37 protein-coding genes are annotated in these 41,103 nt (G+C 50.2%); 15 read left to right on the top strand and 22 right to left on the bottom strand.

The genetic code is table 11. The annotated features are described in order from the left end of the window. Nucleotides 1–185: 185 nt before the first annotated feature. From CBE68_RS17420 to CBE68_RS17440, 5 genes are all read right to left on the bottom strand, one after another. Nucleotides 186–578, bottom strand: coding sequence for a hypothetical protein (locus CBE68_RS17420; protein ID WP_087507481.1), 393 nt, complete (start codon nt 576–578; stop codon nt 186–188). Between the two features lie 15 nt (nt 579–593). Further along, nucleotides 594–788: a hypothetical protein gene (locus tag CBE68_RS17425; protein WP_087507507.1), complete on the bottom strand. Its 195-nt coding sequence runs from the start codon at nt 786–788 to the stop codon at nt 594–596. A 102-nt stretch (nt 789–890) separates the two neighbouring features. After that, on the bottom strand, nt 891–1,343 hold the full coding sequence (locus CBE68_RS17430; RefSeq protein ID WP_143824615.1) for a hypothetical protein: 453 nt from the start codon (nt 1,341–1,343) through the stop codon (nt 891–893). Further along, nucleotides 1,340–4,504, bottom strand: coding sequence for an efflux RND transporter permease subunit (locus CBE68_RS17435; RefSeq protein ID WP_087507483.1), 3,165 nt, complete (start codon nt 4,502–4,504; stop codon nt 1,340–1,342). Before CBE68_RS17435 ends, CBE68_RS17430 begins: the two co-directional genes overlap by 4 nt. A 9-nt stretch (nt 4,505–4,513) precedes the next feature. After that, nucleotides 4,514–5,686: an efflux RND transporter periplasmic adaptor subunit gene (locus tag CBE68_RS17440; RefSeq protein WP_087507484.1), complete on the bottom strand. Its 1,173-nt coding sequence runs from the start codon at nt 5,684–5,686 to the stop codon at nt 4,514–4,516. Nucleotides 5,687–5,852: 166 nt separating this feature from the next. Between CBE68_RS17440 and CBE68_RS17445 the strand changes: the two genes are divergently transcribed. Then, nucleotides 5,853–6,830, top strand: a complete 978-nt coding sequence (locus tag CBE68_RS17445) for a LysR family transcriptional regulator (protein ID WP_087507485.1) — start codon at nt 5,853–5,855, stop codon at nt 6,828–6,830. A 10-nt stretch (nt 6,831–6,840) separates the two neighbouring features. On the opposite strand, the gene CBE68_RS17450 is transcribed toward CBE68_RS17445, so the two are convergent. After that, a complete protein-coding gene (locus CBE68_RS17450) occupies nt 6,841–7,227 on the bottom strand; it encodes an MmcQ/YjbR family DNA-binding protein (RefSeq protein WP_087507486.1) in 387 nt (128 codons plus the stop codon). Between the two features lie 169 nt (nt 7,228–7,396). Between CBE68_RS17450 and CBE68_RS17455 the strand changes: the two genes are divergently transcribed. Both CBE68_RS17455 and CBE68_RS17460 read left to right on the top strand, forming a co-directional pair. Then, nucleotides 7,397–8,542 carry a glycoside hydrolase family 5 protein gene (locus tag CBE68_RS17455; RefSeq protein ID WP_158100660.1) on the top strand — a complete coding sequence of 382 codons (1,146 nt, stop codon included), beginning with the start codon at nt 7,397–7,399 and terminating at the stop codon, nt 8,540–8,542. Between the two features lie 220 nt (nt 8,543–8,762). Further along, the gene (locus tag CBE68_RS17460) at nt 8,763–14,024 is read left to right on the top strand and encodes a response regulator (RefSeq protein ID WP_087507488.1); all 5,262 of its coding nucleotides are present in this window, start codon (nt 8,763–8,765) and stop codon (nt 14,022–14,024) included. A gap of 29 nt (nt 14,025–14,053) precedes the next feature. Here the strand turns inward: CBE68_RS17460 and CBE68_RS17465 are convergent, their stop codons facing one another. From CBE68_RS17465 to glyQ, 3 genes are all read right to left on the bottom strand, one after another. Further along, nucleotides 14,054–14,539, bottom strand: a complete 486-nt coding sequence (locus CBE68_RS17465) for a hypothetical protein (RefSeq protein ID WP_087507489.1) — start codon at nt 14,537–14,539, stop codon at nt 14,054–14,056. Nucleotides 14,540–14,677: 138 nt separating this feature from the next. Next, nucleotides 14,678–16,750: a glycine--tRNA ligase subunit beta gene (gene glyS, locus CBE68_RS17470; RefSeq protein WP_087507508.1), complete on the bottom strand. Its 2,073-nt coding sequence runs from the start codon at nt 16,748–16,750 to the stop codon at nt 14,678–14,680. Between the two features lie 2 nt (nt 16,751–16,752). Beyond that, the gene (gene glyQ / locus CBE68_RS17475) at nt 16,753–17,673 is read right to left on the bottom strand and encodes a glycine--tRNA ligase subunit alpha (RefSeq protein WP_087507490.1); all 921 of its coding nucleotides are present in this window, start codon (nt 17,671–17,673) and stop codon (nt 16,753–16,755) included. A gap of 125 nt (nt 17,674–17,798) precedes the next feature. On the opposite strand from glyQ, the gene CBE68_RS17480 reads away from it, so the two are divergent. Further along, nucleotides 17,799–18,386 carry a DNA-3-methyladenine glycosylase I gene (locus CBE68_RS17480; protein WP_087507491.1) on the top strand — a complete coding sequence of 196 codons (588 nt, stop codon included), beginning with the start codon at nt 17,799–17,801 and terminating at the stop codon, nt 18,384–18,386. A gap of 40 nt (nt 18,387–18,426) precedes the next feature. Here the strand turns inward: CBE68_RS17480 and tusA are convergent, their stop codons facing one another. From tusA to fadB, 3 genes are all read right to left on the bottom strand, one after another. After that, the gene (tusA, locus tag CBE68_RS17485) at nt 18,427–18,681 is read right to left on the bottom strand and encodes a sulfurtransferase TusA (RefSeq protein ID WP_087507492.1); all 255 of its coding nucleotides are present in this window, start codon (nt 18,679–18,681) and stop codon (nt 18,427–18,429) included. Nucleotides 18,682–18,819: 138 nt separating this feature from the next. Continuing rightward, complete coding sequence (gene fadA / locus CBE68_RS17490) at nt 18,820–19,986, bottom strand: acetyl-CoA C-acyltransferase FadA (protein ID WP_087507509.1); 1,167 nt, start codon at nt 19,984–19,986, stop codon at nt 18,820–18,822. Between the two features lie 13 nt (nt 19,987–19,999). After that, nucleotides 20,000–22,165, bottom strand: coding sequence for a fatty acid oxidation complex subunit alpha FadB (gene fadB, locus CBE68_RS17495; protein ID WP_087507493.1), 2,166 nt, complete (start codon nt 22,163–22,165; stop codon nt 20,000–20,002). Between the two features lie 231 nt (nt 22,166–22,396). On the opposite strand from fadB, the gene pepQ reads away from it, so the two are divergent. The 4 genes from pepQ to hemG all read left to right on the top strand — a co-directional run bounded on the left by pepQ (nt 22,397) and on the right by hemG (nt 26,462). Continuing rightward, complete coding sequence (pepQ, locus tag CBE68_RS17500) at nt 22,397–23,719, top strand: Xaa-Pro dipeptidase (protein WP_087507494.1); 1,323 nt, start codon at nt 22,397–22,399, stop codon at nt 23,717–23,719. Between the two features lie 22 nt (nt 23,720–23,741). Then, complete coding sequence (locus tag CBE68_RS17505; protein ID WP_158100661.1) at nt 23,742–24,359, top strand: YigZ family protein; 618 nt, start codon at nt 23,742–23,744, stop codon at nt 24,357–24,359. Nucleotides 24,360–24,452: 93 nt separating this feature from the next. Beyond that, the gene (locus tag CBE68_RS17510) at nt 24,453–25,904 is read left to right on the top strand and encodes a TrkH family potassium uptake protein (RefSeq protein WP_087507496.1); all 1,452 of its coding nucleotides are present in this window, start codon (nt 24,453–24,455) and stop codon (nt 25,902–25,904) included. Between the two features lie 24 nt (nt 25,905–25,928). After that, nucleotides 25,929–26,462, top strand: a complete 534-nt coding sequence (gene hemG / locus CBE68_RS17515; RefSeq protein ID WP_229744804.1) for a menaquinone-dependent protoporphyrinogen IX dehydrogenase — start codon at nt 25,929–25,931, stop codon at nt 26,460–26,462. A gap of 35 nt (nt 26,463–26,497) precedes the next feature. Here hemG and CBE68_RS17520 read toward each other — a convergent pair whose 3' ends face one another. The 5 genes from CBE68_RS17520 to def are packed head-to-tail and all read right to left on the bottom strand — an operon-like array spanning nt 26,498 to nt 32,145. Continuing rightward, nucleotides 26,498–27,949: a TrkH family potassium uptake protein gene (locus CBE68_RS17520; protein ID WP_087507497.1), complete on the bottom strand. Its 1,452-nt coding sequence runs from the start codon at nt 27,947–27,949 to the stop codon at nt 26,498–26,500. Between the two features lie 12 nt (nt 27,950–27,961). Further along, nucleotides 27,962–29,344, bottom strand: a complete 1,383-nt coding sequence (trkA, locus tag CBE68_RS18870) for a Trk system potassium transporter TrkA (protein ID WP_188708301.1) — start codon at nt 29,342–29,344, stop codon at nt 27,962–27,964. Nucleotides 29,345–29,347: 3 nt separating this feature from the next. Continuing rightward, the gene (gene rsmB, locus CBE68_RS18875; RefSeq protein WP_188708299.1) at nt 29,348–30,643 is read right to left on the bottom strand and encodes a 16S rRNA (cytosine(967)-C(5))-methyltransferase RsmB; all 1,296 of its coding nucleotides are present in this window, start codon (nt 30,641–30,643) and stop codon (nt 29,348–29,350) included. An 8-nt stretch (nt 30,644–30,651) separates the two neighbouring features. Beyond that, a complete protein-coding gene (gene fmt / locus CBE68_RS17530) occupies nt 30,652–31,617 on the bottom strand; it encodes a methionyl-tRNA formyltransferase (RefSeq protein WP_087507498.1) in 966 nt (321 codons plus the stop codon). Between the two features lie 15 nt (nt 31,618–31,632). Continuing rightward, the gene (gene def, locus CBE68_RS17535; RefSeq protein ID WP_087507511.1) at nt 31,633–32,145 is read right to left on the bottom strand and encodes a peptide deformylase; all 513 of its coding nucleotides are present in this window, start codon (nt 32,143–32,145) and stop codon (nt 31,633–31,635) included. Between the two features lie 132 nt (nt 32,146–32,277). On the opposite strand from def, the gene CBE68_RS17540 reads away from it, so the two are divergent. Genes CBE68_RS17540 through CBE68_RS17555 form a run of 4 tightly spaced genes read left to right on the top strand, consistent with a single transcriptional unit; the run spans nt 32,278 to nt 35,541 of the window. Beyond that, the gene (locus CBE68_RS17540; protein ID WP_158100662.1) at nt 32,278–33,372 is read left to right on the top strand and encodes a LysM peptidoglycan-binding domain-containing protein; all 1,095 of its coding nucleotides are present in this window, start codon (nt 32,278–32,280) and stop codon (nt 33,370–33,372) included. Between the two features lie 27 nt (nt 33,373–33,399). Further along, a complete protein-coding gene (gene dprA, locus CBE68_RS17545; RefSeq protein WP_087507500.1) occupies nt 33,400–34,482 on the top strand; it encodes a DNA-processing protein DprA in 1,083 nt (360 codons plus the stop codon). A gap of 1 nt (nt 34,483) precedes the next feature. Then, nucleotides 34,484–34,957 carry a DUF494 family protein gene (locus CBE68_RS17550; protein ID WP_087507501.1) on the top strand — a complete coding sequence of 158 codons (474 nt, stop codon included), beginning with the start codon at nt 34,484–34,486 and terminating at the stop codon, nt 34,955–34,957. 20 nt (nt 34,958–34,977) lie between these two features. Next, nucleotides 34,978–35,541, top strand: a complete 564-nt coding sequence (locus tag CBE68_RS17555; protein WP_087507502.1) for a DNA topoisomerase family protein — start codon at nt 34,978–34,980, stop codon at nt 35,539–35,541. Nucleotides 35,542–35,564: 23 nt separating this feature from the next. On the opposite strand, the gene CBE68_RS17560 is transcribed toward CBE68_RS17555, so the two are convergent. Further along, the gene (locus CBE68_RS17560; RefSeq protein WP_087507503.1) at nt 35,565–36,704 is read right to left on the bottom strand and encodes a 5-(carboxyamino)imidazole ribonucleotide synthase; all 1,140 of its coding nucleotides are present in this window, start codon (nt 36,702–36,704) and stop codon (nt 35,565–35,567) included. Between the two features lie 4 nt (nt 36,705–36,708). Continuing rightward, nucleotides 36,709–37,194, bottom strand: coding sequence for a 5-(carboxyamino)imidazole ribonucleotide mutase (purE, locus tag CBE68_RS17565; RefSeq protein ID WP_087507512.1), 486 nt, complete (start codon nt 37,192–37,194; stop codon nt 36,709–36,711). Nucleotides 37,195–37,383: 189 nt separating this feature from the next. Between purE and CBE68_RS17570 the strand changes: the two genes are divergently transcribed. Both CBE68_RS17570 and hemF read left to right on the top strand, forming a co-directional pair. After that, entirely contained in the window at nt 37,384–37,932 is a 549-nt protein-coding gene (locus CBE68_RS17570) for a Sua5/YciO/YrdC/YwlC family protein (protein WP_087507513.1), read from the top strand. Nucleotides 37,933–37,953: 21 nt separating this feature from the next. Further along, nucleotides 37,954–38,874, top strand: coding sequence for an oxygen-dependent coproporphyrinogen oxidase (gene hemF / locus CBE68_RS17575; RefSeq protein WP_087507504.1), 921 nt, complete (start codon nt 37,954–37,956; stop codon nt 38,872–38,874). On the opposite strand, the gene CBE68_RS17580 is transcribed toward hemF, so the two are convergent. Then, nucleotides 38,871–39,266 (bottom strand): group II truncated hemoglobin, encoded by a 396-nt coding sequence (locus tag CBE68_RS17580; protein WP_087507514.1) that lies wholly within the window; start codon nt 39,264–39,266, stop codon nt 38,871–38,873. The two genes, hemF and CBE68_RS17580, sit on opposite strands and share 4 nt — an antisense overlap. A gap of 160 nt (nt 39,267–39,426) precedes the next feature. On the opposite strand from CBE68_RS17580, the gene aroE reads away from it, so the two are divergent. Further along, the gene (aroE, locus tag CBE68_RS17585) at nt 39,427–40,251 is read left to right on the top strand and encodes a shikimate dehydrogenase (RefSeq protein WP_087507505.1); all 825 of its coding nucleotides are present in this window, start codon (nt 39,427–39,429) and stop codon (nt 40,249–40,251) included. Between the two features lie 74 nt (nt 40,252–40,325). Here the strand turns inward: aroE and CBE68_RS17590 are convergent, their stop codons facing one another. Both CBE68_RS17590 and CBE68_RS18970 read right to left on the bottom strand, forming a co-directional pair. Next, nucleotides 40,326–40,883: a gamma carbonic anhydrase family protein gene (locus CBE68_RS17590; RefSeq protein ID WP_087507506.1), complete on the bottom strand. Its 558-nt coding sequence runs from the start codon at nt 40,881–40,883 to the stop codon at nt 40,326–40,328. A gap of 32 nt (nt 40,884–40,915) precedes the next feature. Further along, nucleotides 40,916–41,103: hypothetical protein (locus CBE68_RS18970; RefSeq protein ID WP_233143596.1), on the bottom strand; the 188-nt coding region annotated here is incomplete at its 5' end.

Consider the following 41,103-nt stretch of genomic DNA (forward strand, 5'->3'; position numbering starts at 1 on the left):
TGATACTCCCCAAAAAGTAGTGTGGAGATCAGATCGAAGTTAACGGAAAAAGTTCAAAAAAATCCCCGCCAATTGCTTAGCGGGGATTTGTGTATAAGAGACAGGCCGATTGGCTGCCTTTTTCTTTGCCGCTGGTGTGCGCAAGTGACTTTTACAACAGCTAGGTTCGTTGATTGTTTCCTGCGTTATTTGTTTCGAAGCGTGTAGCGAAGCAACCCGAGCACATGGATTTTCATCGAGGCGGTGGCAAACATCGAGTTTGTGAGGAATGTTCTGATGCCGGCAGGAGGTGTTGGGGCGATCGACGCGACAATATGACCATCGAGGCAGATCTCAACCGAAAGACTCAAGCGCGTGGCGATTTGCTGTGCCGCTTCGATGGCGTCACGCCGAATACCCCGCTTCGGAACATAAGCCAAGGCCGAGGTCATGCTCCCTTGCGGTACCAAGTTCAGCATGATGACATCATTTGCTGCTGTTAACGTCCCGGTTACGGCACGGTTATCCTCGCCGGTGCTGTTGCCATTGAGGCTCAGGTGACCATCGAAGCTGAGCGGCGTAGCCGGTGACACAGCCATATTGGTTACCTCTAGCTACTCAGATATATCTCGAGCGCGAATCTTCAGCACACCGTTGATGGTCCAGTGCGCAGTTTCCGATCCTGCGCCAGCCGAGCTGGGTACACCGATCTGCATTTGCTCAAACTCATAGGTCAGCTCGGCGTTTCTTTCGTTTAGTTTTTCATAGAGCGCAATGGCCAGATCTGGCCAAGTTGTTGTATTTGCCATGTCGATTCTCCGTTGTGTATTCGAGGCAGTGGATGCTGCAACAACTAACGCTTGATGCGTGACAATGCATTGGTCACGCAAACTATGATGTTGCTTCATCAATTACGTCGACAGGGCGTGTTTGGATCGAGAGCCGGCTGTTGGCGCAACGGCGGTAACCGCCGTTATTTGCCAGTTCGTTGCATTTTTCTGCAATGAAAACTGGTAGCAGCCAACGACCGCACTCGCTCGGTTGCCTGAGATGCTCACTTCTTGCACCTCAATCGCTGGTGATGCCAGGTTGAGTCCCGGTAAAAAGTCGTCGAATTCGGTGACGAGTTCGGAGCGGCTAACTAACTCAACCTCATCGCCAAACCAATGGCTATAGTCGAGCTCCAAGCTGGGGGCCAACACTTGAGTGACATCCGCAGCTACTCCCAATCGCGCAATTTGCCCCATTTGCTCAAATACTGCGCGAATGGCGGCCTCTTCATTTTGGCTGTCAGCAGCGCTCACTGGCAGCGCCAGCAATAGCGAGGCGGCCAACATCATTGTCGCTAATAAACGGCCTATCATGGTGTTGCCTCCTCGTTGGCTTGCTTGTCGTTATCGTGCTGCTTATTGGCCACCAGCATGTAAAATACTGGGGTAAACAACAGTCCGAACACAGTCACACCTATCATCCCGGAAAACACTGCCACACCCATGGCCTGACGCATTTCTGCACCAGCACCCGAGGCCAACACCAAGGGAATGACACCGGCAGTAAAGGCAATGGAAGTCATCAAAATCGGTCGCAATCGCAAACGACAAGCTTGCAAAATAGCAGCCAGCGCGGTGCGGCCGGAATCATGTAATTCTTTGGCAAATTCGACCATCAGAATGGCGTTTTTACAGGCCAAAGCAACCAACACAATGAGCGCGATCTGGGTAAAGATATTGTTGTCACCGCCGACTAACCAAACGCCCGCTAACGCTGAGAAAATAGTCATTGGCACAATCAGAATAATCGCTAATGGCAAACGCAAGCTTTCATACTGTGCTGCCAACACCATGAATACCAATAACACCACCAGTGGGAAGATATACACCATGGTGTTACCCGCCAATATTTGCTGGTAGGTCACTTCGGTCCATTCGAACTTCATGTCATCGGGCAGTGTCGCTGCAAGCACTTGTTCGATTGCAGCTTGTGCTTGATCAGAACTGTAACCAACGGCAGGGCTGCCATTTAGCTCTGCACTCGGATAGCCGTTGTAATGCATCACCCGGTCGGGTCCTGTGGTTGGTGTGACTGCCAACACTGAACCCAGTGGTACCATTTGTCCGGCGGCATTGCGCACCTTTAGATTAAGTATTTGCTGTGGGTCGAGACGGTATTTGGCATCGGCTTGGGCATTGACCTGATAGGTGCGACCAAACATGTTGAAGTCATTGACATACAAAGAGCCGAGGTAGATTTGCAAGGCATCAAACACCTCAGACAGCGGAATACCTTGGATTAATGCTTGCTCGCGGTCGACTTGAATATCCATTTGCGGCACTTGAATACGAAAGGTCGAGTACAAACCCATTAACTCAGGACGTTTGGAGGCTTCGCCTATCACCGCATTGAGGCTGGCAAACAGCGCTTCAAAACCGGCATTGCCACGGTCTTCGATTTGCAGCTTAAAGCCACCGGTTGAACCTAAACCTTGAATCGGTGGCGGCGGAAAGATTGCGACAAAGGCTTCGTCAATCACTGCGAAACGTTGATTGAGCGCGGCAACGATTGCTCCGGCGGATAAGCTTGGCTCAGTACGCTGTTCAAATGCTTCGAGGGTGACGAAAACAATACCGCTGTTGGGGCTGTTGGTGAAACCGTTGACCGATAACCCTGGGAATGACACGGTTTGGGCAACGCCCGGTGTCGCCAGTGCAATCTGCTCCATCTCGCGGATCACGGCATCGGTGCGATCCAGACTTGAGGCATCAGGCAGCTGGGCAATCGCCACTAGGTATTGCTTGTCTTGCTGTGGAATAAAGCCGCCGGGTACGGCGTTGAATAACGACACTGTGCTGGTGACAAGGCCGAGGTAAACTACGCCAACGATGACGCTAAAGCGGATCAGCTTCTTCACCGTGCCTTCATAAGCATTGGCACCTTTATCAAACAGGCGGTTAAACGGATGAAACAACCAGCGCCCGAAGAGCTTGTTAAGAATCCGAGTTAAGGCGTCTGGTTTGGCATCATGGCCTTTCAGCAACAACGCCGACAATGCTGGCGATAGGGTCAGCGAGTTAAATGCAGAAATGACCGTCGAGATAGTGATGGTCAGGGCAAATTGCTTGTAAAACTGACCCGACAAACCGGTAATAAAAGCGGTGGGGATAAATACCGCACAGAGAACCAAGGCAATGGCGATAATCGGTCCTGTTACCTCGGTCATGGCGACTTTGGTTGCTTCCAGCGGGCTCAAGCCGTTATGAATGTTGCGCTCAACGTTTTCCACCACCACGATGGCATCATCGACCACAATCCCGATGGCTAGCACCAAACCGAACAAGGACAAGGTGTTGATGGAGACGCCCAACCATTGCATCACCGCAAAGGTACCAATCAAGGAAACCGGCACCGCAATCAGTGGAATGATTGAGGCGCGCCAAGTCTGTAAAAACAGCACCACCACAATGACCACCAGAGCAATCGCTTCGAGCAAGGTATGGATCACAGCATCAATTGAGCCGCGGACAAACACCGTTGGGTCATAAGCAATTTCATAGGCCATGCCTGCAGGAAAGGCTTTCGCCAGTTCGGCCATGGTTTCTCGCACCTGATCGGACAACTCAATGGCGTTTGAACCTGGGCGTTGGAAAATCGGCATGGCGACCGCAGGCTTGCCATTTAGCAATGCTCTTAAGGCGTAAGTATTCTGGCCTAATTCCACCCGTGCGACGTCTTTCAGTCGGGTTAAAGCGCCATTCTCTCCGACCCGAATCACGACGTTTTCAAACTCTTCAATGCTCTCGAGTCGACCTTTGACATTGAGCAAAATCTGGAATTGATTCTCCAGTGGCGTCGGTTGAGCACCTAGCGAACCAGCAGCGACTTGCTGGTTTTGCACACGTAAGGCGCTGACCACATCATTGGCGGTCAGTTGGCGGGCGGCAAGGGCATCAGGATCGAGCCAAATACGCATGGAGTATTCACCACCACCAAACAACTGGACATCACCAACACCACCGAGGCGAGCAATTTGGTCTTTGATATAGAGGTTGGTGTAGTTCGACAGGTAGCTGATCTCACGAGACTCATCAGGCGAGTACATGTGAACCACCATGGTCAAATCTGGTGACGCTTTCTCTGCCACCACGCCCAAGCGCTGCACTAGCTCTGGTAGGCGTGGCAGGGCACTGCTAACGCGATTTTGAACTTGGACCTGAGCTTTGTCCAAATCAGTGCCCAGGGCGAATGTGACCGTTAGGGTCATGCGACCATCGCTGGTGGCCTGAGAAAACATGTAAAGCATGTTTTCGGTGCCATTGATTTCCTGCTCCAGCGGCGTGGCAACCGTTTCGGCAATGACCTTTGGATTGGCACCCGGATAGTTAGCAGTGATAACAACCGTGGGGGGTACCACTTCGGGGTATTCACTGACCGGCAACTGGAATAACGAAATACTACCGCCAATGAGGATCACCAGCGACAGCATGGACGGGAAGATTGGCCGTTGAATGAAAAAGTGAGAAAAGTTCATAGCAACCTCTTATCGCTTGGCGATCAGTGGTGTTGGCTCAGCACTATCACTGGTGATGGTGAGCTCCAGCGATGACAAATCCAGCTGCACTGGGCGTGGTTCTATTGGCATGCCAGGGCCGACTTTGGCAGGGCCATTGACGGCAATGACATCGGTTGGTTTCAATCCTTGGGTGATCACCCGATATTCGCCATAACGCTCGCCAGTGGTGACCAAGCGATACTCCAAGGTGTTCTCTGCACTGACGGTAAGCACAAAGCGATTTTTCAAGTCAGTACCGATGGCCCGATCTGGAATCAAAATTTGCTGATGGGCAGCGCTGGCGGCAACGCGGATCCGGGCAAACGAACCGGCGCGCAGTTTGCCTTGCTGTGGCGCGAAGGTGGCTCGGACACGCAAGGTTCCTGTATGGGTATCAATGGCATTGTCGATAAAGTCGATTCTGCCAACATGGGAAAATCGATCACTGCCTGTTAATTGCAGTACCGCGGGTAACTCCGAAGTTGTAGTGACATCACTAAAGCTTTTGTTCCAAGTACGCTCATCGACATCGAAGTAGGCGTACATTTCGTGGTTCGAAACGATACTGGTGAGGATGCTTTGATTGGCATTGACGTTGTTGCCTTTGGTGATTTCTGCGCGCGACACCACGCCGGAAATTGGCGCAGTAATTTGAGTGAATTCAAGATCCAGTTCAGCGGCACGTAGCTGTGCTTGAAACGCTTGCAGCTCGGCTTGACGTTGACGTGCGGCAGAGCTGCGCGATTCGGCTTGTTCAGCTGAAATGGCGTTGTTCTGGCGCAGTCGCTGAGCACGACGGTTCTCATTATTGGCTTGCTCTAACGCGGCGACAGCGCTCTTTACCTGAGCTTTGAGGCGAGCAACCTCTGCTTCGAATGGGCGCGCATCGAGCTTGAACAACAAGTCACCTTCTTTTACGACTTGTCCTTCAACAAATTCAATCGATTTAATAACACCAGAAACTCGCGGCATTAGATCAACTTCTTGCGGTGCTTCAAGTCGAGTGGTGTAGGTATACCAAGCTTGCACCGCTTGCTCGGCTACAGTGGCAACGTCGATTGGTGTTGCTGGTGGTGTAATCGGTGTAGTGGCTTCGTCACTGCAGCCAACTAAGGTGATGATGGTTGCAGCGAGAACAAATGCAGATAGTTGGCGTTTCATTGTTATTGACCCCTCGAATTTGGAGATGTGATCTTAGTTAGGGGTTGGGTGGCAAAAAAGCATACATATGTAAATACAATGATGCCAAAATGGCACCAATTGGTTTCCAAGTTTATAATCACTGCCAAATGATTGATAAAAATCAGCCTGTTGAGAGGAATTGTTGATGGATATGACCAGCCGACTGTTGTTGTTTCTTGAGGTGACAGAACGCGGATCATTCGCTCGCGCGGCTGAATTTCGTGGCATCGACCGTTCAGTCGTGTCGAAACAGCTTGGCAAGCTGGAATCCGAGCTGGGCGTGCGCTTGCTTAATCGCTCGACTCGTTCGTTTTCGCTCACCGCCGCTGGCGTGGAAATGGTGCGCAAAGCAGAAGAGCTAAGAGCATTGCTTGGTGATACTGTTCGAGTGGCGGAAAATTTCCATTCAGAGCCCAAAGGATTGTTGAAAATAACCAGCACGGCGTCATTGGCGCAGCAGGTTATCCAACCTGTGATCAATGAATTTCAGCAGCAGTACCCGCAGGTTGAAGTGGAGTTGACCCTAGACGATCGCTTGCTCGATATTGTCAGTGAGGGGTTTGATTTGGCATTTCGCGTTGGTGAACCACGCGATTCATCATTGATTGCGCGTTATTTGGCGCGAAATCGATTGATTATGCTGGCATCCCCCGAATTCATCGAACGTTATGGTAATCCCACAACCATAGAGCAACTGGCTGAATTGCCTGGCGCGGGCTATTCCGGTGATGGCTTTCGGGCCGATGTGATCAAGTACGCCGATGACTTCAACTTGCCAAATCAAGTTCAAATGCGTTGTAACTATTACTCCAACGATATTGAAATGCTTCGCCTTAAAGCGTTGTCTGGCACGGCTTATTACATGGCGCCGGCGTTCCAAATTCGCTCTGATGTGTTGCAAGGGCGTCTGGTTCCTATCATGACGGACTTAAAGCTGCTTGATTTTGCCGGCGTTTACGCGGTGTATCCGCACCGCGACCTGCCGGTTAGAACGCGGTTGTTCTTTGAAGCAATCAAAACCTACATCGGCGAAGAGGCGCCGATTTGGGAGCACAATATCCCCGGTTTTGACGATATGTATGGCAATAAGTCACGCGCCGAGTGGCAGCATTTGAAGTGGTAGTTTGGCGGCTTTAAGTTTCAGCGTTGCGGTTTTCCAGAACGATACCTAGCTCGTTGCGCTTGCGTTGACTTAATCCCAGCGCAACGAGTCGATACGATTCACTGAGGTAGTACTTCAAATCCTCATCTAAATGGCCTGTGGTATCGGTTTGTTGAATCCATTTCATGCCGCGCGTGGCGAAGTAGGGCGCAGGAATGTAGCCCTCGCATTGGCTCAGAAATTCATAGTTCAGTGGCGAAGATTTGAAGGTAAATGCGGGCTGATCATTTTTTTTGCTCCAACCGCCAATGGCAAACACTTTGCCACCCACTTTCCATACGTGCGAGTTACCCCATTGCACGACATGAGTGGTGGCCTTGAGCCCACCACAAAACTGGTTGAATTGCTCATAATCCATGGTTGCTATCCATATTCCATATCAATGACGAAGTTTAGCTTACGACTAGTTTAACAATCATTTCTGCCAACTCAGTCCACCATTGAGGTTCAAGTACTTGACAGCTTGACAGTCACCGGTAAAAGTGAAAACGTTTTCATCTTATTTATGAATTGGGCGGATTATGAATATGCTGAGTAACAAATGGCTGGCGGCATTGGTGAGCGTTGTCTTATGTGCTGCGCTTCCTCTGGCGGCTGAAACAAATAAGAAGGACAAGGAGCGGGAGCCGGGCGACCATGCTCATTCGGTTGAAGGTTCAGGTTGGTGGAATATTCCCTATCCAGAAAGTTTTGATGTGAAATTGCTGCCGAAGCCACAAGACCATATTCGTATTGATGGCAACCAATTTGTCGACCAGCAAGGCCAGCCATTTTTCTTTCGCGGTTTGAATATTGCTGATCCCGATAAACTGGTTCGTGACGGCCAATGGAGCCAAGCGTTATTTAAAGAAATCGCCGATTGGGGAGCCAATACCATTCGCATTCCGGTGCACCCCATTGCGTGGCGCCAAAAGGGTAAGCAATGGTACTTTGATCGACTTGATGAAGCGGTTATATGGGCCAATAGCTATGACATCTACCTGATTCTTGATTGGCATTCGATTGGCAACGTTGAAGATGGTTTTTTCCAGCATCCGATGTATCAAACCTCCTTGGTCGAAACGCGTAACTTCTGGGCCGACATGGCACTGCGCTACCGTGATGTGCCAACCATGGCTGTGTATGAGTTATTTAACGAGCCAACAGTCAACTATATGGGCGTTGCCAACGGACTTGGCGATATCGAGTGGGACGACTGGCTAGCGTTTCTGGAAAGTAACATCGACCTGATTCGTGCTTATGATGACAAAGTGATCCCTTTGGTTGCAGGGTTTAACTGGGCCTATGATTTAAGGCCCTTTGCCAAAGCACCGGTACGCCGGCCCAATGTTGCATATGCCGCCCATCCTTACCCGATGAAGGCGCAGCCCAAACAGCGCACTAAAGCAAACATGTTCAAAGCATGGGAGCAGGTGTGGGGCTTTATGGCTGACGACTATCCGATCATTGCCACTGAGATCGGCTGGGTGCAAGCCGATGGCTACGGTGCTCACGTGCCGGTGATTGATGATGGTTCATACGGCCCTATGTTTACCGAATATGCCAATAACAAAGGCTTGTCATGGTGTGTGTGGGTGTTTGACCCGGACTGGGGGCCAACCATGATTCACGATTGGCAGTTTACCCCGACAGAGCAAGGCGCATTTTTTAAGCAGGTCATGCAACAGCAGTAGCCTAGTTTTGGCTGTCGACTTGATATGGCTGCATTTTGGCGGCCATCTTTGGCTTAAAATGCAGTTATATGCTTGTGATCCAGTGCTTTGATTATCAAAGATAAAATGGACATCTATTGGTTATAGATTATGCTCAATGTAATCGATTTTGAGTCCACTCATTGGCCCCTGTTTGAGTTTGCCGGGGCGACGTCTTTTTGTCTTGGTAAAGCAACTGGTTATGAAGCACTCTGTGTTATTGAAAGTTTTTGCCGCCGCTATCGGCATTTGTTCGTTGCTGGCCACAAGCGTTATCGACGCCGTTGCTGATGATAACGTCATCGCCGCCCCTGAAACGGTGATGGACCTTGAAGACGTTGAGTTAGATGTTCAGCAAATAGATAAAATGTCAATTGAACTCAAATATTTAGATGAGGTTTTGACCTCTTCGGTATTGAGTTACACCTTCTCCGGTGAGGACAAATGGCTTGCTCGCTATCAGCAGTATGAGCCCGCCCTCGAAGCCTTGCTAAACAAATTACTCGCCAATCCACTCGATGAGCATGCTCAACTCATTCAATCGATTGAAACAGCCAATCGTCAGCTGGTAGCGATGGAAAACGATACGATTGAAAAAGTCCAACGGGGGCAACGTCAGCAGGCAATGGGAGTGTTGAATAGTGATGAATATCGCCACTTCAAAGCGCTGTATATGGAGAACTTGCTGGCCTACATCAGTCTGATTCAAGAGCGCGTTGCGGAGCAAGCCAAAAGCGAGCAGTTGATTGAGGAGTCCGAAGCGATAGCGCTTACCAGCGCGGAGCAGGAGTGGATTGCCAATAACGTCGTCAATGTTGCCATTGATTACTGGCCACCGATTATTTACGTCGAAAATGGCGAGGTAAAAGGTCTTGCTGGAACTTTGTTAAACCAAATCATCAAGCATACTGGCTTGCAAGTGAACTTGGTACAAGGGGAGTGGAATGAGCTGATTGATGGTTTTAAAAGCGGCGATATCGACCTCATTACGGACATCTACTACAGTGAGGAACGCACCGAGTATGGCACTTTTTCTAGCCCATATTTTGTCAATCGAGAGCTGTTTTTTGTCCGAGATGATCGTGGCGACTTGGTGACCAAGGGCGATTTGGTCAATGCCAAAGTAGCAGTGCCGAAAGGGTACATCACCAAAGATAAATTACTCGCCGCCATGCCCGGTTTGACTATAGTCGAAACCCTTCATATTGAAGAGTCGATTAACTTTGTTCTTGATGGCACTGTTGATGCTCTGGTTGAGTCCGAGATCATCATTGAAGATCGATTAGCAGAGCGCAATGTCACCTCCCTGAGGAAGATTAACGAAGATGTTATTAAGCCTTCGTTACTGCACTTCTTCTCCACCAAGCGTCACCCTGAGCTACATCAAATCATTCAAAAGGGTCTCGATAGCATTTCTGCCGAGGAGTTGGTTGCAACCAACAATCAGTGGATCAAATCGAATCGAGCGTCGAAATTAACCGGGAGTGACGACAGCTTTATTGAGGCTCTGAACCAGAACCTTATTTGGTTGTTTGCGGCGGTCATCATAACCTTGCTGGTAATCGGTGTTGTCATCAATCAACTGACATTGAGGATGGATGAGAAAGAGCTGGCCAGCCGTTTTGCGTCTGCCAAGTTCAAATACATCGTGCTTGGTGGTTTGGCAGGATTTTCACTGTTATTGCTTGTCCTTGCTGTTGGTTTCGTCCATAGCGTCAAGAACAAAACGGTGGTAACGACCGAATACAACCTCAATACCTTGTTGAACTCCACTCACTCGTTGTTGAGCTCATGGGTTGAATATGAGGTAACTTCGTTGAAATCGATTGGTCGAAGCGCCGAGCTTATTGCCATGGTCGAACAACTGAAAGCGCTACCCCGTGATAAAGAGTCACTTACTGGCTCGCCAGTACAGCAGCAGATTAGAAGGTTTTTCGCCGATCGCGAGAGTAAAGGTGGCTCGCTCGGGTTTTTCGTTATCTCGCCTGATGACTGGATCAGTCTCGCGTCGCGACGCGATACCAACATAGGTACAGTAAATTTCATTCGTGAGAGAAAGCCTGAGTTGCTCGATCGAGTGATGAATGGCCAAGGGGTGTTTATTCCACCGATTCGCTCTGATGTTCTGCTTGAGGGGGAAAACAACAGCAAAGGCAACCCGCCTACTATGTTTTTTGCGGTGCCGATTAGTAAAAACGGTAAGGTCATCGCGATTCTGACTAAACGCATCAGGCCAAGTGCAGGCTTTTCAAATGTGTTGTCAGCAGGATTTATCGGCAAGAGTGGTGAAACCTATGCCATCGACAAAGATGGCTTGTTGATATCCAATATTCGCTTTGCTCAGGATGCCCGAAACATTGGCCTAATCGAGCCATCAGAAGAACCGTTGCTCAACGTTCGAATCACTGATCCGGGCGTTAATTTGCTAAACAATGAGACCTCAACGGTGCCAAAAGAGCAGTGGCCGTTGACACTAATGGCTGAAAAGGCCACCCGGTTTATTGCTGGCACCGACTTAGATGGTTATCGCGACTATCGCGGCGTTCCCGTAGTTGGCAGTTGGGTGTGGGACAGCGAACTATCGCTTGGCATCGCTGCCGAAATGGACGTTGATGAAGCCTATGGTCAATATGTCACTTTCCAATTCACTATCTACGGTATGTTGTCGATCTCGTTACTGCTGATATTTGGTAGTAGCTTATTTACCCTCGGACTGGGTAAGAGAGCCAATCTGGCACTCACCCGCTCTCAAGTTGAATTGGAAAGTTTAATTGAGTCACGCACGACCGAGTTGCGCCATACCATGCGTCGTACGCGAGCTATTATCGATAACGCTTCGGATGCCATTATTGTCACCAATAATGAAGGTGTTATTGAAGAGTTTAGTCCCGCCGCCGAAACCATCTTCGGCTACAGTGCTGATGAAATTATCGGCCAACCATTGGCTAAGTTGATGGCTGAGCCGTTTCACCTTTACCCTGGTTTGAGCCATCAGGTCGGCGAGGGCAAAGTTAGCGGTGTCACTAAAGAAACCAGCGCAATTCGAAAAAGCGGCGAACAATTTTCGATTGAGGTTGCCGTCGGTGAATCTCAAATTGATGGTGAGCTCGCATTTACTGGGATGATCCGCGATATCACCCGCCGCAAAGATGCCGAAGCTGCGTTAAAAGCGGCTAAACACAGTGCGGAAGAAGCAACCAAAGCAAAAAGCGACTTTCTGGCTAATATGAGTCACGAAATTCGTACGCCAATGAATGCCATTATTGGCATGAGCTATCTGGTGTTACAAACTCAGCTAAGTCGCAAACAAGAAGACTACGTCAGCAAGATCCATAACTCGGCTAATTCGCTGCTGGGTATCATTAACGACATCTTAGACTTCTCTAAAATTGAGGCCGGCAAACTCGATCTGGAATCCATTCCCTTTAACCTCAATGAAACCGTCAGCCAAATTGTCGAAGTTGTTTCTATTCGGAGCAAGCAAAAAGGGCTCGAGTTGCTGATTGATTTCGCCGCCGATATTCCGACCCAACTGGTGGGTGATCCGCTAAGGCTGAGCCAGATTCTAATCAACCTAGCCAATAATGCGATTAAGTTCACTGAGCAGGGGGAGGTGATTATTGCGGCTGAGTTAGTCGCTCCAGCAGATGGATCTGGCGAATCGAAGACTGTGTCTTTGCGCTTTAGCGTCAAGGATAGCGGCATTGGCATGACGCTTGAGCAGCAGGCTAAGCTGTTTCAAAGCTTCACCCAAGCAGATGCCTCAACCACACGTAACTACGGCGGCACAGGTTTGGGCCTGACAATCTGTAAATCGTTAGTTGAAATGATGGGCGGTGAGATAAGCGTTGACAGTGAGGCGGGCGTGGGTAGTACTTTTGCCTTCACTGCCCAGTTCGGTTTGGGCGAGGCGGCGCAAGAGGTCTCATCATTTGCTCACATCGACATTAACCACCTGCGCTTATTGGTTGTCGATGATAGCCCGGCGGCATTGGAAATCCTCGAGAACTTGAGTAGTAACTTGGGTATCGACACCCGAGTGGCTGCCAATGGCCGAGATGCATTGCGCCTATTGGAAGCTGCTGATGGCGAGCAGCTGCCGTTTGATTTGGCCATCATTGATTGGAAAATGCCCTTGATGGACGGTGTCGAACTTGCACAAATTATCCAATCAGCGGCTCAGCTTGAGCACTTGCCAAAAATCATTATGGCGACAGCCTATGATCGCGATGAGATGCAACAACGCTCTCAGCACCTTGACGTTGCCGCCTATCTCATGAAGCCTGTGACAGCATCGTCTTTACATGACTGCATCATGCAGGCGATGGGTGGCGCAGCACCTCAGGCCCAGCGTAGGGGGATTACCCTAGATAAGGACTTGGCTCGCGGTATTGTCGGCGCCCACGTATTACTGGTCGAGGACAATGAGCTCAATCAGCAAATTGCGGTGGAATTGCTCGAGATGTCGGGGCTGCGCGTTAGTGTTGCCGAGAATGGCCAGATCGGTGTCGATATGGTGTTGGCAAATGACTATCAGGCGGTATTGATGGATGTGCAAATGCCTGTGCTCGATGGCTATGGTGCAACTAAGCTCATTCGTCAGAACCAACAGTACAAGTCATTGCCGATCATCGCCATGACAGCTAATGCGATGACCACAGATATCGACAAATGTCTCGCTGCTGGCATGGATGACCACCTTGCCAAACCGATTGATCCCCACGAAGTCATCCGTACGCTAGCGAAGTGGATTCAGCCAGACTTTACCCCAGACCTCGATGCCGTCCAGAACGTTAAGGATGTAGCGTCGGAGCCCCATGAAAGCGAACCGGTTTTACCTCATTTGCCGGGCTTTAATACTGGCCCTGCGTTGGCTCGTTGCGGCGGTAAGGTGGCGAGCTACTTACGTCTTTTGCAGCGCTTCACTGAATCTCAATCTAATGCGGTGAGTGATGTCCAGCGTGAAGTCGACGATGGCGATTTCAATAGCGCTGAACGAATTGCACATACGCTGAAAGGCCTCGCTGGTAATATCGGTGCCGATGATTTAATGACTAGTGCGCAAAGTTTGGAGCATTATCTTAATCAAACCATCGCTAATGGTAACGATTATGACGCTGACCAACTCGATGAGCTAATGAAGGCGACAGATGTGGCATTACAAATTGCTTGTGCTGCGATTGCCACAGCATTGGATAGTGTTCAACAAGGTGATGGTCGCTCAAGCAACCAAGCTGTTGCAATTACCAAAGACGAATTGCTCAACAAGCTCAAGCAACTTAAAGCTGCCATTGATGACTTTGATGCTGAGTCGGTTGATATGTTGGATGAGCTAATGACAATGGCCATGGATGATTCGATTCTGAGTTCACTTAAAAAGGTAGAGGCGTCATTGGCTCAGTATGACTTCGATGAAGCGGGAGAGGCTCTTGGGGCCCTTCTCAGCTCTGGTGACATAGCCTAGCTGGCATAATGTTTCACGTGAAACACAGTTCAATTGGCGAGGCGTTTGATGTAAACCGAAGGAACCTCATTGCTTTGATCAAAGTAGAAGCCGTAGGTGCCCGTTTGTTTTGGGTTGAAACGAAAGTAGGCGCCATTTGAGTTGCAGTTCGCCTTTACTGAAGGACCGTCACTTTCAATGATTTCGTCAGCTTTAGTGAGGTATCCGCAATTGAAGTCTGGCGACCAGCCGGCGTCGGCAAACTTAAAGTCATAGTATTCGCCATCTGCAACCAATCGAGCTTGTGCTTGGTAAACGTTAGCACCGACCTTCTTCACTTTGTACTGTTCTTCGGCATCCCACCAAGTAAACACCGCTCTGAGGTAAAGCAAGTTTTCCATTGCCGGCTTTGGTGGCGGTTCATCAATCACTTCAACTTTTGGCGCCGTGCTCTGGCAGCCAACAAGGGCCAAAACACCGATAGTGAAAAGCAAGCGGGTGTTTATTATCGCAGCAGGTTTGGTGCGGGCATGCATAGCAATTCTTCTGCCTCAGGGTAAACCGTGGCTATAAGGCTAGTCAAAGAGCGCGATGTTGTCATATGAAAAAGCCCATGCTGTGAGAGGCATGGGCTTCGATGTGGCGTGTAGCGCTAAGCGCTACCCGATATTCGATTACTGCAGCAGAGAGATATCTGCAGTGTGACCAAATACCAGATGCAGATGCTGCAGTAACGATTGGCGATTAGCCCGAACGGCGCTGTCATCAACATTGACCATAACGTCGTCAAAGAAGGCGTTGATCGCAGTGTGGAGGCTTGCGAGCTCCACTAGAGCTTGCTGATAGTCGCCAGCGACAAACAAAGGTTGTACCTTGCTCTGTGCTGACTGAATTTCATTGGCCAAAGCAATCTCTGCAGCCTCAGTTAACAGTGACGTATTAATTGAGCCCGCAATTTCACCTTCTACCTTAGCCAAAATGTTGCCCACGCGTTTGTTAGCGGCTGCCAACTCGCTTGCTTGCGGCAACGTTTTAAAATGACTGACGGCTTTAATGCGGGCATCAAAATCAGCAGGACGAGTAGGGCGTTTAGCCAATACTGCTTGGATGACATCCGCTGTGATCCCTTGCTCTTGATACCAAGTGCGGAAACGACCGAGCGCAAAATCTACCACGTCATCAACGACATCGTCGTTGGCCAACTGACCAGCCGAGAAATTGCCTTGGGCAAATGACGCAAGTTCAGCTAAGTCTAGAGGCAGTGATTTTTCTACCATGATCCGCAGGGCGCCAATCGCTGCTCGACGCAATGCAAACGGGTCCTTATCGCCTTTAGGGGCTTGGCCGATGCCAAAGATACCGACCAAGGTATCGACTTTCTCAGCGATAGCTAGAGCACAACCGATGTCGCTTGCCGGCAATTGATCGCCGGAGAAGCGAGGCATGTATTGCTCATTCAATGCAACTGCGACGGCTTCTGGCTCATTATCGTTGCGTGCGTAATGCATGCCCATGATGCCCTGAACATCAGGGAATTCCATGACCATTTCTGTCATCAAGTCAGTTTTGGCTAATAGCGCAGCGCGTTCGGCTTCAAGTTTGTTGGCGCCCAAGGCTTCAGCAATGTGGCCTGCTAATAGTGCGACACGCTCTGACTTGTCTTTCAGAGTGCCGAGCTTTTGTTGGAACACGACGGTCGCCAAACTGGCAATCCGTGACTCGAGTGATTTCTTCTTGTCGGTTTCTAAGAAGAAGCGCGCGTCGGCTAGGCGAGGGCGGACGACCTTTTCGTTACCGGAGACAACTTGCGCAGGGTCTTTGCTTTCGATGTTAGAAACAAAGATAAAGCGTGGCATCAGCTCGCCATCTTTAGACAACATTGGGAAGTACTTTTGGTTGTCCTTCATGGTGTAAATCAGTGCTTCTTTCGGTACTTCCAGGAAGTCGTTCTCAAAACTACCAACTAGTGTCACTGGCCATTCAACCAACGCAGTCACTTCATCTAGCAATTCTTCGTCGATATCGGCTACGCCGTTCTCTGCTGTGGCAGCAGCTTCAACCTGTTGCTTGATTGCAGCTTTACGTACTGCGAAGTCGGCGATGACTTTGCCCTCTGTTTCGAGAGTCGCCAAGTACTCATCAGCGTGAGCGATACTGATGAGCCCTTCACTATGGAAACGATGACCTTGAACCACACGGTCAGATTTAACACCGAGCACGGTGGCGTCGATGACATCGGCGCCGTAAAGAATAGTTAGCGTATGCACCGGACGAATGAATTCGGTGTCGTAAGCGCCCCAGCGCATCGGCTTGGGAATTGGAATCTGCTTGACGGCCTGGGCAATTAGCTCTGGCAGTAACTGCTCGACTGCGGCACCTTTGATTTCGGCGCGATGCAGAAGCCACTCACCCTTGTCTGTCTTTAAACGCTCAGCTTGGTCGATGGTGATGCCATTACCGCGAGCCCAGCCGAGAGCCGCTTTGGTGGGTTCACCACTGTCGTCAAAAGCGACTGATACCGACGGTCCGCGCTTTTCTTCAACGCGGTCGGCTTGCGATGCTTCCAATGCTTCAACGATGAAGCCAATACGGCGAGGGCTTGCAAACCAGTTAATGGTAGCGAAACCCAGGCCTGCTTTTTTGAGTGCTGTTTCAAAACCACTACAAAATGATGAAGCTAGTTTAGGTAGTGCTTTTGGTGGCAGTTCTTCAGTGCCCAATTCAACGAGGAGGTTTTCGGTGTTCATCATTATGCTCCTTGTTGGCTTTGATTGTTGCACATGGGGAAACCTAGCTCTTCACGAGCTGTGTAGTAAGCTTCTGCAACGGCTTTCGCTAGCGCACGAACACGCAAAATGTAGCGTTGCCGCTCAGTCACTGAAATTGCATGGCGGGCGTCGAGCATATTAAACGCATGACTTGCTTTCATGACTTGCTCATAGGCTGGAAGTGGTAAGCCAGCTTCGATGAGCTTGTTGCTTTCTGCTTCGCATTGATCGAACTGCTTGAACAGCACCTCAGTGTTGGCATGTTCAAAGTTGTAGGCTGATTGCTCAACCTCATTTTGATGGAACACATCGCCGTAGGTCACTTTACCCAATGGGCCATCGGTCCAGATCAAATCATAAATTGAGTCGACACCTTGCAAGTACATGGCGATACGCTCAAGCCCATAGGTGATTTCACCAGTCACAGGTTTGCATTCCAAGCCACCGACTTGTTGGAAGTAGGTGAATTGCGTCACTTCCATGCCGTTTAACCATACTTCCCAGCCAAGGCCCCATGCGCCCAGTGTCGGCGACTCCCAGTTATCTTCAACGAAGCGGATGTCGTGAACATTGGTGTCGATGCCCAGGGCGCGTAACGAGTTCAGGTACAGCTCCTGAATGTTATCTGGCGAAGGCTTGAGGACTACCTGAAACTGGTAGTAATGCTGCAGGCGGTTAGGGTTTTCACCATAACGACCATCGGCAGGACGGCGGCAAGGTTGCACATAAGCGCTGCTCATCGGTTCGGGACCAATTGAGCGCAAAAATGTTTGAGGGTGGAATGTACCTGCGCCCACTTCCATGTCCAATGGTTGAACAATGGTGCAGCCTTGTTTGGCCCAATAGTCCTGCAGCGCGAGGATCAGACCCTGAAAGGTCGAAACGTCGTATACCTGAGTCATGCCTGGATGTTTCCCAGAGATTTGTTGAGAGATTAAAAAAAGACCGTAAGTATACCGTTTGCGCGCTTGCGAATGTAGGCTAAGTTAACGGTGATTGAAGCTTTTATGCACAAATAGGCTGAAAAATGCAGAATCCAAACGATTGTTCTTGGCCAGGTTCCGATCCTGAGTATCGCAATTATCACGATAAGGTCTGGGGCCGCCCTGAGTTCGATAGTCAGCAGTTGTTCGAAAAGTTGTGTCTTGATGGGCAGCAAGCCGGTTTATCTTGGCTTACCATTTTGCGTAAACAAGCTAATTATCAGCGCGCATTCGCGGCGTTTAATCCTGCTATTATTGCTACTTGGGAAGATGCAGAAGTCGAGCAGTTGGTAACCGACGCAGGGATTATTCGTTCTAGAGCAAAGATATCAGCCATTATAGGCAATGCCCGTGCGTACTTGGCGATTGAAACAAGCGAAGGTGAGTTCGCCAAGTGGCTTTGGCAATTCGTTGACTACCGACAAATCGACATGGCATTGGAATCTGAATCAGTCATGCAAACGGAGTCGATTGAGTCTCGTGCGATGGCAAAGGCGCTGAAGCAAGCAGGTTTTAAATTTGTCGGTCCAACTATTTGCTACGCGTTCATGCAGGCCGTGGGAATGGTCAATGATCATCTGGTTTCGTGCAGTTGTTACGAAGACTGCAAGCCCAGTATTTACCCTTGGTAAGGTTATTTTTTAACTTGTTTCACGTGAAACACTTGGCGAGTTAATCGAGGCCTTTTTGGATCCAATAGCGATAGGGTGCGAGGTCTATTTCTTTGTGTAGAAGTTGGTGCTCCATGAACTCACAAAAGCTGGGTATGTCTCGCGTGGTAGATGGATCATCTGCGGTTACCAATAGCACTTCACCCTCGGTCATTTCTCTGACGGTTTTACGGACCATCATCACGGGCTCTGGGCAACGCAACCCTTGTGCATCTAATTGGCGATTTACTTCTGGTAGTTCCACTGCTGATGACATTAGTCAGGTAAGTCTCACTCGATTTTCGAGACCCGATCATAGCAACTTCTTGGCAGATTAAAACCGTAAGGTGTAGCGGTGTTGATTATGTCGCTGCGCCATCGCTAGCCGTTTTCACTTGATGGCGCAGCGTGATGTTTAGTTGGTGCGTTCGAGTACCGTTGCAATGCCTTGGCCTAAGCCAATACACATGGTTGCCAAACCGAACTGGACGTCCTTCTGTTCCATCAAGTTAATTAAGGTCGTTGATATGCGAGTGCCTGAGCAGCCAAGCGGATGGCCCAAAGCAATAGCGCCACCATTAAGATTAACTTTGTCATCCATCATGTCGAGCAAACCAAGATCTTTGGCACAGGGTAAACTCTGGGCGGCAAATGCTTCGTTAAGTTCAACCAAACCCATATCGGCCATTGTTAAGCCGCAACGTTCGAGAGCTTTCTGTGTTGCTGGCACAGGACCGTAACCCATGATGCTGGGATCGCATCCAGCAACTGCCATGGCGCGGATTTTGGCGCGAGCGGTTAGACCGAGTGACTTTGCTTTGTCGGCAGACATGACTAACATCGCTGATGCACCGTCAGATAGGGCAGAGGAGGTTCCTGCCGTCACGGTACCATTGGCGGGGTCGAACACTGGGCGTAAGCCTGCAAGTGCTTCGACTGTGGTTTCTGGACGTATCACTTCGTCAAAATCAAACTGTTTGAGCGCGCCATTGGCATCATGGCCTTCGGTTGGCAAAATTTCCTTGGCAAAACGGCCTTCAACGGTCGCCGCATGGGCTCGCTGGTGAGAGCGTGCACCAAACTCATCTTGTTGCTGGCGACTAATGCCGTGAAGCTTACCAAGCATTTCTGCGGTTAAGCCCATCATACCTGCGGCTTTGGCTACCGATTTGGACATCCCAGGATGAAAATCGACACCATGATTCATCGGCACATGGCCCATATGTTCAACACCACCAACAATAAAGACATCGCCCATGTCGGTCATGATTGCACGCGCTGCTTGATGAAGCGCTTCCATCGATGATCCACATAAGCGATTCACGGTGACACCTGCGACCGATTTTGGCAGTTGCGCTAGTAAGCTGGCATTGCGAGCGATATTAAACCCTTGCTCGAGGGTTTGTTGAACACAGCCCCAGATAACATCTTCGATGTCGTTTGGATCCAGTGCCGGATTGCGCTTGAGTAACCCTTTCATTAAGTGAGCCGATAGAGTTTCAGCTCGCACGTTGCGAAACATGCCATTCTTGGAGCGGCCCATTGGCGTACGGATGCAATCGACAATTACTACATCTTTCATGATCATATTCCCCTTAGTGTTTGCCGCTTGCATTCTGTTGCGTTAAGTAGCTGCCACCGGACTCGGCTAGCTGCCGCATTTGCTCGGTGACTTGATAAAGTGGCCCCAGCTCAGCGAGCTGATCAGCCATCTCAACAAAGTGTTTCAACCCCATGGTCTCCAGGTAACGGAATACGCCACCGCGGAACGGTGGGAAACCAAGGCCATAGACCAGCGCCATATCTGCCTCTGCTGGGGTGGCGATGATGCCTTCTTCCAAGCAGCGAACGGTTTCAAGCACCATAGGCACCATCATTCGAGCAATGATCTCATCGTCACTGAATGACTCGATAACATCGCGCTGAACTAAGGCGATGGCGTCATCGCTACTCTGTTTTTTCGGCTTACCCTTTTTATCCATAGTGTACTGATAGAAGCCGATACCATTTTTCTGGCCAAAGCGTTTGTGTTGATACATGAGATCGATGGCTGTGTCGGCGTCATTGCTCATTCGCTCAGGGAACCCTGCTGCCATGACTGCTTGAGCGTGGTGGGCGGTATCAATGCCAACAACATCGAGCAGGTAAGCTGGGCCCATTGGCCAGCCAAATTGCTTTTCCATCACCCGATCAACCTGTTGGAAATCGGCGCCATCAGCGAGTAGTTGGGTGAAGCCTCCGAAGTAGGGGAACAGCACTCGGTTGACGAAAAAGCCGGGACAGTCATTGACGACAATCGGCGATTTACCCATTTTTGCAGCCCAGGCGACTACGGTTGCGACTGTTGCATCGGAAGTATCCTTACCGCGAATGACTTCAACCAGCGGCATACGATGAACTGGGTTGAAAAAGTGCATACCACAGAAGCGACTTGGATCGCGTAAGCTCTGTGCCAAGGTATTGATGGAAATGGTCGAAGTGTTTGAAGTGATGACGCAATGGTCAGACACTTGTTGCTCCACTTCTGCCAATACTGCTGCCTTGACGTTAGGGTTTTCAACCACGGCTTCAACCACCGCATCAACATCCTTAACAGCGGCATAATCAAGACTGGGTACGATGTTGTTGAGCACCTTGGCCATGCCAACACCATCGATGCGGCCCAGCTCGAGCTGTTTGTTTAATAGTTTGGTTGCTTCGGTAAGACCAAGATTGAGCGCTTGTTGTTGAATGTCCTTCATTACCATCGCGGTGCCTTTACTGGCACCTTGATAGGCAATGCCGCCGCCCATGATGCCTGCGCCAAGGACGGCACCCGAGTTGATAACTTGCGCTTGTTTGGTGGCCTTTTTGGCAAGGCCCTTAATGTATTGGTCGCTTAAAAATATGCCCACCAATGCTTGAGTGACATCGGTCTTGGCAAGTTTGATAAAGCCATTTTGTTCATTGATGAGGGCGCCGCTTCGACCACATGTGGCGGATTGTTCGATGGTCTTGACGGCCATCATCGGAGCGGGGTAGTGCTTGCCGGCTTTCATCGCCACCATGCCCTTAGCGGTGGTAAAGCTCATTGCCGCTTCAGTGCGATCTAATGTTAGCGGCGACGTTTTGGCTTTTCGGCGCTCCTGCCAATCCAGTTTGCCTTCGATGGCGTCAGATAACATCGCAGTGGCTACGGTGTGAAGTTGATCGGGAGCGGCGACAGCATCGACAGCGCCAGCTTTCAGCGCGTCGTTGGCCTTGTAGTTTTTGCCTGTGGTGATCCACTCCATGGCGTTATCAGCGCCGATTACCCGTGGCAATCGCACGGTACCACCAAAGCCGGGCATGATGCCTAATTTGGTCTCAGGAAGGCCGATTTTTGCGGTGCTATCGGCGACCCGAAAGTCAGTCGAAAGAATGGTTTCCATGCCGCCACCGAGGGCAAAACCACTGACTGCGCTGAGGGTTGGTACCGGCAAGTCTTCAAGCTTATTGAAAATATCATTGGCCATTTTGAGCCAGCCGCTAAGCTCATTCTCTGGCAGCGCAAATAAACCCAAGAACTCGGTAATGTCAGCGCCAACAATAAAGCTATCTTTACTGCTGCTTAGCAGCACAGCTTTGGTTTCAGATGAAGCGGCAATGGCATCAACTGCGTCACTTAAAGCTTTGAGGGTCAGTTTGTCGAGTTTGTTCACCGAGCCGGGGGCATCAAAGCACAGTTCAGCAATACCGTGCTTATCGAGGGTTACTCGGATAGCGTCCGATTCAAAAATCATGCGTGTCTCCAGCGTCGCAATGTCGCTACTTGTAGGGTTTGAGGCTTTATAATTGTTCTACACTAACTGGTCGAACCAGATGAGTTGATTAAGTGTTGTTTAGTGCGCTTAAAAATTCAACCATTTTTTAAACGCCTGTTTAATTTTTTGACCGGGGTAACATCAATGTTCTAGTAGCAGGGTGTGTTATCGTATGTCGGTTTATGTACCCGTTTTGTTCTGGAAGCGACTATGTCTAGCTTAGAAGCAACTTACGCCAACCATATTGCGACGTTGCAGCAACGCACTGCCGACGCTCTAGCCCGCTCTGGTCTGGAGAAGCTTGTTATTCACTCTGGCCAAACTAAACGCCAATTCTTAGATGACATGGATTACCCATTTAAGGTTAATCCGCACTTTAAGGCCTGGTTGCCTGTCGTTGATAACCCCAATTGCTGGTTGGTGGTCGATGGGGTCAAAAAACCAAAGCTGATCTTTTACCGGCCTGACGACTTTTGGCATCTGGTACCTGATGCGCCGCACCAGTTTTGGGTGGAATCATTTGAGTTGGTATTGCTGGCGCAAGCTGACCAAGTATTCCGTCACTTGCCGCGAGACATGGCCAATATGGCATACATTGGCGAGTATGTTGAAGTTGCAGAGGCCCTTGGCATCGGCCACTTTAACCCCGAGTCGGTATTGAGCTATCTGCATTATCACCGAGCTTACAAAACTGATTATGAGCTGAGCTGTATGCGTGAAGCTAATCGGCTAGCAGTGAAAGGCCACGAAGCTGCGCGTAGTGCATTTCTCAATGGCGACAGCGAGTTCGACATTCATCTTGAATACCTTGATGCGGTAGGTCATGCCGAGCATGAATTGCCATATGGCAACATTATCGGCCTAAATGAAAATGCCGCTATTTTGCACTACATGCATCAGCGCCATACCGCCCCAGATGAACATTTGTCATTTTTGATTGATGCTGGTGCCAGTTACAACGGCTATGCCGCTGATATTACCCGAACCCATTGTTATCGTGGTCATGGCACGTTCGCAGAGCTATTGGCAGCGATGAATGAATTGCAACGTAGCTTGGTCGACCAGGTGTTAGTTGGCGCTAACTATGTCGATTTGCATATCAATACACATCGCCGTATTGCAGCATTACTCAATGCCTTTGGTATCGTTGATATGGAGCCTGAGCAAATGCTCGCTGAAGGCGTCAGTCAGACTTTCTTCCCCCATGGTTTGGGTCATTTAATTGGCTTACAAGTCCATGATGTCGGTGGCTTCATGGCTGACGATCGCGGTACCCATGTCGCGGCTCCGGAACAGCACCCGTTCCTTCGCATGACCCGTAAATTAGAAGCACGGCAAGTGGTCACCATTGAGCCGGGACTCTATTTCATTGGCTCGTTACTCGATAAACTCAAAGCGACGCCTCACGGTGATGCCGTTAATTGGTCATTGGTCAACGCCTTGCGCCCGTATGGCGGTATTCGAATTGAGGACAATATTATTGTTCACCAGTCGGGACCAGAGAACATCACTCGTGATCTCGGTTTGAAGTAGTCGTCAAGCGATAGCAGTAATCGTGACTCAGCAAACTTACTGGCGTCCCACGGCGCCAGCCGAAGCCGAAATCGAAATCAAGAACTCGCGCTTTATTGCCTATCTGGAGCCGGTAGCTAACGCCCAGCAGGCCGATCTTGCCAAAGCGCGCATTCGCCAACTACACCCTAATGCTCGCCATCATTGTTGGGCACAAATAGTTTCAACGCCTGATGATGTTCATGGTGCTGGCAGTAGTGACGATGGTGAGCCCGGTGGTACCGCAGGTCGGCCGATGTTGGCTGTACTGACAGGCAAACCCGCTGGCTACCTAATGGTCATGGTGGTGCGTTACTTCGGTGGGGTAAAGTTGGGTACTGGTGGCTTAGTCCGAGCCTACAGCGGTGCAGTGCGGGCCGTCTTTGATGTGACCGATTGGCAGCAGTGCCTGCCGATGCAGCTTCTGCAGCTGACCATGAGTTATTCGCAGCACCAAAGTGTTTTGCATTTGCTCGGCCAGCATTCTGGTGAAGTGCTGGATAGCGACTTTTCTGAGCTGGTGGTGTTGCAGGTGCAGTTACCACAAGATCGAGCGGCGAATTTCATCGACCAACTCGAAGAGTTGGGAGCTGGGTCCATCGAATTGAAAAAACTCGACTAATGTGGACTTGCTTGCAACATTATTTGTCTTCACACTTATCAGCTATAACTAACGCACGTCGCGATTCGCTCACTGGCTCGGCAAATTAACTAAATGGACTTCCGCTCTCTTGGCCGCATTTTGGGAATACTTGTCACCATTTTCAGTGTGACCATGATCCCTCCTGCGCTGGTGTCACTTTATTTTAAAGATGGTGACGGCCTAGCGTTTACCCTGGCATTCTTCATCTGTTTGGTGATTGGCCTGGCGTTCTGGCTACCCAACCGTAAAGCAAAAGCTGATCTGAAAGCTCGTGAAGGTTTTCTGATTGTGGTGTTATTTTGGACTGTGTTGGGTGCGGTCGGGGCGGTACCTTTCCTTATTAGTCAATCAGTTGACATGTCAGCTGCCGATGCGTTTTTCGAATCGTTTTCTGGCCTGACGACTACTGGTGCGACGGTATTATCTGGGCTCGATGAACTACCCAAAGCACTACTGTTCTACCGTCAGCAGCTGCAATGGTTCGGCGGGATGGGAATCATCGTACTGGCGGTCGCTATTTTGCCGTTGTTAGGCGTGGGTGGTATGCAGCTGTATCGGGCGGAAACGCCCGGCCCGGTGAAAGACTCCAAGATGACACCGCGAATTGCCGATACCGCACAGTATCTTTGGTACATCTATTTGTCACTGACAGTGGCTTGTGGTGTGGCTTATTACCTGGCAGGAATGTCATGGTTTGATGCTATATGCCACAGCTTCTCGACCATCGCAATTGGCGGCTTTTCCACTCATGATGCCAGCATGGGGTATTTCGATAGTCCGGCGATTAATCTGATTTGCGTGGTATTCCTGCTCATCTCTGGGGTTAACTTCGCACTTCACCACGCCTTTGTAGTGACACGCTCGTTGGGCATGTATTGGCGTGACCCTGAATTGCGCGGATTCTTGCTGATCCAGGCGACCTTGGTGCTGACTTGTTTTCTGGTGTTGCTCGGTGACCAAGTCTACAGCGCCGTAGGCACGACTCTCGATCAAGCATTGTTCCAGGCGGTTTCCATCAGCACCACTGCTGGCTTTGCGACCACCGACTTTGCCGCATGGCCTTTGTTCTTGCCGATTCTACTGATGTTCTCGTCCTTTATTGGTGGCTGTGCTGGTTCGACTGGCGGCGGTATTAAGGTGATTCGCGTGCTGCTGATGAATCTGCAGGGCATGCGAGAACTAAAGCGTTTGGTCCACCCTAAAGCTATCTATTCCATTCGCTTGGGGCGCAAGCCAGTTTCCGAGCGGGTAATGGATGCTGTTTGGGGGTTCTTTGCTGCTTATGCGCTGGTGTTTGTGGTCATTATGCTTGCGCTGATGAGCACGGGGATGGAGGAAATAACCGCCTTTTCCGCCACCGTAGCAACCCTCAATAACCTTGGTCCGGGGCTTGGCGAAGTGGCGCTGCATTATGGTGAGATCCCTGATGCATCAAAGTGGTTGTTGATCATTGCCATGCTGTTTGGGCGATTAGAAATCTTTACGTTGTTGGTATTGCTGACGCCAACATTCTGGCGCAATTAATACCAATAGGGGGCAGGACTAAACATGGCGTTGAAGGTTTTATTTGTATTCACCAGCCGAGAAGGTCAAACCGATAAAATCACCGCTCGGATGGCGGAGCGATTAACGGCAGCGGGTCATTTGGTTGAGCGGCGTCAGTTGACTGCCAGCTCTGCTGCGATGAATGATTTGCCAAGCTTCGATTGGGTTGTCATCGGTGGCTCGATTCATTACGGCAAACATGAGGCATTTTTGGCCAACTTTATTCAGCGCCATTTAAGTGCCTTGGAGAAAACTCAAAATGCCTTTTTTACTGTCAACTTAACGGCTCGCAAGGCAGAAAAAAATACCCCTGACAACAATCCCTATCTGAAGAAATTTCTTGATCAAGTGGGTTGGCTACCGACTCGGACGGCAGTGTTTGCAGGCGCTTTGCTCTATAGCCAATACAACTGGCACGACAAGCTCATCATTCGCTTTATTATGTGGCTAACCAAAGGCAATACCGATACCAGTAAAGACATTGACTACACCGATTGGCAGCAAGTGGAAAGGTTTGCCAACAGCTTAGCCGAGTAAGCCGTTGCGCCAATCCAGGGCTACCTGACTTGGTACTATTTCCAAAACTTTGGCAGCAGCAAGATCACCATGGTGGTGATCTCCAGCCGGCCTGCGAGCATACCCACACCAAGTGCCCACTTGGCTAAATCCGGCAAGCTGGCGAAGTTGCCTGCCGGGCCGATGGTGTCACCAAGCCCGGGCCCAACATTACATACTGCAGTGACAGCACCCGTTAGAGCCGTCATGGTATCCAATCCCATTAACGCCAATGCAAGAGCCAGTACCACAATGGTAAAAACAAAAAGAAACAGTAAGGTCAGCACTGAGGTGACTATTTCGTCATTGAGAACGCGTTGGTTGAAGCGCGAGACGAAAGTGCCATGGGGATGGATCTGCCGTTTCAAATGGCGAATCATGATCCGCCATGCCACTTGAAGCCGAAAAATCTTAATGCCGCCAGCTGTTGACCCAGAGCAGCCACCACAAAACGTCAGAATGAAAAATAACATCATGGCGAAATGACCCCAGGCGCTGTAGTCCGTGAGAGCAAAACCCGTCGTAGTGATGACTGAAATGGTATTGAAGAGAGCCAAGCGGAGGGCGTCTAGCCAATGCTGCTGTTGCGATAGCACTAAAAATAGGGTCAGAGCGAGGGTGCTGGCGAGCACCAGTTTGGCGTAGCCAAATACTTGTTCGTCATGCCACGGACGCCAGCTTTTGCGACGCAATGACTGAACAAAAATCAGCAGTGGAATGCCACCAATAAACATAAACAAGCTGCCAACCCAGTGGCAAGCAGGCGGAAAGGCCGCCATGGATTGATCGGAGGTTGAGTAACCGCCCGTCGATAACGTGGTAAGAGCATGGTTGATGGCATCAAACCAAGACATGCCAGCTAACAAATAGCAAACTGCGCACGCTAGCGTCAGTAGCGAGTAAGCGGTAAACAATAGTCTGGTGTAGTGCTTTAAATGAGGGACTTGCTTGTCGCTCCAATCTGACGATTCGGTTTGATACAGCTTCATGCCGCCGACATTGAGGTACGGCAAGATACCAACACCCATGACAATGAAACCAATACCGCCAGCCCATTGCAGTAACGAACGCCAAAGCAGAATGGCCGGCGGATGGTTGGATAGATCGGATAGCACTGTTGAGCCCGTGGTTGTCAGCCCTGATATGGTCTCGAAAAAGGCATCAGTGAGCGAAATGTGCTCCACGAGCACCAAAGGTAGGGATGCCGCTAGTGCCATCACTAACCAAATTAGCGTGGTTAGCAAAAACATATCTCGCGGTCGCATGCTGGCGTTGAGCGGTGCAGGTCGAAACCGAGCAACCGCAGCTAATAAACCGCCAATAGTGGCGGTAGCGGCGGTTGCCAGCAAAAAGTCGAAACTCGAATGATCATCAAAGTACCAACCGGCAACGACGGGGATCAGCATCAGCAAAGCAAGTTTGGATAAAAACAACCCTTGCACCAGAACCAGTAAGCGAAGGTTGAGCATTGCCTGAGCCTGCTAGAAGAAGAAAAACGGGCTGGGTTCGAACAACCGCTCTACATCAGTGATGTACTTCTTATCCACTAAGAACAGAATGACGTGATCGTCTTGCTCAATGCGGGTATCGTCGTGAGCAATTAGCACTTCCTCGCCTCTTACCACGGCGCCAATGGTGGTACCAGGTGGCAGTTTGATTTCGCTAATCATGCGGCCAACCACCTTGGAGGTTGACGAGTCGCCGTGAGCGATGGCTTCAATGGCCTCTGCAGCACCGCGACGCAGGGAGTAAACGTTGACGATATCGCCACGCCGGACGTGAGTCAGCAGTGACGAAATCGTTGCCTGTTGAGGCGAGATAGCAATATCAATATCGCCGCCTTGGACCAAGTCAACGTAGGCGCCACGCTGAATGAGCACCATGACTTTGGCTGCCCCCATCCGCTTGGCCAGCATGGCCGACATAATATTGGCTTCGTCATCATCGGTGACGGCAATAAACAAGTCAGTTTGCTCAACATTTTCTTCGCTGAGTAGCTCCTGATCGGAGGCATCCCCGCAGAATACCGTTGCCTTGGCTAACTCGGAGGCGACATATTCGGCGCGTTGTGGATTGCGCTCGATTAGCTTCACCGACGGGTGGCTTTTTTCTAGTGCCTGAGCCAAACCCAAGCCGACGTTACCGCCACCAACAATAATGATTTTTTGGTAAGTTTTCTCTAGCCGTTGCAGCTCTGACATCACCGTACGAATGTGCTTGGTGTCGGCAATGAAGAACACTTCATCATCGGCTTCAATGATGGTGGTGCCTTGTGGTCGAATGGGCCGACCGCGACGAAAAATTGCCGCGACTCGAGTATCAATGTGCGGCATGTGCTCGCGCAGTGTCGACAGCGCGTGACCCACCAACGAGCCGCCATAGTAGGCTTTCACCGCGACTAGACTGGCTTTGCCATCGGCAAACTCCATCACCTGCAAGGCGCCAGGACACTCCACTAAACGGCGGATGTAGTTGGTAACTAACTGCTCTGGAGCAATCAGGTAATCGACCGGCACATCTTGGCTTTGGAATAGCTTTTCTTTGTACTTAAGGTAATTTGGTGAGCGAATACGGGCAATTTTGGTTGGCGTGTGAAACAGCGAATAGGCAACCTGACAGGCGGTCATATTGATTTCATCGCTGCTGGTTACCGCAATCAGCATGTCAGCATCTTCGGCACCGGCTTTTTCCAGTACGTCGGGGTGTGAGCCGTATCCTTCAACGACTTGAAGGTCGAATCGATCCTGCAACTCGCGCAGGCAGCTGGTGTCACAGTCAACGACAGTGATTTCGTTTTTTTCACCAACTAGGTTTTCGGCTAGCGTGCCACCGACTTGGCCGGCGCCAAGAATGATGATTTTCATGCGTTAGGACTTATCCAGTTTCTGCAGGCGAGCATAGTAAAACCCATCCATTTGTTGCTGACCCGGCAGAATTTGCCAACCCGGTGCATCATTAGACTCTTCTGGGTGTATCGGAATCAACTTAGCATCTGCTTGTGACTGTAAAAAATCGCTGATCTGTAACCGATTTTCAACATTTAATACTGAGCAAGTGGCATACAGTAGGGTGCCTTGAGGCTTCAGCAATTGCCAAACATTGCGCAGTATCTGACCTTGCAGTTTAGCTAGTGCGTCAATATCTGCTTTTGAACGCAACCACTTGATATCAGGGTGACGACGGATCACTCCGGTAGCAGAGCAGGGGGCGTCGAGCAAAATGGCATCAAACTGTTCGCCATCCCACCAAGTTGTTGTGCTGGCATCGGCGGTCAACACGGTCGCGTCGAGTTGCAATCGTTGCAGGTTTTGCTCAACTCGCTGCAATCGACCGGCATCAATATCGATGGCCGTCATCGCTAGCTGGTTGTCGTTGGCCTCTTGCCAATGGCAGGTTTTGCCTCCCGGTGCGGCGCACACATCAAGCACCTTGAGTTGCTTACCTTTGGGCAGCAAGTGAGCGGCTTGCTGTGCTGCTAAATCTTGCACTGCAAACCACCCTTGGTCATAGCCTGGCAGCCGCGTGACATCGGTTGGCTGCGCTAAGAGCAGGGCATCAGGGCCTGCATCGGTGGTTACTGCGGCGATCTCCGCTTGTTCTAGTTGTTGCTGATAACCGGCCGTTGTTTGCAGCCGCTGATTAACTCGCAGCCACATCGGTGCGCGTTGGTTGTTCGCTGTCAGAATCGCCTGCCATTGCTCGGGGTAATCATATTGCAATGCCTTAATGAGCCAATTGGGGTGGGCATATTCGACTGTTGGAGCTGGCCAGTTTGAAGATTCGTCAGCCTGCCGTTGAATGGTACGTAGCACCGCATTAATCATACCGCTAAACGCTTTGCCGTTGAGTTGTCGGCTTGCTGCGACGGTTTCAGATACTGCGGCATGAGCCGGGATCCGGGTGTGCTTGAGTTGGTAAATACCAATCAGGATGAGCTGGTGCAGCACCCGATGACGACCTTTAAGCGGCTTGGCAATGCAGGGTTGTGCAAGGCAATCAAGTTGCGGTAACCAACGTAGCGCTCCGTAGCTTAGTTCGGCGAGCAGGCCTTTATCTTTCGGGTTGTCGAGTTTGTCTTGCGCGGAGCTGAGTGCATCAGTCAGTGAGCGACCTTGCTCAAGCACCTGAAAGATCACTTGTGCGGCACAGGCACGAACGTTCATAACACCACTCACGATTGGGCTTCAAGCTCAGGCAGCTGGAACTGGTTGCCAACCGCAAACCAGTCGCCGCGGGAGTTTAATACATCCGCTACGGCCATGGCTTTTTTACCGGGTAGCTGAATCGAGATTAACCGTAACAAGCCGTCGCTGGTGGCAACATCAATACCGTACTTATTAGCGTTGACTATAGTGCCAACGGCTTGCTGACTCGATTCAGAAACGACTTCAACTTGATGAATTTTAATCAAATTGTCGCCAATTTTGGCCTGACTGCCAGGCCATGGGGTGAAAGCGCGGACTTTGCGGTCAAGTTGCGCAGCTGTCTGACGCCAGTCGAGCAAGGCTTCGGCTTTGGTAAGTTTCGCAGCATAGGTCGCTTGTGAGTCGTCTTGCGATTCGGCTTGAGCGGTTCCCGATGCTAATTCCTGTAATGCGTCAAGCAATGCTGCGGGGCCGAGTTCGGCGAGCTTTTGGTATAGCGTGGCGCTGGTATCGGTGGCTTCAATTGGGCACGATGCTTTCAGTAGCATGGCGCCAGTATCCAGGCCCTTGTCCATTTGCATAATGGTCACGCCGGTGTCGCTGTCACCTGCTTCTAAACTGCGTTGAATGGGGGCTGCGCCGCGCCATTTCGGTAACAGCGAGCCGTGGACATTAATGCAGCCGAGTTTGGGCGTATCGAGTACCGCTTGGGGCAGCAGTAGACCGTAGGCGACAACGATCATGATGTCGGCGTTGAGCGCCGCTAGCTCTGCCTGTGACTGTTCTGTTTTTAGCGTTTCTGGCTGATAAACCGGGATCTCAGCAGTAACGGCAAGTTGCTTCACGGCACTGGCTTGAAGCTTCTTGCCGCGACCGGCAGGGCGATCTGGTTGCGAATAAACGGCAACGACCTGATGTTCGCTGTCAATGAGCGCCTGCAAATGGCGGGCGGCAAAATCCGGGGTACCGGCAAATACAATATTTAAAGGCAAGACGACATCCTTTAGTTAAGCTTGGCGAGCGGCGAGGCGCGCTTCTTTTTCCAATTTCTTTTTGATCCGCTCACGCTTCAATGGCGACAGATAGTCGACAAACAGCTTGCCTTTCAGATGATCGAGCTCATGCTGAACGCAAATCGCCAACAAACCTTCGGCTTCTTTCTCGTATCGATTGCCATCACGATCAAGCGCTGTGAACGTTATTTTCTCAGCGCGATCGACATCCGCATAACAACCAGGAACAGACAAGCAGCCTTCTTGGTTAATCATACTGCCTTGTTTGTCGGTAATTTCCGGGTTAATCAACACCAGTGGCTCATCGCCTTCGTCACTGACGTCCATTACGACGATGCGTTGGTGAATATCAACCTGTGTGGCCGCTAGGCCGACGCCTTGTTCATGGCGCATGGTGTCAAACATGTCATCGACAATTTGACGGATGGAGTCATCGACGACTGCGACCGGCTTGGCGACGGTGCGAAGACGTTCATCAGGAAAACGAAGTACAGGGAGTAATGCCATAAGTCTGCCGTTAATTTCTGTGAGCCCATGGGGCTGCATCAATTGTTGTGTTGTAATAATCTGTCAGTTTAAATGGTAGCCTGTTGTTGGAACAAGGTTTTGCCGCACTTTGCCAAAAACAAGGAAGCTTGCATGAGCACAAAAAGATGGTCTGCGCTGCTGCTGACACTGTTGTTTACGTTGCAGACGGCGCCATTGGTCAAGGCCACCGAGCTGAAAGTTCGCGATGATTATCCCGAAGTCTATGTCGTTAAGAAAGGTGATACGCTGTGGGATATATCCGAGCTGTTTCTTGCTACACCTTGGCTTTGGCCACAATTGTGGCAGGCAAACCCGCAGGTTGATAACCCTCATCTGATTTATCCTGGCGATCATCTCTACCTTAACTTCATCAATGGTAAGCCGGTGCTCACCAAGAAGAAACGGATCAAGCTATCGCCGTCGATTCGCGCCACGTCTAATGCTCAAGCGATTCCGACGTTGCCATTGACCGAACTAAAAGCCTACTTGAAGCGAGAACAAATCGTCAGTCGCGATGAGCTCAATGGCTTACCCATGGTGCTGGGTACCAATGAGGGCAATAAACGCGGCTATGCTCAGCAACTTTGGTATGCCAAAGGAAACTACGATGGCGAACGTAACTACGGTATTTACCGCGTCGTCGGACCGTTGCAGCGGCCAAAGACCCATGAACACCTTGGTATCCGTTTGATGTTGGTTGCGGTTGCCAAAGCGAAAGTAGCCGATAAAGAGGGCATGATCGCACTAGATATTGAATCCAGCATTCAGGAAATTAATCAGGGCGATCGCATCTTACCGCTTTACCCTGCGGAGCAATTTTCCGCTGTGTTTCAGCCATCCTTTCCTGAGCAAGCCATCACCGGACAAATTATTGCGACACACAGTGATGGTCGCTACTTCATCGCCCATGAGATTGTGGTTATCGATCGAGGTGCGGCTGACGGCGTCAAGCCTGGCCATTTAATGAAAGTGATCCAAACGGGCAAACCGATTGTCGATGATGACAACCAGCCTGTTTACCTTGAGGATACCAGTCGTTACGACCAAATCGAGGGAGCGATTATTAACGTCGGTAAAACCCAGTTACCCGATGAAGTCCGCGGTCATCTGATGGTATTTAGAACCTTTGAAAATGTCAGCTACGCTATGATTATGACCGCCGAGCGTCAGCTATCTCTGTTTGATACGGTGACTAGCGCTCAATAATGCCTTAAATGCTACAGGAGTCCGTTCATGGAAGAACGACACCAGTGGCTGAACTTACTTGCAGTGCCAGGGATTGGTTCGTTGACCATTGCCCGCTGGTATCAGCATGGCCTCATGGCAGAGGTGTTCAGTCAAGATCCCATTACCCACAAAAAGCTGGGATTAAACCAAGCTCAGCATCACGCCCTTTGTCATCCCGATGAGCGTTTGATTCATCGAATTGAGCACTGGTGCCAGCAAAGTGGTGGTTTTTACCTTCATCGCCAACATAGCGATTACCCGCAATTGCTCAACGAAATTACCGATCCGCCACCGATTTTGTTCGGCTTGGGCAACGTAGACTGTGTTGAGCAACCGCAGCTGGCCATTGTTGGCAGCCGTCATGCCAGCCCCAATGGCCGAGGTTTAGCGAAGCGATTTGCCGCTGATGTCACCGCCTGCGGCTATCTGGTGTCGTCTGGATTGGCGTTAGGTATCGATGCCTGTGCGCATGAGGGGGCATTAGAGCGGGGCACAACATTAGCGGTGTTGGGTTCAGGGCTGGGTTCCATCTACCCTAAACGTCATCAAGGTTTGGCCCAGCGCATTATCGATAGTGGTGGTTTGTTGCTGAGCGAACAGCCGCCATGGGTAAAACCACAAGGTTTTTTGTTTCCGCGTCGAAATCGGATTTTAAGTGGTTTGGCTGAGGGCGTGCTGGTGGTCGAGGCTAGTGAACGCTCGGGTTCGTTGATCACCGCTCGATTGGCTGCTGAACAAGGTCGTGAAGTATTTGCGCTACCGGGAGCGATCGGTAACCCAAACAGCAAGGGCTGCCATCGTTTGATCAAAGATGGCGCGGTGCTCGTAGAGGAAGTAGCAGATATTTTTATAGTCCCAAGTTTAAAACCTGGGAGCGCGCCCCCAAATAGTTCTGCAGAAGCACAACAACAAACATTGCCAAAAAGTGTTTTGTTGGATAACGTTAGAGACAGTGCTACCTCAGTAGATGAATTAGTCCAACAAACCGGTCTAGCCGTCGATGTAGTGCTGTCAGAGCTACTAACTCTTGAACTGCAAGGTTATGTAGCTGCCGTTCCGGGAGGTTTTATCCGTTTACGGGGGAGCTGACATGTTTGATATTTTGATGTATCTGTTTGAAAATTTTATCCACAGTGAAGTGGAAATTATGGTCGACCATGATGAGTTGACCGAAGAGCTCACCCGTGCAGGTTTCCATAAAGAGGAAATCCTCAAAGCGTTGGCGTGGCTTGAGCGTCTTGCAGACTTGCAAGATAGCGACAAACATCCTTACCTGTACAAGCAGACGCAACCCGCTGTTCGCATCTACACGGCTGATGAAATGGCCAAGGTTGATGCTAACTGCCGCGGTTTCTTGATGTTCCTTGAGCAGGCTCAGGTCCTTGATAATAGCACTCGTGAAATGGTCATTGACCGTGTGATGGAGCTCGATATGGCTGAAATCACACTGGAAGATCTGAAGTGGGTGGTATTGATGGTGTTGTTTAATGTGCCAGGAAAAGAAGGTGCATATTCGCAGATGGAAGATCTGTTATTCGACATCAATGAAGGTTATCTGAACTAGATGCTATACCTGTTACCACAATGAGTAGCGGTATAGACCACAAATTATTTAGTCAGCATGAACATGCCCTTGAGCAAGACCATGGTGACTGTCCTCAGTGCGGCCATAAATTACTGTTGAAACACGGTAAGCGTGGCCCTTTTATCGGTTGCAGCCATTATCCCGAATGTGATTATCTGCAGCCGCTCCATCATCATGCCGACTCTAGCATCAAACAGGTGCTCGATGGCACTTCATGTCCTGAGTGTGGCAAACAGTTAGCACTCAAGCAGGGCCGTTATGGCATGTTTGTCGGCTGCACTGGCTTTCCAGAATGCCATCACACCGAACAAATTGATGACACGCCATCGACTGAACTAACCTGCCCAAAGTGTAAAAAAGGCCAATTGATTGAGCGCACATCGCGCTACGGTAAATCGTTTTACGCCTGCAGCAGCTATCCGAAATGCCAGTTTGCGGTGAACCATCCACCGCGTCAGGGCAACTGCCAGTTTTGTGGTTTTGAGTTGCTCGTCGAGCGCAAAATGGCGTCCGGCAAGGTGTTAGTCTGTGCTAGTAAGAAGTGCGGCAAAAAGCAACAGTAGTGCTTTTTGCCGTTAGTGAGTGTTTACTGGGCTAACTTTTGGCTGGCGTCTTTTAACCCTGGGAAGTCTCCTTCCGGCAGTAAGGCTAACAAGCGGTTTAACTGTGCCAATAACTGCTCTTGATCGCTGGCCGCAACATTAATGTGGCCCATTTTGCGACCTGCTCGTTTGTCTTTGCCATACCAATGCAAGTGAACACCCGCCAGAGCGTGCGCTGCGCTATCCACATAGTCACAACCGAGAATATTTACCATGGCTGTTGGCCGAACTAATTCGGTACTGCCGAGTGGTAAGTCGCACACCGCGCGTAAGTGGTTTTCGAATTGACAAACATCAGCCCCTTGTTGGGTCCAGTGACCAGAATTGTGTACTCGTGGTGCCAGTTCATTGACCAGCAAGGTGCCTTTGACATCAAAGAACTCAATGGCCAGCACGCCAACGTAATCCAACTCAGTGGCAATCTTGCTGAATGCATCGACCGCTTGTTGTTGCAACTCAGCGGATGCTGCTGGTGCGTATGACAGGCTCAGGACACCGTTTTCATGATGATTCTGGGTGATCGGATAAACCGACACGTCGCCAGCACGATTGCGAACCCCGATCACTGATACTTCGCGATCGAATGGCACCCACTCTTCAGCAACCATGGCTTGATTTGCCGAGCTCTCGGCCAAGAAGGTTTCAATTTCGGCCCACACGGTATCGATGTCATCGGCAGATTTGAGACGCCACTGACCTTTGCCATCATAGCCTTCAAGTGCGCTTTTCAGCACTAACGGCAAGCCAATCTCAGTTGTTGCTTGTTGTAAATCGGCTTTAGTGGCCAATACCTTGTATTTAGCATTGGCGACATCGACTCGATCCAATAGCTGCTTTTCCAAGCGGCGGTCACCGCCAACACGAATGGCCCGCTCGCCGGGCAAAAACTTACCACTGGCTTGACTCTCAACCAGAATGTCGTTGGGAATGTGTTCAAACTCGGCGGTAATGACATCACAGTCATTAATGCCTGCGGCCAAGTCTTGTTGGTAATCTTGCAGCGTGACTGGATGGACTACCGTATGGCTTCTGACATCATAAGCGTGGACCTGAATGCCTAACGGTGCGCCCGCCAATGCCATCATTCGAGCCAGCTGACCGGCTCCCAACACCAATACCTTCATGCAATTAGTCCTCAGACGGATCCGGCTGGCTCAACACGGTGTCCGTTTGGTTTTTACGGAACTCATCGACTTTTGCTTGGACGGCGGGGTCAAAGGCGCCAATGATTTGAGCCGCCAATAAGCCGGCGTTGGCTGCACCAGCATCGCCAATGGCCAAGGTACCAACGGCAACACCTTTTGGCATTTGCACGATTGATAGCAGTGAGTCGATTCCTTTTAGCATCCGAGATTGCACTGGCACACCCAGTACTGGCAGGCTAGTAAACGCGGCCGTCATACCCGGCAAATGAGCGGCGCCGCCTGCGCCTCCGATGATCACTTTCAGGCCTCGCTCTTGCGCAGAACTGGCATATTCGGCAAGCAGTTGGGGAGTGCGGTGGGCAGAAACCACTTTGGTTTCGTACTCAATGCCAAATGTATCTAACATATCGGCGGCGTGCTTCATGGTGGGCCAGTCTGACTTTGACCCCATGATAATTCCAACTTGCATGGCTATTTCCTGCTGTTCGAGCGGTATTAAATCAAAAGTGGCGGAATTATAGCGATTTTCGCCATCAAGTTGAATTCGCAAGCGCTGCTGATTCGCACAAATGCTGATGACAAAGCTGCACAGTACCCTCGGTTGGTGATTTGCGGTAAGCTCCGACCATTCGTAAATGCAAATGACTACCACTTAGGAATGATTGATCCGTTACTGGCACTGAACCAAGGCGAGGTAATTGCCTATCCAACTGAAGCAGTTTTTGGCTTGGGCTGCGACCCAGACAATGAAGCGGCAGTGATGAAGCTTTTGGCAATCAAGCAACGACCTATCGAGAAAGGCTTAATCTTAGTTGCAGCCAATGCCCAGCAACTTGCTGATTATGTCAATTTTGAGTCGCTGTCAGCAGAACAGCGTCACCGCGTTGATGCCAGTTGGCCGGGACCGTTTTCTTGGGTGATTGAAAAGCAGCCACAGGTACCGACATTCCTCAGTGGTCAGTTTGATTCGTTGGCCGTGCGAGTCAGCGCCCATCCGGAAGTACAAAAACTTTGTTTGGCGTTTGGTAAGCCGCTGGTATCAACCAGCGCTAATCTAACGGGCGAGCCGCCATGCCGGACCACCGAGCAAGTGATCGCTCAGCTTGGTGAATTGCTCGTGGCGGTTCAGCCGGGTGAATGCGACATCAATGCCAACCCAAGCGAGATCCGTGATGCTCGCAGTAATCAAATTCTTCGCCCCAGTTAGTGGCCCAGCTAAGGAGAGCCCATGAGCAGTATTCAGGTTGAATCGGTTAAGCAATATCTATTGCAACTGCAGGATACGATTTGTCAGCAACTGGCCGCTATTGATGGTCAGGCAGAGTTTTTTGAAGATGCTTGGCAGCGCGATGAGAAAACCGAAAAACTCGGTGGCGGTGGTCGCAGCCGAGTGCTGACCGAAGGCGCCGTGTTTGAACAAGCAGGTGTCAATTTTTCCCATGTCACTGGTGCTCAAATGCCTGCCTCTGCGACTGCTCATCGCCCTGAGCTCGCCGGCCGCCGCTTTGAAGCCCTTGGTGTGTCCTTGGTGGTGCATCCGAAAAATCCATTTGTTCCGACTTCGCATGCCAATGTCCGTTTTTTTATTGCCGAAAAAGAGGGCGCCGTTCCGGTTTGGTGGTTTGGTGGTGGATTTGACTTAACTCCTTTCTATCCGTTTGACGATGATTGCCTTCACTGGCACCAGGTTGCCCACGACTTGTGTGTACCGTTTGGGCCGGAGACCTATCCGCAATATAAAAAGTGGTGTGACGAATATTTCTTCCTTAAGCATCGCGATGAAACCCGTGGCGTCGGAGGCTTGTTCTTTGATGACTTAAACCAACCGGGATTCGAGCAAAGCTTTGCCTTTATGCAGGCGGTTGGTAACGGCTACTTGGATGCTTACGTACCGATTGTTACACGCCGCAAAGACACCGAATACGGCGAGCGCGAGCGACAATTTCAGTTGTACCGCCGTGGCCGCTATGTCGAGTTCAACTTGGTGTTTGACCGAGGCACTTTATTTGGATTGCAATCCGGTGGCAGAACCGAGTCGATTTTAATGTCGATGCCGCCGTTAGTCCGTTGGCAATATAACTATCAACCAGAAGCCGGATCAGCAGAAGCGCGATTAAACGACTATCTGGTGCCGCGCGATTGGATCTAGTCGATATCTGCGTTGCGCATGTGATCGGCCAATTGATAAAAAGATTGTCGCAGTTGCATTCGAGTTAACGGGCAGCTGACATGGCTATCGAGTGCCCTAGTCATGCATAACATCCATTGGTCGCGCATTTGGCTGTCGACCTTAAATGGCAAGTGACGAGCTCGCAGGCGAGGGTGGCCATATTTTTGTTCGAATAAATTAGGCCCGCCGAGCCAGCCACTCAAGAATTCATAAAAGCGTTGACGAATCGAGTCCATCGGCTGAGGGTGAATTGCCAATAGCTCGGCAGCTTCGGGCAGTTGCTCCATGTTGTCATAAAAGGCATCGGCCAGTGCACGGACACCTTGTTCGCCACCTAAAGTTTGATAAATGCTGGTTTGAGTCGTCGTCATATTGTCGTTTACTGGTACTTCGGTTGCTTGCTGTGAAGAGCGCCGCTGCAACTTGTGTTTAAGCCAATTGATCACTATCGTGTCCTCACGAATTTGGCGCAGTGTATCAAACTTAGCCGCCATTACTCCGCATAATACCGCCAGCATTTGAGGCCTTACTATGGATCAGTACGCCGTTTTCGGTCGCCCCATTCAACAAAGCAAGTCACCTTTTATCCATCGTCTGTTCGCTGAACAAACTCATCAGCAACTCACTTATGGAGCGATTGAGCCGAGCGAAGATGAATCATTTGCCGAAGCTGCCACGGCGTTTTTCCAAAGTGGCGGCAAAGGTTGTAATGTCACCATGCCGTTTAAACATGACGCCCATGAGTTTGCCAGCCAATTATCCGAACGGGCTAAGATCGCAGGTGCGGTCAATACTCTCAAGCTGTTAGATGATGGTGGCATCTTAGGAGACAACACCGACGGTGCCGGATTGGTTGCGGATCTCAAACTCAATCACGTTGAACTTGAAGGTGCACGTATCTTAATTATTGGTGCTGGCGGTGCCGCTCGTGGAACCTTGCTGCCATTATTAGAGGAAAAGCCTGCCCAGCTGGATATTGTCAATCGCACGGCGAGTAAGGCCCAGCAATTGGCCGACTTGTTTCCTAACCATGACAATATCAGTGCGCTTGGCTTTCAAGCTTTGGCGGACAGTTATGATGTGGTGATTAACAGTACTTCTGCCAGTATGACCGAACAGCTACCGCCGGTTCCTGCTGCCATTATTAATGAAAACACGTGTGTGTATGACATGGTATATCGTCAGCAGCCAACTGTGTTTATGGAGTGGGCGACGCACTTAGGCGCGCGCAAAGCGATTGATGGTCTTGGTATGCTGGTGGCTCAAGCGGCCGAATCATTTGCAGTCTGGCGTGGCATTCGCCCAGGTATGCGTCAAGTGCTGAGAGAGTTGAACAAGAACCTCGGACGGATTTAGCGGTCATTCCCAATGCGGTAACGTACCGTTCGTATTAACGCTGACGAATACGAACGGTCATCAGCTTTTCTTCTTTATTCTTCTAAATAGTCATTCTTCCACTGAACATAGTTATCGGCTGACTTCTGTAAGCCCGCTATTTCTTGTTCTGTAAGAGGACGTTTCTTGTGTGCCGGACTACCAACATATAAGTGGCCACTTTCGAGGCGCTTACCTGGAGGTACTAAAGTACCGGCTCCGATCATCACATCATCTTCAACAACAGCGCCATCGAGCACAATGGCACCCATGCCGACTAATACCCGATTACCGATAACGCACCCATGAAGTACTGCTTTGTGACCAACAGTCACATCATCGCCAATAATCAGCGGATAACCGTCGGGGTTGGCTGGGTTCTTATGAGTGACATGAAGCGCTGATCCATCTTGTACGTTTGAGCGCTGACCAATGCGGATGACATTGACGTCGCCTCGAGCGGCGACCAATGGCCAAATGCTGCTCTCGTCACCAATATGAATATCACCCATCAACACACAGCTCGGATCGATATAACAATTGTTACCTAGGGTAGGTGTAATTCCCTTATATGGACGTAATGGTCCCGAATGACTATTCATCTTATTGTGCATAAAAATCCCCTTGGTTAATTGCTAGCCGAATTTTACTCAGTTTTTACAAAATTGTACGTTTGAGCACCTATAAACACTGGGTTTTGAGTATAAATGAAATAAATATAAAAAAGTTCAAAAAAGCCCTTGACCGAATTCGAAGAGTCCCTATAATGCGCCTCCACTGCTTCGGGGCAACGGCAAACTTCTAAAGTTTCAAACTTTCTCGAAGCACTCAATC

The organism is Neiella marina (genome assembly GCF_002165625.1).
GTDB classification, from domain to species: Bacteria; Pseudomonadota; Gammaproteobacteria; order Enterobacterales; family Neiellaceae; genus Neiella; species Neiella marina.

Bases quoted from the DNA above. Each gene is read 5' to 3' on its own strand.
- CBE68_RS17460 (WP_087507488.1), top strand. From the start codon at position 8,763: ATGAAGCACTCTGTGTTATTGAAAGTTTTTGCCGCCGCTATCGGCATT.
- purE (WP_087507512.1), bottom strand. From the start codon at position 37,194: ATGCAAGTTGGAATTATCATGGGGTCAAAGTCAGACTGGCCCACCATG.
- CBE68_RS17510 (WP_087507496.1), top strand. From the start codon at position 24,453: ATGGACTTCCGCTCTCTTGGCCGCATTTTGGGAATACTTGTCACCATT.
- CBE68_RS17425 (WP_087507507.1), bottom strand. From the start codon at position 788: ATGGCAAATACAACAACTTGGCCAGATCTGGCCATTGCGCTCTATGAA.
- pepQ (WP_087507494.1), top strand. From the start codon at position 22,397: ATGTCTAGCTTAGAAGCAACTTACGCCAACCATATTGCGACGTTGCAG.
- hemG (WP_229744804.1), top strand. From the start codon at position 25,929: ATGGCGTTGAAGGTTTTATTTGTATTCACCAGCCGAGAAGGTCAAACC.
- CBE68_RS17465 (WP_087507489.1), bottom strand. From the start codon at position 14,539: ATGCATGCCCGCACCAAACCTGCTGCGATAATAAACACCCGCTTGCTT.
- def (WP_087507511.1), bottom strand. From the start codon at position 32,145: ATGGCATTACTCCCTGTACTTCGTTTTCCTGATGAACGTCTTCGCACC.
- tusA (WP_087507492.1), bottom strand. From the start codon at position 18,681: ATGTCATCAGCAGTGGAACTACCAGAAGTAAATCGCCAATTAGATGCA.
- CBE68_RS17435 (WP_087507483.1), bottom strand. From the start codon at position 4,504: ATGAACTTTTCTCACTTTTTCATTCAACGGCCAATCTTCCCGTCCATG.
- fadA (WP_087507509.1), bottom strand. From the start codon at position 19,986: ATGAAAGATGTAGTAATTGTCGATTGCATCCGTACGCCAATGGGCCGC.
- CBE68_RS17550 (WP_087507501.1), top strand. From the start codon at position 34,484: ATGTTTGATATTTTGATGTATCTGTTTGAAAATTTTATCCACAGTGAA.
- hemF (WP_087507504.1), top strand. From the start codon at position 37,954: ATGAGCAGTATTCAGGTTGAATCGGTTAAGCAATATCTATTGCAACTG.
- glyS (WP_087507508.1), bottom strand. From the start codon at position 16,750: ATGAACACCGAAAACCTCCTCGTTGAATTGGGCACTGAAGAACTGCCA.
- CBE68_RS17440 (WP_087507484.1), bottom strand. From the start codon at position 5,686: ATGAAACGCCAACTATCTGCATTTGTTCTCGCTGCAACCATCATCACC.
- CBE68_RS17580 (WP_087507514.1), bottom strand. From the start codon at position 39,266: ATGACGACGACTCAAACCAGCATTTATCAAACTTTAGGTGGCGAACAA.
- CBE68_RS17430 (WP_143824615.1), bottom strand. From the start codon at position 1,343: ATGATAGGCCGTTTATTAGCGACAATGATGTTGGCCGCCTCGCTATTG.
- CBE68_RS17555 (WP_087507502.1), top strand. From the start codon at position 34,978: ATGAGTAGCGGTATAGACCACAAATTATTTAGTCAGCATGAACATGCC.
- CBE68_RS17570 (WP_087507513.1), top strand. From the start codon at position 37,384: ATGATTGATCCGTTACTGGCACTGAACCAAGGCGAGGTAATTGCCTAT.
- CBE68_RS17480 (WP_087507491.1), top strand. From the start codon at position 17,799: ATGCAGAATCCAAACGATTGTTCTTGGCCAGGTTCCGATCCTGAGTAT.
- CBE68_RS17450 (WP_087507486.1), bottom strand. From the start codon at position 7,227: ATGGATTATGAGCAATTCAACCAGTTTTGTGGTGGGCTCAAGGCCACC.
- CBE68_RS17560 (WP_087507503.1), bottom strand. From the start codon at position 36,704: ATGAAGGTATTGGTGTTGGGAGCCGGTCAGCTGGCTCGAATGATGGCA.
- CBE68_RS17445 (WP_087507485.1), top strand. From the start codon at position 5,853: ATGGATATGACCAGCCGACTGTTGTTGTTTCTTGAGGTGACAGAACGC.
- dprA (WP_087507500.1), top strand. From the start codon at position 33,400: ATGGAAGAACGACACCAGTGGCTGAACTTACTTGCAGTGCCAGGGATT.
- CBE68_RS17455 (WP_158100660.1), top strand. From the start codon at position 7,397: ATGCTGAGTAACAAATGGCTGGCGGCATTGGTGAGCGTTGTCTTATGT.
- glyQ (WP_087507490.1), bottom strand. From the start codon at position 17,673: ATGACTCAGGTATACGACGTTTCGACCTTTCAGGGTCTGATCCTCGCG.
- trkA (WP_188708301.1), bottom strand. From the start codon at position 29,344: ATGAAAATCATCATTCTTGGCGCCGGCCAAGTCGGTGGCACGCTAGCC.
- CBE68_RS17520 (WP_087507497.1), bottom strand. From the start codon at position 27,949: ATGCTCAACCTTCGCTTACTGGTTCTGGTGCAAGGGTTGTTTTTATCC.
- rsmB (WP_188708299.1), bottom strand. From the start codon at position 30,643: ATGAACGTTCGTGCCTGTGCCGCACAAGTGATCTTTCAGGTGCTTGAG.
- CBE68_RS17590 (WP_087507506.1), bottom strand. From the start codon at position 40,883: ATGCACAATAAGATGAATAGTCATTCGGGACCATTACGTCCATATAAG.
- CBE68_RS17420 (WP_087507481.1), bottom strand. From the start codon at position 578: ATGGCTGTGTCACCGGCTACGCCGCTCAGCTTCGATGGTCACCTGAGC.
- fadB (WP_087507493.1), bottom strand. From the start codon at position 22,165: ATGATTTTTGAATCGGACGCTATCCGAGTAACCCTCGATAAGCACGGT.
- CBE68_RS17540 (WP_158100662.1), top strand. From the start codon at position 32,278: ATGAGCACAAAAAGATGGTCTGCGCTGCTGCTGACACTGTTGTTTACG.
- aroE (WP_087507505.1), top strand. From the start codon at position 39,427: ATGGATCAGTACGCCGTTTTCGGTCGCCCCATTCAACAAAGCAAGTCA.